48 protein-coding genes (2 of these 48 running past the window's edge) are annotated in these 57671 nt (G+C 71.8%); 26 read left to right on the top strand and 22 right to left on the bottom strand.

Annotation, left to right across the window (positions count from 1 at the left end; all coding sequences use genetic code 11):
• On the bottom strand, positions 1-274 hold the 5' end (the start) of the coding sequence (locus IE177_RS10190; RefSeq protein ID WP_190015111.1) for a sugar transferase. The gene continues 1205 nt to the left of window position 1, outside the view; the window shows 274 of its 1479 coding nt (coding positions 1-274); the start codon lies at positions 272-274; its stop codon lies beyond the left edge, outside the window.
• Between the two features lie 1247 nt (positions 275-1521).
• On the opposite strand from IE177_RS10190, the gene IE177_RS10185 reads away from it, so the two are divergent.
• From IE177_RS10185 to IE177_RS10170, 4 genes are read left to right on the top strand one after another with little or no spacing between them, the layout of a single operon-like run.
• On the top strand, positions 1522-2976 hold the full coding sequence (locus IE177_RS10185) for an aminotransferase class III-fold pyridoxal phosphate-dependent enzyme (protein ID WP_190014871.1): 1455 nt from the start codon (positions 1522-1524) through the stop codon (positions 2974-2976).
• Positions 2966-5632 carry a phytanoyl-CoA dioxygenase family protein gene (locus tag IE177_RS10180; protein ID WP_190014870.1) on the top strand — a complete coding sequence of 889 codons (2667 nt, stop codon included), beginning with the start codon at positions 2966-2968 and terminating at the stop codon, positions 5630-5632. Before IE177_RS10185 ends, IE177_RS10180 begins: the two co-directional genes overlap by 11 nt.
• A 22-nt stretch (positions 5633-5654) precedes the next feature.
• Complete coding sequence (locus IE177_RS10175; RefSeq protein WP_190014869.1) at positions 5655-7163, top strand: aminotransferase class III-fold pyridoxal phosphate-dependent enzyme; 1509 nt, start codon at positions 5655-5657, stop codon at positions 7161-7163.
• Complete coding sequence (locus tag IE177_RS10170) at positions 7160-8644, top strand: aminotransferase class III-fold pyridoxal phosphate-dependent enzyme (RefSeq protein WP_190014868.1); 1485 nt, start codon at positions 7160-7162, stop codon at positions 8642-8644. The genes IE177_RS10175 and IE177_RS10170 overlap by 4 nt, the downstream gene beginning before the upstream one ends.
• A 74-nt stretch (positions 8645-8718) precedes the next feature.
• Here IE177_RS10170 and IE177_RS10165 read toward each other — a convergent pair whose 3' ends face one another.
• The 6 genes from IE177_RS10165 to xylB form a co-directional block, all read right to left on the bottom strand.
• Complete coding sequence (locus IE177_RS10165) at positions 8719-10227, bottom strand: aminotransferase class III-fold pyridoxal phosphate-dependent enzyme (protein WP_190014867.1); 1509 nt, start codon at positions 10225-10227, stop codon at positions 8719-8721.
• Positions 10228-10623: 396 nt separating this feature from the next.
• Positions 10624-12147 carry an acetaldehyde dehydrogenase ExaC gene (gene exaC, locus IE177_RS10160; protein WP_190014866.1) on the bottom strand — a complete coding sequence of 508 codons (1524 nt, stop codon included), beginning with the start codon at positions 12145-12147 and terminating at the stop codon, positions 10624-10626.
• A gap of 56 nt (positions 12148-12203) precedes the next feature.
• The gene (locus IE177_RS10155) at positions 12204-13541 is read right to left on the bottom strand and encodes a GAF domain-containing protein (protein ID WP_229815979.1); all 1338 of its coding nucleotides are present in this window, start codon (positions 13539-13541) and stop codon (positions 12204-12206) included.
• Positions 13542-13718: 177 nt separating this feature from the next.
• The gene (locus IE177_RS10150) at positions 13719-14318 is read right to left on the bottom strand and encodes an N-acetylmuramoyl-L-alanine amidase (protein WP_190015110.1); all 600 of its coding nucleotides are present in this window, start codon (positions 14316-14318) and stop codon (positions 13719-13721) included.
• 622 nt (positions 14319-14940) lie between these two features.
• On the bottom strand, positions 14941-16149 hold the full coding sequence (locus IE177_RS10145; RefSeq protein ID WP_190014865.1) for an ROK family transcriptional regulator: 1209 nt from the start codon (positions 16147-16149) through the stop codon (positions 14941-14943).
• 27 nt (positions 16150-16176) lie between these two features.
• The gene (gene xylB / locus IE177_RS10140) at positions 16177-17637 is read right to left on the bottom strand and encodes a xylulokinase (protein ID WP_190014864.1); all 1461 of its coding nucleotides are present in this window, start codon (positions 17635-17637) and stop codon (positions 16177-16179) included.
• Positions 17638-17761: 124 nt separating this feature from the next.
• Between xylB and xylA the strand changes: the two genes are divergently transcribed.
• On the top strand, positions 17762-18928 hold the full coding sequence (gene xylA / locus IE177_RS10135; protein ID WP_190014863.1) for a xylose isomerase: 1167 nt from the start codon (positions 17762-17764) through the stop codon (positions 18926-18928).
• A gap of 62 nt (positions 18929-18990) precedes the next feature.
• On the opposite strand, the gene IE177_RS10130 is transcribed toward xylA, so the two are convergent.
• Positions 18991-19272 (bottom strand): hypothetical protein, encoded by a 282-nt coding sequence (locus IE177_RS10130; RefSeq protein ID WP_190014862.1) that lies wholly within the window; start codon positions 19270-19272, stop codon positions 18991-18993.
• 208 nt (positions 19273-19480) lie between these two features.
• Here IE177_RS10130 and IE177_RS10125 point away from each other — a divergent pair, with 208 nt between their 5' ends.
• Positions 19481-19663 (top strand): tail-anchor membrane protein, encoded by a 183-nt coding sequence (locus IE177_RS10125; protein ID WP_190014861.1) that lies wholly within the window; start codon positions 19481-19483, stop codon positions 19661-19663.
• A 146-nt stretch (positions 19664-19809) separates the two neighbouring features.
• Here IE177_RS10125 and IE177_RS10120 read toward each other — a convergent pair whose 3' ends face one another.
• Positions 19810-20673, bottom strand: coding sequence for a hypothetical protein (locus IE177_RS10120; protein ID WP_190014860.1), 864 nt, complete (start codon positions 20671-20673; stop codon positions 19810-19812).
• Between the two features lie 347 nt (positions 20674-21020).
• Between IE177_RS10120 and IE177_RS10115 the strand changes: the two genes are divergently transcribed.
• Positions 21021-21926, top strand: a complete 906-nt coding sequence (locus IE177_RS10115; protein ID WP_190014859.1) for an oxygenase MpaB family protein — start codon at positions 21021-21023, stop codon at positions 21924-21926.
• Here IE177_RS10115 and IE177_RS10110 read toward each other — a convergent pair.
• Entirely contained in the window at positions 21903-22436 is a 534-nt protein-coding gene (locus tag IE177_RS10110) for a PadR family transcriptional regulator (RefSeq protein WP_190014858.1), read from the bottom strand. The two genes, IE177_RS10115 and IE177_RS10110, sit on opposite strands and share 24 nt — an antisense overlap.
• A 110-nt stretch (positions 22437-22546) precedes the next feature.
• On the opposite strand from IE177_RS10110, the gene IE177_RS10105 reads away from it, so the two are divergent.
• Positions 22547-23302 (top strand): alpha/beta fold hydrolase, encoded by a 756-nt coding sequence (locus tag IE177_RS10105; protein WP_190014857.1) that lies wholly within the window; start codon positions 22547-22549, stop codon positions 23300-23302.
• Between the two features lie 13 nt (positions 23303-23315).
• On the opposite strand, the gene IE177_RS10100 is transcribed toward IE177_RS10105, so the two are convergent.
• Positions 23316-23915, bottom strand: a complete 600-nt coding sequence (locus IE177_RS10100; RefSeq protein ID WP_190014856.1) for a class I SAM-dependent methyltransferase — start codon at positions 23913-23915, stop codon at positions 23316-23318.
• A gap of 151 nt (positions 23916-24066) precedes the next feature.
• On the opposite strand from IE177_RS10100, the gene IE177_RS10095 reads away from it, so the two are divergent.
• The 5 genes from IE177_RS10095 (at position 24067) to IE177_RS10075 (ending at position 29158) form a co-directional block, all read left to right on the top strand.
• Positions 24067-24840 (top strand): MHYT domain-containing protein, encoded by a 774-nt coding sequence (locus IE177_RS10095; protein ID WP_190014855.1) that lies wholly within the window; start codon positions 24067-24069, stop codon positions 24838-24840.
• Between the two features lie 49 nt (positions 24841-24889).
• Entirely contained in the window at positions 24890-27583 is a 2694-nt protein-coding gene (locus IE177_RS10090; protein WP_190014854.1) for a sensor histidine kinase, read from the top strand.
• Positions 27580-28017, top strand: a complete 438-nt coding sequence (locus tag IE177_RS10085; RefSeq protein ID WP_190014853.1) for a roadblock/LC7 domain-containing protein — start codon at positions 27580-27582, stop codon at positions 28015-28017. Before IE177_RS10090 ends, IE177_RS10085 begins: the two co-directional genes overlap by 4 nt.
• Before the next feature lie 19 nt (positions 28018-28036).
• On the top strand, positions 28037-28447 hold the full coding sequence (locus tag IE177_RS10080) for a DUF742 domain-containing protein (RefSeq protein WP_190014852.1): 411 nt from the start codon (positions 28037-28039) through the stop codon (positions 28445-28447).
• Positions 28448-28555: 108 nt separating this feature from the next.
• Positions 28556-29158, top strand: coding sequence for a GTP-binding protein (locus IE177_RS10075; RefSeq protein ID WP_190014851.1), 603 nt, complete (start codon positions 28556-28558; stop codon positions 29156-29158).
• A gap of 8 nt (positions 29159-29166) precedes the next feature.
• Here IE177_RS10075 and IE177_RS10070 read toward each other — a convergent pair whose 3' ends face one another.
• Positions 29167-29616: a PPOX class F420-dependent oxidoreductase gene (locus IE177_RS10070; RefSeq protein WP_190014850.1), complete on the bottom strand. Its 450-nt coding sequence runs from the start codon at positions 29614-29616 to the stop codon at positions 29167-29169.
• A 91-nt stretch (positions 29617-29707) separates the two neighbouring features.
• Between IE177_RS10070 and IE177_RS10065 the strand changes: the two genes are divergently transcribed.
• Positions 29708-30121 carry a roadblock/LC7 domain-containing protein gene (locus tag IE177_RS10065; RefSeq protein WP_190014849.1) on the top strand — a complete coding sequence of 138 codons (414 nt, stop codon included), beginning with the start codon at positions 29708-29710 and terminating at the stop codon, positions 30119-30121.
• Between the two features lie 125 nt (positions 30122-30246).
• Complete coding sequence (locus IE177_RS10060; RefSeq protein ID WP_229815978.1) at positions 30247-31302, top strand: DUF6397 family protein; 1056 nt, start codon at positions 30247-30249, stop codon at positions 31300-31302.
• A 30-nt stretch (positions 31303-31332) separates the two neighbouring features.
• On the opposite strand, the gene IE177_RS10055 is transcribed toward IE177_RS10060, so the two are convergent.
• Together IE177_RS10055 and IE177_RS10050 are read right to left on the bottom strand one after the other, a co-directional pair.
• Positions 31333-32199 (bottom strand): acyl-CoA thioesterase, encoded by an 867-nt coding sequence (locus IE177_RS10055; RefSeq protein ID WP_190014848.1) that lies wholly within the window; start codon positions 32197-32199, stop codon positions 31333-31335.
• A gap of 19 nt (positions 32200-32218) precedes the next feature.
• On the bottom strand, positions 32219-34732 hold the full coding sequence (locus tag IE177_RS10050; RefSeq protein ID WP_190014847.1) for a DEAD/DEAH box helicase: 2514 nt from the start codon (positions 34730-34732) through the stop codon (positions 32219-32221).
• A 145-nt stretch (positions 34733-34877) separates the two neighbouring features.
• Between IE177_RS10050 and IE177_RS10045 the strand changes: the two genes are divergently transcribed.
• On the top strand, positions 34878-35672 hold the full coding sequence (locus IE177_RS10045; RefSeq protein ID WP_190014846.1) for a metal-dependent hydrolase: 795 nt from the start codon (positions 34878-34880) through the stop codon (positions 35670-35672).
• A 31-nt stretch (positions 35673-35703) separates the two neighbouring features.
• On the opposite strand, the gene IE177_RS10040 is transcribed toward IE177_RS10045, so the two are convergent.
• The 4 genes from IE177_RS10040 to IE177_RS10025 form a co-directional block, all read right to left on the bottom strand.
• Positions 35704-35970, bottom strand: coding sequence for a type B 50S ribosomal protein L31 (locus IE177_RS10040; RefSeq protein WP_190014845.1), 267 nt, complete (start codon positions 35968-35970; stop codon positions 35704-35706).
• 42 nt (positions 35971-36012) lie between these two features.
• The gene (locus tag IE177_RS10035) at positions 36013-36483 is read right to left on the bottom strand and encodes a DUF5709 domain-containing protein (RefSeq protein WP_190014844.1); all 471 of its coding nucleotides are present in this window, start codon (positions 36481-36483) and stop codon (positions 36013-36015) included.
• Positions 36484-36747: 264 nt separating this feature from the next.
• Positions 36748-38565, bottom strand: a complete 1818-nt coding sequence (locus tag IE177_RS10030) for an ABC transporter ATP-binding protein (protein ID WP_190014843.1) — start codon at positions 38563-38565, stop codon at positions 36748-36750.
• The gene (locus IE177_RS10025) at positions 38562-40385 is read right to left on the bottom strand and encodes an ABC transporter ATP-binding protein (protein ID WP_190014842.1); all 1824 of its coding nucleotides are present in this window, start codon (positions 40383-40385) and stop codon (positions 38562-38564) included. Before IE177_RS10025 ends, IE177_RS10030 begins: the two co-directional genes overlap by 4 nt.
• 189 nt (positions 40386-40574) lie before the next feature.
• Here IE177_RS10025 and IE177_RS10020 point away from each other — a divergent pair, with 189 nt between their 5' ends.
• Complete coding sequence (locus tag IE177_RS10020) at positions 40575-41324, top strand: L,D-transpeptidase family protein (protein WP_373305058.1); 750 nt, start codon at positions 40575-40577, stop codon at positions 41322-41324.
• Positions 41325-41345: 21 nt separating this feature from the next.
• Here IE177_RS10020 and IE177_RS10015 read toward each other — a convergent pair whose 3' ends face one another.
• Both IE177_RS10015 and IE177_RS10010 read right to left on the bottom strand, forming a co-directional pair.
• Positions 41346-43364 (bottom strand): N-acetylmuramoyl-L-alanine amidase, encoded by a 2019-nt coding sequence (locus IE177_RS10015; RefSeq protein ID WP_190014841.1) that lies wholly within the window; start codon positions 43362-43364, stop codon positions 41346-41348.
• Between the two features lie 158 nt (positions 43365-43522).
• On the bottom strand, positions 43523-45025 hold the full coding sequence (locus IE177_RS10010; RefSeq protein ID WP_229815977.1) for a M1 family metallopeptidase: 1503 nt from the start codon (positions 45023-45025) through the stop codon (positions 43523-43525).
• A 135-nt stretch (positions 45026-45160) separates the two neighbouring features.
• Here IE177_RS10010 and IE177_RS10005 point away from each other — a divergent pair, with 135 nt between their 5' ends.
• Entirely contained in the window at positions 45161-46771 is a 1611-nt protein-coding gene (locus IE177_RS10005; protein ID WP_229815976.1) for a peptide-N4-asparagine amidase, read from the top strand.
• Between the two features lie 60 nt (positions 46772-46831).
• Here the strand turns inward: IE177_RS10005 and IE177_RS10000 are convergent, their stop codons facing one another.
• On the bottom strand, positions 46832-47281 hold the full coding sequence (locus IE177_RS10000; RefSeq protein ID WP_190014840.1) for a MarR family winged helix-turn-helix transcriptional regulator: 450 nt from the start codon (positions 47279-47281) through the stop codon (positions 46832-46834).
• 114 nt (positions 47282-47395) lie between these two features.
• Between IE177_RS10000 and IE177_RS09995 the strand changes: the two genes are divergently transcribed.
• Together IE177_RS09995 and mltG are read left to right on the top strand one after the other, a co-directional pair.
• A complete protein-coding gene (locus IE177_RS09995; RefSeq protein ID WP_190014839.1) occupies positions 47396-49207 on the top strand; it encodes an ABC transporter ATP-binding protein in 1812 nt (603 codons plus the stop codon).
• A gap of 63 nt (positions 49208-49270) precedes the next feature.
• Entirely contained in the window at positions 49271-50233 is a 963-nt protein-coding gene (mltG, locus tag IE177_RS09990; protein WP_190014838.1) for an endolytic transglycosylase MltG, read from the top strand.
• Between the two features lie 12 nt (positions 50234-50245).
• Here mltG and IE177_RS09985 read toward each other — a convergent pair whose 3' ends face one another.
• Positions 50246-51325 carry an NAD(P)-binding domain-containing protein gene (locus IE177_RS09985; RefSeq protein WP_190014837.1) on the bottom strand — a complete coding sequence of 360 codons (1080 nt, stop codon included), beginning with the start codon at positions 51323-51325 and terminating at the stop codon, positions 50246-50248.
• 72 nt (positions 51326-51397) lie between these two features.
• On the opposite strand from IE177_RS09985, the gene IE177_RS09980 reads away from it, so the two are divergent.
• The 6 genes from IE177_RS09980 to IE177_RS09955 all read left to right on the top strand — a co-directional run.
• Positions 51398-51820 (top strand): secondary thiamine-phosphate synthase enzyme YjbQ, encoded by a 423-nt coding sequence (locus IE177_RS09980; protein WP_190014836.1) that lies wholly within the window; start codon positions 51398-51400, stop codon positions 51818-51820.
• Positions 51821-51975: 155 nt separating this feature from the next.
• A complete protein-coding gene (locus IE177_RS09975; RefSeq protein ID WP_229815975.1) occupies positions 51976-52653 on the top strand; it encodes a hypothetical protein in 678 nt (225 codons plus the stop codon).
• A gap of 109 nt (positions 52654-52762) precedes the next feature.
• Complete coding sequence (locus IE177_RS09970) at positions 52763-56158, top strand: CHAT domain-containing protein (protein ID WP_229815974.1); 3396 nt, start codon at positions 52763-52765, stop codon at positions 56156-56158.
• Entirely contained in the window at positions 56155-56847 is a 693-nt protein-coding gene (locus tag IE177_RS09965) for a hypothetical protein (protein ID WP_190014835.1), read from the top strand. The genes IE177_RS09970 and IE177_RS09965 overlap by 4 nt, the downstream gene beginning before the upstream one ends.
• Positions 56847-57524, top strand: coding sequence for an RES family NAD+ phosphorylase (locus tag IE177_RS09960; protein ID WP_190014834.1), 678 nt, complete (start codon positions 56847-56849; stop codon positions 57522-57524). The genes IE177_RS09965 and IE177_RS09960 overlap by 1 nt, the downstream gene beginning before the upstream one ends.
• 62 nt (positions 57525-57586) lie before the next feature.
• Positions 57587-57671 carry the 5' portion of a macro domain-containing protein gene (locus IE177_RS09955; protein WP_190014833.1) on the top strand. It continues 1019 nt past the right edge of the window, so only the first 85 of its 1104 coding nucleotides appear in the window; its start codon is at positions 57587-57589; the stop codon falls past the right edge of the window.

The following is a 57671-nucleotide window of genomic DNA, read 5'->3' as shown; positions in this document are numbered from 1 at the left end:
CCGGCGCCCACGCCCGGCCCACCGCGAGCGCCCCCAGCACCAGCAGCTCGGTGCCGAATGCGAGAATCCCCCATTTCTCGTGCCAGTTGGCCGCGTCCCGGGCGCCGAAGAAATCACCTATCGCCGCCACCACGAAGGCGGTGGCCACGGTATCGCTGATGATCACGGCACGGCGGTACCGCTGCTCCCAGTCGCTCGCCGGCCGGCCGATCGTCCCGTCCGCCAGACGCCCCCGCGCCGACGGAACGGGGCTGACAAGTCCCCCTTGCCGCACAGAACCCCCCAGGTCCAGTGACTCGACATGCTCGTCCCACACTGTTCCTCGCCCAGGGAGGCCCCCGCCCCCCTCGCACACGCCGCTCCTCCCCTCGGGAAGCCCCCACCCCCTCGCTCCGGGCCGGCTGTCCCCTCCCGCGGAAGACCTCCCGCATGACAACCCGGCTGTCTCGAAGCTGCTTGCAACCCACCCCGTAAACAGCAGACTCGCAGGTACTGCCGCATTCCGAGGTGCGCGGAATCCGTCGGAACCCCGGGTGCTCCCCGCACCCGAGGCCTCTCGTGATCAAAGAAATGATCAGCCCGACATCTGGCGCCGGGAACGCGAATGCCGGCTTGCCGTGACGCCGGACCTATTGATCGTCTATTCGTCGCCTCGTGGCCGAACAGCTGAAGCATGGTCAATGTAGACCATGCGGGCCGGTATGGAGAGGGGGATGTGTGGACTTTGTGCTGACGAATCCGGCCGATCCCCGACCGTCTACGGATGCCTGGACGTCGTCGTACGCTCCAGCGGCAGAGTCGCGCGGGACCATCGCGACGGAGACCGCCGGCCGGGTTGCCCGGAGAGGGTGACGGCGCCTACGGCAACCCGGCCGCGGACGCCGGAAGAGCCCGGACTTCTTCGGGCCGTAGGAGCACAGGAGGTTCTTCGTCTGCTGGTGGTACCACTACCGCGTGACGCTGACCGAGCGAGACGGCGCGCGGCTGAACCGATGGCGACTTGCTGTTCCGCGTACGGTCCGGAGGTTGACCCCAGACAGGTTCCCCTCGGGGCGTGGTGCTTCCAGGTGTCCGGGTAGGCCCCGTGGCGGACTCTCCCGTGCTCCTGCGAAGCTCGACGATCTACTAGGAGACCCTGCGTCTTTCGGGTGGGCAGCGCTGCGGCGACGGTGTGGCCGTCTTCGGTCCCGGCGACGACGCCGCCCGTGACTTCATCCAGCGACTGACCACGGGCGCCGTCGGCGTCCATGTGGGTGAGATGCCTGGCGACCGCCGGCCTCCGTCGCGCAGGCGCTGTCCTATGAGGCCGCTGCCGGTGGCGGGGGGCCCATGAGAAGGGTGCGGGCGGTGGTGTGTGCGGCGGCGAGCGGCGAGGGCGTGTTGTCCGGTTTGTTCGGTAACGCGGTCGGCCGTTCGGCGACCTGTTCAGCATGGAGAGGCCGCTGTACGCTCGCCCCCGTGGCTATAGGACATGGACTGGCATCGTCCGAGAGCGTCGAGTGTGCAGAGCGATTCCACCTGATGGACCTGACGCACGTCCGCGCACTTCTGTCCGAGCTCGACGGCACGTGTCTGGATCCGGATCGGCCCAGGTCGGCCTTCGGGCCGCCGGAACAACTCGCCAGCAACGGCGTGCTGTTCACCGCCGGATCTGCTCCACGGGACATCTGGGTCCACTCCGGTCTGGGCGCGACGGTGGACGCGACAGTGGTTGCCACGGACACTCCCCTCACCCTTATCGACCTGTGCTCCATGACCGCGAACACGATCCTGGGGATCAACGACCCATGGGTCAAGTTGAAGCAGGCGTCGTTCCTGGCCTCGTCCCAGCCGCATTACTTGACCGCCCGGATGGGGCACGATCTGACCTACCGGATAGCGCGACGGATCCTCGGCTGCTTCCGGGACATCGATGATCCTGACGACTATGTGGTCAACTTACGGCAGTGCAATGGCTCCGACGCCGTCGAGCTCGCTCTCCACGCTGCTTGGAAGGCCGCTGCCTCGACTCCCGAACGCCGCAAGCTGGCGACCTTTCGTGGCTCGTACCACGGGGAGAACCTGACCGCGAACTGGGTGAGCGAGCACCAGCCCGGTCGCCTGCTCGCCGATGCGCCCGACAACGTGATCTTCTTCCCCACCCCGGAACCGGGCGACGCCCAGCAGCTGAGCGCAAGCGCCCTGTCGACCCTCGAGACGCTCGAACGAGACGGCGACTCCTTCTTTGCCGTGATCATCGAGCCGATCCAGTGGCGCAACTCGGTGCACACGGTGCCGCTGGAGTTTCTTCGCCGATTACGGGATGTGTGTACGCGGAAGTCGATCTGCCTCATTTTCGACGAGATGCAGAACGCGTTCGGATACACCGGTTCCATCAGCTATGCGGGGACAACCGGCGTCAGCCCCGACATCAGTGCGATCAGCAAGGCTCTGACCTCGGGGCACGGCTCGCTCGCCATCATCGTGGCGAGGCGCAAGTACCGGGAGATAGAGAGTCCGTTCGGCGCCAAGTCCAACTCCGGCAATATGCTGGCGCTCGTGGCCGTGGACGCCGTTCTGGATCGGCTCTTGGGATTGGAAGGGGCGGAGCGGCAGATGCTGCCTGCCTGGCTCCCGTCCGGGTTGGCGGCCGAGCTGCGGGACGGCCTGCTCGCGTCCGCGTACCCGCGCGCCGTCGCCCTTGTCGACGAGCTGCTCGCCGAGCTCCGCCGTCGCTTCCCGACACTCATCGGTGCGCCAAGAGGTGCGGGCCTCGTGAGGGGTCTGGTGCTCTTGGACGCGGATGGTCGGCCATCCACGCGTCTCGCTGCGGCGACAGCCAAGGTCTGTCTGACGCACGGGGTCTACGTCCGTCAAGCCGACACCGCCGTTCTGCTCAAGCCCTGCATCGTGCTGACCGGTGAGGAAACCGCGGTCGCTCTGGACGCACTGACGAAGACGTTCGACGACATTCTGCGGCTTCGTGATGAGCACTGACGCCGATGGGCGGTCCGATCACCTCGACCTGGTGACCGACGCTGCGGCGTACACGGCGGAGACGCTGACCGTGAACTGCCTGGACCAAGTCCGCATCTGGATCAGCTCCGACGGCCTCCCGGCGAAGCACCGCGCCCGGCTCACTCGCTTGCGAGCGATGAACGCCGGCGGCCGGATCCTGCTCATCGTCGCCGGTTGGGTTCTCGAGCCGGACGCCGCCAGGGAGGTGTTCGAGTTCGCGAGTCGGCTCGACATCCAAGTGTGCGATGTGAGCACGATTCCGGCCGCTGACGCGGAGGAACGTGTCATTCTCGAGCACATTCACGCCGAGATCGATGCACACTTCTACAGGCCCGAGGACGCCAAAGGCAACCTTTCCGTGGTGTCGGACTATGCGCGGCTGCTCACCTTCGTGATCGAACGGGGCCTGTGCGCCGACATGGACGTCGAGTTCACGCACTCCTTCAGCTCGGCCACGGCGAGTACACCCTGCCCGTTGGGGATCCTCGCGAGGTTCAAGGACAACGACTGCCTCAGCAATGACGTGACGGCCGGCGTCCCCTGGTCGAAACCCTTTCGGACAGCCAGACGCAACATCGCCGCCCTTGTGACCAGTTACCGTGAGGCTGCTTGCCGCTTCCTGGCTGCGGTCCACGGCGAGTCCGTCGACCCCAGCACGGTCAGCGAACATCCCCGCTTCTTCCAGTTGCGCAATCTCCGACACGACCCTTCGTTGACGGGAACGGCGCGGTTCAGCCTCGCCGGGGGACCTGACAACCTCGCGATCGCGTTCCACGAGGCAGGGCTCTTCTGCGGGCACGAGCGCGAAGTCGAGCGTGGCGTCGAGGCGGGCGAGCTCACGTTCGACCACGTGCCGCACGCTCTGGTGGCAGGCGCGTCCTCCACCAGCCTCGCCTACGAGCCGTTCCGGTTCGGGGCGCCGCCGCCCGCTTGCGTGCGGGCGGGACAACGAGCGCAGCTATGGCCCGACTGCTTGCCAGAGGTCATCTGCCACTGGGACCACAGTTGGATCGCTGACCACCGCGACTGGCAAGCGCTCACCTACCGCGAGCGGTTGCTGCTGGCCACCCTGGACGGAGACGCCTGGCGCCGTGACGAGGCCGTGTCGATCGCCGAAAGCCGTGCGCTGGCCCACTGCCTTGTCGACCCGCCGGACATCACCGCTCCCGAGCCTGTGGTGCTTGAGAGGGGTCCGAAGCTGTCCATCCTGGGGCACGACCAAACGCCCGTGCGACGGGGTGTTCGTACCATTCCGACCGGCGAGCTGACGCGAGGGCGACACGGGGTGTCCGAGGAGAGCGTATTCCGGGACAACGGAATCGTCGCAGTCAGTGGTCTAGTCGACGACTGCTTGCTCCTCGGACTGCGTGAACGTTTCGAAGACGAGATCGGCAAGAAGGGCAAAGCGACTTCTCTGCAACAGCTCTCGTTCAATCTCGCAGTTGACGAGTGCGCGCGTGGCACGGTCGAGATGATCAAAGACCTCGCCCACCTCCCCGCCCTGACGGAGATCCTGGACGGGTACTTCGACGGCCCGTCACGGTTCGTGTCGGCGCGAGGATACCGGCAGGGCCCGTGCAAGCCGCTCAGATACCGTGCTTGGGACTATCACCAGGACATGAAGACCAAAGGGCCGTTCGAGGAACTGAAGGTCATGGTCCTGCTGACGGATGTGGCACCCGATGGCCAGGCCCTGCGCTACGTCTGTGGAAGCCAGAAGGTCGAGTGGGACTTCGAGACGCAGCGAGGGACGAAGTTCACGCTCGACGAAGCTGTCCAGTTCGGGAACGGCGGTCTGTTCCTCGGCTACGGAACGTTCGGAACCTGCGTCGTATTCGACACGAACGGTATCCACTCGGGGCACCGCAACCTCTCGGGGACTCGTGATGTGCTCACCCTCAACTTCGCGCGCGAGTCCGCTGAAACCTTCTTCATGTTCTCCGACCCGATCCTCGTCGGTCCGACCTCTGGCGACAGCACTGCCGCTCACCGCGGCCGATTCCCTTCCTGGCGTACGTCGGTCGAGGACGAGGATCGCCTGGCCGCGTTGCGCGCCGAGTACAGGTCGACTCCCGACCTGGCTGCCACGAAACGCCGGTGGACCGGCGATGCGCTCGACCTGGTCGACGTCATGGCCGCGGATCTCAACGCTGACCTCGACCTGCGCCTGTCCGCCCGGTTCGAGGACGACCGCGGTCGCGACATCGCCCTGGTGAAAATTCGGGATGCAGCCCTGGACGACGAGCAGTACACCGAAGTCACGACCCGCCTTCATGCGGTGGAAGGAAACGGGCCGTGTCTCTGGAAGAACAGCGATCCCCTGGCCGCTGCCGGTGAGATGGCCGAACGCGTGCGCGATGCTCTGTCCTCCTCCGCGCGGGAAGAGGCAGCGGCGAACTGCTCTGCCCTGCTCGGCGACCTCCGCGACGCACTCGGGCGTTGCGACGGAGTGCAGCGCCTCCGTACCACCGCGGCCTACCTGTACTTCACGTGCGCGTGCGCGCATCGACTGCTCGTGGCGCATGGGGATGAAGGCTTGGAGGAGGAGTGCCGGCAGCTTCTGGACCTGTTCGCACACATAGTGGCCGAGGACACCTTGTACGAGACAGGGAAGGCGACCCGACCGGATGCCTGATTCGCAAGCGGGGGAGGAGCTCATGGCCCTCGACAACGCGCCGTTCCACCTCTCGAGTGTCGAGTCGGTCCGGCAGGTCGTCGCGGGACTCGAAGGCAGTTACCTGGACCCCGGAAGGCGGCTGACCGAACTCACTCCTGATGAGCACCTGGCCGGCAACGCCAGGCTCTTCACCGCGGGCGGCTCACTCGCGCGGGACTTCTGGGCGGACACAGCGCTCGGCTCGCGGATCCAAGGCACGTCGACCCAGACCGCGACGCCCCTGGAGATGGTTGATCTGTGCTCGATGACCTGCAACACGGTCTTGGGCGTCAACGATCCGTGGGTGAAGCTCAGGCAGGCGGCCTTCCTGCTTTCCTCGCAGCCCCATTACCTCCCGGCCCGGATCGGAAGCGACCTCCACCACCGTGTCGCCCATCGCATCTTGAGCCGGCTGAGTCGCTTCGGGGCGCCCGGCGGCTTCGCGATCAACCTGCGCCAGTGCAACGGCTCGGACGCGGTGGAACTCGCGCTCCACGCCGCGTGGCTCGCGGCCCGGGGCGCACCGCGCCGGCGCAGACTCGCGACCTTCCAGGGTGGGTACCACGGTGAGAGCGTGCTGGCCAGCCTCGTCTGCGAGGACGATCCCGGGTACGGTGCCGGGCGCGCACTGGTCGACCGTGTCGACAACGTCGTGCACTTCCCTTCGCCCAGGGGTGGGGACGGCGGCCACCTGAGCGCCGAGGCGCTCGCCACGCTCGACGCCCTGGAGCGTGACGGCGAGGAGTACTTCGCCGTACTCATCGAGCCGATCCAGTGGCGCAACTCGGTGCACGCCGTACCGCTCGAGTTCCTCCGACGGCTGCGCGACGTGTGCACGCGGAAGTCGATCTGCCTGGTCTTCGACGAGGTGCAGAACGCGTTCGGATACACAGGGACGATCTTCTTCGCGGAGAGCAGCGATGTCTGCCCGGACATCGTGGCCACGGGCAAGGCGCTGACCTCGGGCCACGGTGCGCTGGCCATCGTCGTCGCCCGTCGAGAATTCGCCGAGACGGAGGCTCCATTCGGAAGCAAGACCAACTCGGGGGACATGCTGTCCTTCGTCGCCGTCGACGCCGTGATGGACCGGCTCACGGGGATGCTCCCGGAGGAGTTCGAGACTTTGCCCACCTGGCTGCCACCCGGACTGGTCGGGGACCTGCGCAACGGCCTTCTCGGAATCGCCTATCCCCGTGTGGTCGGGATGCTGGAGGACTTCCTGGCCGATCTGCAGCGCCGGTTCCCCTCTGTCGTCGGGCCCGCGAGTGGCGCCGGCCTGATGCGCGGTGTCGCCATGCTTGGCCAGGACGGTCGGCCGTCCGGTGCGATGGCCGGCAAAGTCGCGGACATCTGCCTGAAGCACGGGGTGTATGTCCGCCGAGCGGGCCACTGCGTCTACATCAAACCCAGCCTGTCGACGACCGAGGCGGATTTCGAGCTGGCCCGGGCCCGGTTGGCGGCCACCTTCGAGGAAGTTCTGCAGCGTGTAGCTCGTGAGGAGGCGAAATGAGTGGCGACGCCGAGGACGCGGTGCCCGCGCTGGCCGGCGTACAGGGCCTCAAGCCGCTGGTGACCGCGTTCCAGGGAACCGTGCTCGACCCCACGCAGCCGCAGTACCGGCAATCGGACGGACTTTCGTACGACCACGAACCCGAAATGTTCACGAGGGGGTCGGCGCCCCGTCCCCTTACAGCCGTCGCCGGTCGCGGAGCCACCCTCCGACTGTCCGACGGATCGGAGCTCATCGACCTGTGTTCGATGACCGAGAACACCGTCCTGGGTCTCAACGACCCCTGGGTGAAACTCCGTCAGGTCTCATACGTACTGTCGGAACGTCCGCACTATGTGACCGTCCGTTTCGGTAACGATCTCTACTACCGGGTCGCGAACCGACTCTCGCGGCACTTCAACAAGACCGGAGGAGGCAGGGACTACGTCCTGAACATGCGCGAGTGCACGGGGTCGGGGGCGGTCGAGTTGGGACTCCACGCTGCCTGGACGGCGGCGCGGAGGTCTCCCGGGCGCCGCAGGCTGGCCTCCTTCGTGGGCGCTTTCCATGGGTCGAATCTCGGTGGCGTTCTCGCGAGCGACCACCAGCCCGAACGAGGCTCCGGCCGAGTCCTCCTCGACCGTGCCGACAATGTCGAGCAGTTCCCGGTCCCGGAAGCCGGTCCGGACGGACGGCTGAGTCCGGCCACCCTGGAGACACTCGCAGCCCTCGAGCGTGACGGTGAGCAGTACTTCGCCGTGATCATCGAACCGATTCCGTGGCGCAACGCTGTCCATGTGGTTCCGGCCGAGTTCCTCCGGAGGCTTCGCGAGATCTGTACCGCGAAGTCGATCTGCCTCATTTTCGACGAGGTGCAGAACGGGTTCGGATTCACCGGGGCCATCTGGCACGCAGAGACAGCAGGTGTGTGCCCTGACATCGCGGTGCTGGGCAAGGGGCTGACCTCCGGACACGGAACGCTGTCCATGATTGTCGCCGACCGCGCGTTCGGTACCGTCGAGCCGCCCTTCGGATTCAAGTCGAACTCGGCGAACATGTTGTCGCTCGTGGCGGTCGACGCGGTGCTCGACCGGCTGCTCGGGGTGGAAGGGCCTGACGCGGGGTCGCTTCCGGACTGGCTCCCCACCGGACTGGAGCAGGAACTGCGCGAGGGCCTTCTCTCGCATACCTACGCGCATGCCGTCAGGATGATCGACGAGATGCTCACCGAGCTGCGTCACCGCTTCCCTGCGATGGCGGGACGGCTGACGGGGCTCGGATTGATGCGCGGGCTGGTGATGCTCGGCGGCGACGGCCTTCCGTCCTCGGCGATCGCAGGCGAGGTGGCGAGGGTGTGCACGGGCCACGGTGTCCACGTAAGGCAGGCCGGGACCGCGCTCTTCCTCAAGCCCTGCCTGGTCATCACCCAGGGGGAGATCGGTCGGGCGCTGACCGCGCTGACCAGGACGTTCGAGGCGGTGGCCGGCTCACGAGCCGTTTGAGGCCGGGACGTTCCGACGCCTGCAGTCCGCCAACAGCGACGCTCAGCAAGGCCGACTGCCCTACCCTGCTGGGCTCACCCGGACCTGCCTTCTTCACAGCGGCCCTGCGTCACCTGGGTCAGGGTGCGCGAGAGACCGTCGAGTGCGATGTCCGCCTCGGCTGGGCTGAGGACAAGGCTGGGCTTGACGAACAGGGCAGTGCCCGCTTGCCGCACGTAGACCCCGTTGGCGAGGCCCTGCTTCGCAACCGCTGATGCGACCGCCTCGGACGGACGGCCGACCTCGTCCAGCATCACCAGCCCGCGCACCAGCCCCATCCCGGTCGACGCGCCGACAACGCGAGGGAACCTTCTTCGCAGTTCGAGGAAGAGCGAGTCGACCAGCGCCACGGTGAGGCTGTATGAGGTGTCGAGCAGACCGACGCGGAGCTCCGCGACCAACTCGGCAGGCAGCCAATCGGGTATCGCGTCGACGTCGTTGGGCTCCACTCCCAGAAGCCGGTCGAGCACTGCGTCTATCGCGACCAGCGACATCATGTCCGCGGCATTGGACTTCCCCGCGAACGGTCCATCGATCTCGCTGAAACCCCTCTTGGCGACCATGATCGCGAGGGAACCGTGCCCCGAGGTCAGCCCCTTGCTCATCGCCGCGATGTCCGGGCACACCCCGCAGTTCTCCGCGAAGCTTATGGTCCCTGTGTATCCGAAGCCATTGTGGATCTCGTCGAAGATGAGGCAGATGGACTTGCGTGTACAGACGTCGCGTAACCGTCGCAGAAACTCGAGCGGTACGGCGTGCACCGAGTTGCGCCACTGGATCGGCTCGATGATCACGGCGAAGTAGTCGTCACCGTCACGCTCCAGGGCATCGAGTACGGCGAGGGACTCGGCGCTCAAAGAGCCGCTTTCCTCAGCTCTCGGGGTGGGGAAAAAGGTCACGTTGCTCGCCTCTTCGACGAGCAGCCGTCCGGAACCGTGCTGAGGTCGGTGCTCGCTGATGAGGCTGGCAGTCAGGTTCTCTCCGTGGTATGAACCCAGGAATGTACCCAGCCTGCGGCGACTCGCCGATTCATCTGCCGCTTTCCACGCTGAGTGCAGGGCCAGCTCGACCGCGTCCGACCCATTGCACTGCCGCATGTTGATGACGTAGTCGCCGGGCTCGCCCAACCTGTCGAAGGACTTCAGAATCCGGCGGGCGACTCTGTAGTACATGTCGCATCCCAGACGGATCGTGACGTGGTGCGGACTCCGGGACAGCAAGTAGGCCAGCTGCTTGAGTTTGACCCACGGATCGTTGATCCCGAGGACCGTGAGGATGGTGCAGAGATCGATCAGCTCCTGCCGATCACCCGTGTCGACCAGGACGCTGTCGAGCGTGGCCCCCAGCCCACCGGTGACCCACACATCTCGGGGCCAGGAACCGCCCTGCGTGAACACGTCCGGGTTTCTCGCCACCAGCTCTCGAGGATCTCCCTCGGAGCTCGGCAGGTGGGGGTCGAGACAGGAACCGGCGAGCGCCTCGGTGAATCTGTGAATGGGATTCAATGTCTCAAGGTGGAACAACGAGCCCTCGTTGACCGACATACGACGGTTCTAGCACATGCCGGCAGAGTCTGCTGGCGTGAGGACCGCACTCACGTCACAAAGCGACTGAGCGGATGACCTGCCAACGCTCTGTCCACTGCGATTACCTGCTCCGGCGCTCGTTCGCCCCACAACCAACTCGATGGAATCAGCCACTCCATGAAATGGGGGACAGGCACCCGTCCATGGGGTTGCTGATTTGCCTGTAATCGCTCGTGACTGGTGAGGACCCGCGTCGTTTCCGGGTTCGGGAATATCCGTCGTGCACCGGGTGGACGCCCTGATCGGCCGGCCGACGGAGTCGGGAGTTGGTGCGCAGGCCGGTCTCGGCCGAGAGCGCGCTGAGCGACGGGCGCCTGACGGGTGAAAACCGGTCAGGCGCCCTTTCGCAGGCTTCTAGAAGAAGCCCAGCTTCCTCGGCGAGTACGACACCAGGAGGTTCTTCGTCTGCTGGTAGTGCGCCAGCATCATCCGGTGCGTCTCGCGGCCGATCCCGGACTGCTTGTAGCCGCCGAACGCCGCGTGCGCGGGGTAGGCGTGGTAGCAGTTGGTCCACACGCGGCCCGCCTGGATCGCGCGGCCGGCGCGGTAGGCGGTGTTGGCGTCCCGGGTCCACACGCCCGCGCCCAGGCCGTACAGCGTGTCGTTCGCGGTCCTGATCGCGTCGTCGAAACCGTCGAAGGAGGTCACCGAGACGACCGGGCCGAAAATCTCCTCCTGGAAGATCCGCATCCTGTTGTCGCCCTCGAAGATGGTCGGCTGGACGTAGTAGCCGCCCTTCAACTCTCCGTCGTACTCGACGCGTTCACCACCGGTGAGGACCTTCGCGCCCTCTTGCCGGCCGATGTCCAGGTAGGAGAGGATCTTCTCCAGCTGGTCGTTGGAGGCCTGGGCGCCGATCATCGTGTCGGTGTCGAGCGGGTGACCCGGCTTGATCCGGCGGGTGCGTTCGACCGCCGCCTCCAGAAACTCCGTGTAGTGGCCACGCTGGATCAGCGCCCGGGACGGGCAGGTGCAGACCTCGCCCTGGTTGAGCGCGAACATCGCGAAGCCCTCGAGGGCCTTGTCGCGGAAGTCGTCGTCGTGCGCCCAGACGTCGTCGAAGAAGATGTTCGGGGACTTGCCGCCGAGTTCCAGTGTGACCGGTTTGATGTTCTCCGAGGCGTACTGCATGATCAGCCGTCCGGTCGTGGTCTCCCCGGTGAACGCGACCTTGGCCACCCGGGGACTGGACGCCAGCGGCTTGCCCGCCTCCACGCCGAAGCCGTTGACGATGTTCAGCACGCCCGGCGGCAGCAGGTCCGCGATCAGGCTCACCCAGTAGTGGATGGACGCCGGGGTCTGCTCGGCGGGCTTGAGGACGACCGCGTTGCCCGCGGCCAGCGCGGGCGCCAGCTTCCACGTGGCCATCAGGATGGGGAAGTTCCACGGGATGATCTGCGCCACCACGCCGAGCGGCTCGTGGAAGTGGTACGCCACCGTGTCGTCGTCGAGCTGGCCGAGCGAACCCTCCTGCGCCCGGATCGCCCCCGCGAAATAGCGGAAGTGGTCGATCGCGAGGGGGATGTCGGCCGCGAGCGTCTCCCGCACCGGCTTGCCGTTCTCCCAGCTCTCGGCCACCGCCAGCGCCTCCAGGGCGGCCTCCATGCGGTCGGCGATCCGCAGCAGGATGCCGGAACGCTCCGTCACCGAGGTACGGCCCCAGGCCGGGGCGGCCGCGTGCGCCGCGTCCAGCGCCCGCTCGACGTCCTCCGCGGTGCCCCGCGCGATCTCGGTGAACGGCTGCCCGTTGACCGGCGACGGATTCTCGAAGTACTGCCCGCGCAGCGGCGGCACGTACTCGCCGCCGATGAAATGGTCGTAGCGCGCCTGGTAGGAGACGATGGCGCCCTCGGTGCCCGGTGCCGCGTAACGAGTCATGCTGGTGTACCTCCCGGTACAGGGCCGCCCGCCGTTGGGCGGCTCTCGGCGCGAGGCTAGGCAGGCGGACGTTGCAAGTACGTTGCGCCGCTGCCGCTGCCGCTGCCGCTGCCGCTGCCGCCACTGCGCGCCGCCGCCCGGCCGGCCGGTGCCGTCAGCTCCGCCTCCAGCGCGGCCAGCCGGGCCCGCACCGGGGCGGTGGGGCGTACCGCGGCCAGCGCCCGCCACACCTCGACGTCGTCCTCGCCCCACGGCGCGTGCGCCCAGTCCGCCAGCAGGTCCGGATCGCGGTGCGCGATCAGGGCCGTGCGCAGTCCCTGCGCGAGCCGGTCCCGCAGCCGTACGATCGCCGGGGCCTGCGAGGAGGGCAGCAGCGGGCCGGTGTACGCCTGCGCCGCCGCCATGAGCGCGCCCGCATCCAGCCGCCGCTCCACGACGGTGGCGTCCGGCTCGACCGCGGCCGTGAGCCGGTACGGCCGTGAGGCGAGCAGCCCCGGACCCAGCAGTCGGCGCAGCCTGGCCAGTTCGGCACGCAGGGTCACCGGCGTCACCGACTCCTGAGCGTAGAGCGCGCACAGCAGCTCGTCACCGGTCAGCCCCTCCGGATGCCGGGACAGCAGCACGAGGATCTCGCTGTGCCGGCGGCTGAGTCTGAGCCGCCGCCCGGGGAGCACCACCTCGGCCTCGTCCCGGCCCAGTGCGCTGAGCAGCAGGGTGTCCCGCGCTCGACGGGAGGGCGCGAGCAGGGCCAGCTGCGCCTCGGCCGCCCGCGCCACCGCGTGCACGAACCCGAGGCTGTGCGGATGCGCCAGCCCGTGACCGCCGGTGATGTCCACGGCACCCAGCACCCGGCCCGTACGCGGATCGTGGACCGGGGCCGCCGCGCACGTCCACGGCTGCACCCGGCGTATGAAGTGTTCCGCGGCGAACACCTGCACCGGCCGGTCCACGGCGACCGCGGTGCCCGGCGCGTTGGTGCCGACCTCGGTCTCCGACCAGCACGCCCCCGGTACGAAGTTCATCCCGTCCGCCCGCCGCCGGGTCGCCGGATCTCCCTCGACCCACAGCAGCCTGCCGTGCGCGTCGCACACCGCCAGCAGATGCTCGCCGTCGGCGGCGAACCCGCCCAGCAGTTCCCGGAACAGGGGCATCACCCGGGCCAGCGGATGCTCGGCGCGGTAGGCGCCGAGGTCGCCGCCGGTCAGCTCCACGCTGGCGGCGCCGTCCGGCCCGACCCCGGCCCGTGCGCTGCGCCGCCAGGACTCCGCGACCACCGACCGCACCGGGCGCGGCACGGTGCCCACCGTGGTGAACGTCTCGTGCGCCCGGCGCAGGGCGCGGACGCGCTCGACGGGATCGGCCCCCGGCTCCAGGGCCACCCACGCATCGGTCAACTGGGCCTCCACGGACGGTGAGAGGACGGACGTGCGGTTGGGAACCATCGTCACGCGGTGTGTTCGCGGGGACAACCGGTCCGATGACGGCGGTTCGCCCGGGACCCGTCGTGGCCGCGCGGACCGCGCCTCGCGTGCGGCCGCCCTCTTCCCCGCCCGCAGCGGCTCGGCGGCCCGTCAGGCGAAGTTGACCATTCTGATGTAGCGGACCCAGTCCCAGCCGGGTCCCGGGTCGGTGTGGTCGGTGCCCGGCACCTGGGAGTGGCCGATGATGTGCTCCCTGTCCCGGGGAATGCCGTATCGGGCGCAGACCGAGGCCGTGAGTCTCGCCGACTCCTCGTAGAGCGCGTTGGTGAAGTAACCGGGCTGGTCGATCCATCCTTCGTGCTCGATGCCGATGCTGCGCGTGTTGTAGTTCCAGTTGCCCGCGTGCCAGGCGATGTCCTTCTCGTGCACGCACTGTGCGACATGCCCGTCCGCCGACCGGACCACGTAGTGCGCGGACACCTGCTTCTGCGGATTCTGGAAGATCGCCAGCGTGTCGGGGTACGTCTCCTGAGTGACGTGGATGATCACGCGGTCGATGGCGTAGCCGGCGGGGCGGCTGGACGTCGTGTAGTTCGAGGTGCTCGCCGGCAGCCACTCGGCCGACGGATAGTCGACGGCCTCGGTCTGCGCACCGGCGCGGGGATCGGGGAGCAGGGCGTAGGGGACGACGGCCAGCGCCGCGCCCTTCAGGAGCCGGCGCCTGCTGAGGCGCGGCTCGGGTCGGTCCATGTCCATCGCGGTGTGCCTTTCCGAGTCAGCGGGGCGGGACGATCGGTCGGACGCGGGCGGACGGGGCCTGGTCGGCGGGGGTGGGGTGGTGACGTCGGCCGTGCGGCGTTCGCGTCGTTCTGCCGTGCATGTGTCCCCGATCCGCGCCGGCCGGCTTCACCGGCGTCCGGAATTCGCTCATTTCCCTTGTGCTGAGGGGGCGGTGACGGCTTGTCGGTTGGGCTCGTGCGATTCACGGTACGGCGCCGTGGGTGGGTGCAGAAGGGCCCGGAACGGTTCCGTGGACGGCGCGTCGCCTGTGGACAACTCGGTCACCCGTTCGGGCGAATGTGAATGCCTGCAGCGCATTGTGACGCGACGTCAGGTGCATCGGTGGGCGCCGCCGAGATTGGAGGAGCCGGACCGGGGGGCGGTGTGCGACGCGTCGTCGGACCGAGTCCGTGACACTGCGACTCGCGTCGTCGGGCCGAGCCCGTGACACCGTCACGTCGCGTCGGACGGGTGGTGCACAGGGGGGCGCCTCGGCGGGAAGGGCCCGGCGGCCACCGAGCGGCCACAGGGGGCTCCGTTGTAGGACGTCAGCCCGGTACGCCGGTGGGGATGTGAGCTCCGGCGGAAGGCGTCAGGACCGTCCGGCCACCACCGCGGGGTCGTCCAGCACCGCCCTGACGACGGAGTGCGCCGCGCCCAGCAGCGGGCCCTGCGGACCCAGCGTGGACACCGCCACCGGGCAGGCGGGGCCGGCGGTGCGCTCGGCGAGCTCCGTCTCGAGGGACGGCAGCAGCCAGGGCGACAGCCCGGCCAGGGCGCCGCCCAGAACCACCGTCTCGGGGTCGAGCAGGTTGACCGCCCCGGTCAGGGCTATGCCGAGCGCCGTACCGGCGTCCCGCAGGGCCGCCCGTACGTCCGCGTCCCCGTCCTCGGCCCGCTCCGCGAGCAGCCCGACCAGGTCCTCGCGCGGTTCGAGTCCCGCCGCCCGCGACACGGCCTCCTCGCCGGCGTACTGTTCCAGGCAGCCGCGGCCCCCGCAGGGGCATGCGGGGCCGTCCGGCCGCACGGGTATGTGGCCCAGCTCGCCCGCGAAACCACGGGTGCCGCGCAGCAGCCCGCCGTCCACGACGACGGCGGCGCCGATGCCGATCTCGGCCGACACGTGCAGGAAGTCACGGGGGGTGCCGTCACCGAGCCACAGTTCGGCGAGCGCTCCGAAGTTGGCCTCGTTGTCCACGGTCAGCGGCCATCCGCTGGGCAGGAGGACGCCGAGGTCCGTGTCGTGCCAGTCGAGGTTCGGGGCCCGGACGACCGTCCGTCCGTCCCGGGCCACGAGGCCGGGAACGGCGACGGCGATGCCGGCGGGCCACAGGTCCTCCCGTTCCGCGTCCGCGGCCACCCGGCGGATCAGCCCGGTCAGCTCCTCGATCACAGGCTCCGGCGCACGCCCCCGGTTGGCGCTGTGCCGGACCGCCCGCGCACGGACCGCGCCGCGGAGATCGACCGCGCACACCGCGAGATGGTCGACGCCGATCTCCGCGCCGATCCCGGCCGGACCGCGGCCGCTCACCGCGAGCGCCGATCCGGGCCGGCCCACTCTGCCCGGCCGTTCCGGGCCCAGCTCCTCCAGCAGTCCCCAGCGGATCAGTTCGTCCACCAGGGTCGACACCGCCGCCCGCGTCAGGCCGATGCGCGAGGCGACCGCGGCCCGTGACAGCGATCCCTCGGCGCTGACGGCGTGCATCACCCGGGCGAGATTGCGCCGGCGCATGCCCTGCTGGGTGTCCGGCAGGGCCCGGCCGGCGCCCGGCGTGCGGGTCTCGTGCAGCGGTGCGGTCATGCCTCCGTCGATTCTGGTGTCTGCCGCTCAGTCCCGGGTGCGCGGCTCGGCCCCGGCCCCCCGCTCCAGCAGCGGGGCCGCGTCGGAGAGTACCCCGGTGATCCGCTCCAGTGTCGCCCCGTCCCGCTCCACGGCGTCCAGTACCGGGCCCGCGGCCGTGTTCCAACGGCGGGCCACGGCCGCCGGATCCTCCCCGGTCAGCAGCCCGGCCGCCTGCGCCGCCGCTCCGAGGGCGACCAGTTCCCGGGCCTCCGGAATCTGCACGGGCCGCCCCGACAACCGGCGCACGGTCTCCTGCCAGGCCCTGCCCCGTGCCCCGCCGCCGATCAGCAGCAGCGGTGTGCTGCGGTCGGCGTCCTCGTCCAGGACCAGGTCGAGGGCGCCGAGCAGCGCGTGCACCGCGCCGTCGTACGCGGCCTGCAGCAACTGGCCGGCGGTCGTGTCGTGATGCAGTCCGTGCAGCAGGCCCGAGGCGTGCGGCAGATTCGGGGTGCGCTCGCCGTCGAGGTAGGGCAGCAGCGTCACCGAGCCGCCCGGGTCCACGGCCTCCCGGTCCAGGCCCAGCAGGGCGGCGACGCGGTCCACGGCGAGCGTGCAGTTCAGCGTGCAGGCCAGCGGCAGCCAGTCCCCGTGCGCGTCCGCGAAGCCCGCGACCGTGCCGGTCGGATCGGCCGGCCGGTGCCTGGAGACGGCGTACACCGTGCCGGACGTGCCGAGGCTGAGCACCGGGGTGCCCGGCCGCAGGCCCAGCCCCAGAGCCGCCGCCGCGTTGTCGCCGGTGCCGGGCGCCACCAGGGTGCCCCTCGAGAACGGCAGGTCATGGCCGTCGCGCACGGTCCCGGCGACCTCTCCGGGACGCACCACGCGGGGCAGCAGCGCCGCGTCGAGGCCCACGTGGGCGAGCGTCTCCTCGTCGTAGGCCTCGGTGGCCGAGGACCACCACCCGGTGCCGGAGGCGTCCCCCCGGTCGGTCGTGCCCTGCCCGGTCAGGCGTTCCGTCAGGTAGTCGTGGGGGAGCCGTACCGCCCTGGCCGCGCGGACCGCCTCCGGTTCGTTCTCCGCCAGCCAGGCCCACTTGGTGACGGTGAACGACGCCCCCGGAACGCTGCCGGTGCGCTCCGCCCAGGCCTTGGGGCCGCCCAGTTCCGCCACGAGACGGCCGGCCTGCGGGGCCGAGCGCACGTCGTTCCACAGCAGCGCCGGCCGCACCGGCTCGCCGCGCTCGTCCAGGGTGACCAGGCCGTGCTGCTGGCCGCCGATCGACACGGCCGCCGCCTCGTGCGCCGCGTCACCGCACTGGCGCAGCGCCTCGCACAGCGCGTCCCACCACTGACGGGGATCGCTCTCCCGGCCCGCGCCCGAGGACACGGTGTGCGGCGCCTGGCCGCTCGCCACCACCTGTCCCGTGGCCGCGTCGACGACCAGCGCCTTCGTGGACTGCGTGGACGTGTCCACGCCGACGACGAGCGGACCCTCGGCTGCTGACATCGGGCTCTCCCTCTTCTTCGCGGCTCAGCGGGACAAAGACGGTTTGTCTCTTCCCAGAGGTGCGCCCGCATACTAATTTGTAAACTGCCATGACGAATAGTCTTACGCAGCAAGGAGCCGCGGCATGAGCTACCAGCCCACCCCCGAGGACAGGTTCACCTTCGGCCTGTGGACCGTCGGCTGGCAGGGGAGGGACCCGTTCGGCGACGCCACCCGCCCCGCCCTCGACCCGGTCGAGACGGTGCGGCGCCTGGCCGAGCTGGGCGCCCACGGGGTGACCTTCCACGACGACGACCTGATCCCCTTCGGCTCCTCGGACACCGAGCGCGAGTCGCACGTCAAGCGGTTCCGCCAGGCCCTGGACGCGACCGGCATGACGGTCCCGATGGCCACCACGAACCTCTTCACGCACCCCGTCTTCAAGGACGGCGCGTTCACCGCCAACGACCGCGACGTCCGCCGCTACGCCCTGCGAAAGACGATCCGCAACATCGACCTCGCCGTCGAGCTGGGCGCGCGGACGTACGTCGCCTGGGGCGGTCGCGAGGGTGCCGAGTCCGGCGCCGCGAAGGACGTGCGCGCCGCCCTGGACCGCATGAAGGAGGCCTTCGACCTGCTCGGCGAGTACGTCACCTCCCAGGGCTACGACATCCGCTTCGCCATCGAACCCAAGCCGAACGAGCCGCGCGGCGACATCCTGCTGCCCACCGTCGGCCACGCGCTGGCCTTCATCGAGCGCCTGGAGCGGCCCGAGCTGTACGGCGTCAACCCGGAGGTCGGCCACGAGCAGATGGCCGGACTGAACTTCCCGCACGGCATCGCGCAGGCCCTGTGGGCGGGCAAGCTCTTCCACATCGACCTCAACGGCCAGTCGGGCATCAAGTACGACCAGGACCTGCGCTTCGGCGCCGGCGACCTGCGGGCCGCCTTCTGGCTCGTCGACCTGCTGGAGAGCGCCGGCTACGACGGGCCCCGCCACTTCGACTTCAAGCCGCCGCGGACCGAGGACCTCGACGGCGTGTGGGCCTCGGCGGCCGGCTGCATGCGCAACTACCTCATCCTGAAGGAGCGGGCCGCCGCCTTCCGCGCCGACCCGGAGGTGCGCGAGGCACTGCACGCCTCCCGCCTGGACGAGCTGGCCCGGCCGACCGCCGCCGACGGCCTGCCGGCCCTGCTCGCCGACCGCGCGGCCTTCGAGGAGTTCGACGTGGAGGCGGCCGCGGCACGCGGCATGGCGTTCGAACGACTCGACCAGCTGGCGATGGACCACCTGCTGGGGGCTCGTGGCTGAGCGGGTCGCCGTGGCAGGAGGCCGGGGAGAAACGCACGCACCGCGTCTCCCCGGCCCTGCCCTCAGGAGGCGGCCTCCCCGTCCGGGCCGAACCGCGCCGAGGCGAGGGCCGTCGCCGGATCGCGGTACGCTCCGGCCGCGGGAGCCCATCGGCCGTCCTCCCGGCGGTACGGCCACCAGCGGCCGTCCCGGCCGAGACGCAGCTGCACCTGCTCGTCCGGCGCCGTCCACCTGTCGCCGCTCCTGCGGAACGCCGGCCGGTCGCCGGTCTCCCAGGCCCTCTCCAGGGCCGCACGCGCGCGTGCCAGAGCCGCGTCCTCCGGCTCCCACTCCTCGTCGAGCACGGTGAAGGCGGGCGCGCCGCCGGTCCGCCACGGCCCGGGTGGGAGTGGCCGAGGGTGCAGGACGCCGGGGAGGATCGCCCCGCGAGGACCTGAGGCACCATTAGGGGTGCGCCTCAGGGGCGCCTCAGGGTGGGCGTCCGGAACCGCGGGGGGCGGGCGGCCGTTCTCAGATCGAGGAGCGGCAGAGGCCGTGAAGGAGGCGACGTTCATGTCGAGCAGCGCGAAGATCGCCGTCGGCGGTGTGGCGGTCGGGCTCATCCTGTTGATATGGCTGCCCTGGTGGGTGGCGTTCCTGGTCGTCGTGGGCGTCCCGGTGGCCGCTTACCTGGCCCTGGACCCCTCGCAGCGGCGCAGGCTGCGCAGGGTCACCCGCAAGGAGATCGGCCGCTGAGGCGACGGCGTACGGCCGGGGTGCCCGGTGGCAGGTCAGCGCGCACCCGCCTGTCCGCGGTACCGCGCAGACGCGCGGCACCGGGTGTCCGGCCCCGCGCGGGCCGCGCGGGCCGCGCCGGCTCCTCCGGCCGCGCGGGGCCGGGCTCACAGGGGCCGGACGGCCAGCTTGTCGAGCGCTTCCAGCAGTCCCGGCAGTTCGGGACCCCGGCCGATCGGCAGGACCTCGCCAGGCTCCTCGTCGAGCAGCACGAACGCGATGTCGTCGGTGCGCGCCACGATCGACCAGCCGGGACCGTCGGCGCGCAGCGTGCGTGCGTCGCCCGGCGCGAACGACGAGCGCACCCGGCCGAGCGGCGGCGGTGAGTCGACGTAGGCACGGGCCTCGGCGAGCACCCGCCGGACCCCCTGGTGCCCACTCGCCGGCCCATCCTCCACGCCGTCCCGGACGGACTCCGCCGGCTCCGCGGTCCGCTGCTCCGGTTCCGCCCGCTCACCCGGCGAGGAGAAGTCGCCGGGGTCGATCTGCTCGCGCCACACCGCCCACTGCAGGGCGATCTCGTCGGCGCCCAGTCGCCGCTGGGCGGGCCCCCAGGTACTGGTGTCCGGCGGGCTCAGCGGAACCTGGTCCGCCGACTCGGGCGCCGGGTCGTGCGGCGCGGGGACGCCGGGCGCGGCCACGGCGACGGCCAGGGGCCAGCCCGGCAGGGCGGTCACGACCGCACGCTCGTCCGGCGACAGCTCGTACTCCATGCCGCAGTCCCAGGAAGCGATCGCCACGGCGACCAGCGAGACGTCGTCGATGACGACCGTCCAGCGGGCGCCGTCGCCGTCCTGGCCCAGCACCAGGCCGTACCCGTCGGCGCGGGGCGGCAGCCCCAGCGCCGCGCACGCCTCCGGGTAGTCGTCACCCAGCGCGCTCGGAAACTGCGCCGGCGTCAGCAGCACCGCCGTCAGCACGTACAGCGCATCGTCAGCGGCGGCGACGGCCTCATCGTCCGTCCCGGCCATCTGTGCCTCCCAGTGGTTCGTCCATCGGCGCGCACCCTAATGCGAGGTGAAGGCCCTTGTCACGACTCCGCACACCGCGCGGAGCTGCAGGTTTCCACCTGGACGGGGGCGAAACGACCAGGACCGGAGAGCGGGGTTCCCCGGTGGCCGCTTCGAACATGCTGTGTCCGCCCCGTGCCCCGGCGCCGTCCCCGGGCGCGCGCGTCGAGGCCCGGAATCCTCCGGCGTACTCGCGGACCGTATCGAACACGCGGCCCACCGTTCCTCTGGACGGGGGCATCGTCCGTCTCCGATCGGGCCTGTGCGACGTAGAGTTGAGGCTTCAACCGAAAGAGGGGGACACCGCGGTGAAGCGCTTCGAGCGGCTCGAGCGGATCCGCCGGCTCGACCCGGTGGCGGACGCACAGGAGATCCACCGGCTCAGCGTGGCGTTCGAATTCCCCTGGGACTACACCCGGGCCTTGGAACTGGCGCTCTACCGCACGTACGCCGTGCCGAGCATCGGGCGGCTGCTCGCGCGGACGGCCGAGCTGACCGAGCGCACGCAGAAGCGCTACGACGACACCGCGCTGCTCCTCGACGCCGTCGTGGAACACGGCTTCGCCGCCGAGGAAGGCCGTACCGCCATCCGCCGCATCAACCAGATGCACCGCGGCTACGACATCAGCGACGACGACATGCGGTACGTGCTCAGTACCTTCGTCGTGATGCCCAGGCGCTGGATCGACGCCTACGGCTGGCGGCGGCTGTCCCGGCACGAGATCGTCGCCGCCACCGAGTACTACCGCACCCTGGGCCGCCACATGGGCATCCCCGGCATCCCGAGGAGCTTCGAGGAGTTCGACGCGCTCCTCGACGCCTACGAGGAGGCCCACTTCGCCTGGGACGAGCAGGGTCGGCGCGTCGCGGACGCCACTCTCGGCCTGATGACGTCCTGGTACCCGGCGCCCCTGGCGCCGCTGCTGCGGTCGTCGACACTCGCCCTGCTCGACGAGCCGCTGCTGCGCGCGTTCCGCTACCCCGCGCCCGGCGCGACCACCACCGCACTGGTGCGCCGTTCCGTACGCGCGCGCGGCCGGCTCGTCCGGCTCCTGCCGCCCCGCCGCGCCCCGCACTTCGCGCGCCACAACTGGGAGATCAAGGGCTACCCGAACGGCTACCGTGTGGCCGACCTGGGCACCCGTCCGGCCCCCGGCCCGCGCGGCTGCCCGGTGCCGCACCGGAACGCCTCAGCGGACGGCCCGGTCGAGTGAGGCGAGGGTGTCGCGCAGCCAGGCGAGTTCGGCCCGGCTCGTGGCACGGGCGATGGTGAGGACACCTCGCCGGAACGGATCGTCCAGCTCCTCCGCGCGCAGCGGCCGGTCGCCGGCGTAGAAGAAACTCGCCGGCTCCTCCAGGAAGGACAGCCGCCGGCGCAGTACGGCCGCCTGCGCTGCCGGGTCCTCCAGGTGCCGCAGGAACGCGAGCAGCGTGAACCACTGGTTCTCGTCGGTGATCTCGCGCTGCGCCGGCTCGGCCAGCCGCCGCCTGAGTTCGTTCCTGCCCTCCTCGGTCAGCCGCAGGACATGGCGCGGCGCTGCCACCGCACCAGGCTCGGGCGTCCGCAGCAGCAGGCCGGCCTTCTCCAGCCGCTTGATCGCCGGGTACAGCGTGCTCTCGGCGACGGGCCGCACGTGCCCGGTGAGCGCCGCGATGTGCCGACGCAGGGAGTATCCGTGCAGCGGTGCGTCGTACAGGAAGCCGAGGATGGCGAGTTCGAGCATGGCCGCATTCTCCCTCAGGGCGTGGTACATCGCGCCCTCCATACTGCCCCCGCGCTATACATCGATACCGATGTATAGTCGGAGTATCACAGAACATCAGGGGAGGCACGGTGCAGCAGGCCGCATTCGACAGCGAGGGCAACCACATCCGCTGGACCGAGGTGCCCGGGGCGGAGCCCGCGCGGGTGTATCTCCACGGGCTCGGCTCGATGTCCGCCGTCTACCACGCGCACGTCGCGGCACGTCCCGAACTCGTCGGAACGAGGAGCCTGTTCGTGGATCTGCCGGGGCACGGCACCAGCGACCGGCCCCGGGGCTTCGGCTACACGCTGGAGGAGCACGCGGACGCGGTCGCGGTCGTCCTGGACGAGACAGGAGCCGCCGGGGCCGAGCTGATCGCGCACAGCATGGGCGGTGCGGTCGCCATCGTGCTGGCGTACCGGCGGCCCGACCTCGTCTCCCGTCTGGTCCTCACCGAGGCCAACCTCGACGCCTTCCCGCCGCTGACGGCCGGCAGCAGCGGAATCGCCGCCTACGGGGAGGACGAGTTCGCGGAAGGGGGGTACGCGCGCGTGCTGGAGTCCGTCGGCCCGCTGTGGGCGGCCACCATGCGACTGGCCGACCCGCGCGCCCTGCACCGCAGCGCCGTCGGCCTGCGACGCGGCTCCGCCCCCGTGATGCGCTCGATCCTGGAGGGGCTCGCCGTGGAGCGCGTCTTCCTCCAGGGCGAACACAGCGGCGACCTGGAAGGCAGGGAGAGCCTGGAAGCCGCGGGGGTACGTGTGGTGACGGTGCCCGGCGCCGGGCACAACGTCATGTTCGACAACCCCGACGCCTTCGTGGCCGCCGTCGCCGGCACGGCGTGACCCCGCTCGGCCGTCAGTCCACGCGAGCGGCGAGCGAGAGGAATCGGGCGTCCTCGTCGACGTACGACGTCATGCGCCACCCCGAACGGGCGAGGAGCGGGCCGAGGTTGTCCTCGGCCCGCGGGTCGTCGGGCGTGATCCGCCGTCCCTGACGTGCCGCCAGCGCGGCCCGGCCGATGGGGTGGAACAGCGCGAGCGTGCCGCCCGGCCGCACCACCCGGGCCAGTTCACGCAGGCCTTCCACCGGCTGTGGCAGGTGGGCGATCAGGCCGGCCGCGAAGACGGCGTCCAGCGATCCGGGGCGCAGCGGCAGCGCGGCCACGTCCGCGAGCAGCAGCGCTGCGTCCCGGTGCCGGCCCGCCCGCACGGCGGCCTCCAGCATCGCCGGAGTCAGATCGGCACCCAGCACCGTTCCCGTGGGGCCCACGGCGGCACGCAGGGGCGGCAGGGCTCGCCCCGTGCCGCAGCCCGCGTCCAGAACCCGGTCGCCCGCACGCAGCCCGAGATCGGCGACGGCGGCCGCGTAGGCGGGGCCGTCGCCGGGGAACCTGCTGTCCCAGCCCGCCGCCCGGGCACCGAAGAACTCCTGGACGTGTGTGTGGTCGTCGCTCATGCTCCGCATGATCCCTCACCGTCCCGGGCGATGGCTCTGCGCGCATGTTCGAGCGGGACGCGATCGTTCCGTCGCATTCGTATTCATATTCCAGCACCTTTCGAAATGCGCCCCCTTCGTGCGCCCCTGCCCCGGCTAGCGTCCCGGGGCCATGGGACACCTGGACCACGCCGCCTTCGGCTGGCTGACCCCCGTGCTGGCGTACGTGATGGCCTGCATCGGCGCCGCACTGGGACTGCGCTGCACCGTCCGCGCGCTCGCCGCCACCGGCCGCTCGCGCCGCAACTGGCTCGTCACCGCCGCCTCCGCGATCGGGACGGGCATCTGGACCATGCACTTCATGGCCATGCTCGGATTCCGCGTCAGCGGCACCGACATCCGCTACGACGTGCCACTGACCATCCTCAGCCTTCTCGTCGCGATGGGCGTCGTCTGCGCCGGCGTCTTCGCCGTCGCCCACAGCCGGGACCGCAACCGGGCGCTCCTCCTCGGCGGACTCGCCACCGGGCTCGGCGTCGCCAGCATGCACTACCTGGGCATGGCGGCGGTCCGTCTGCACGGCGACGTCCGGTACGACCCCGTCCTCGTCGGCCTCTCCGTGCTGATCGCCGTGGTGGCCGCGACGGCCGCCCTGTGGGCCGGACTCAACATCAAGTCACCACTCGCGGTGACCGTCGCCTCCCTCGTCATGGGCGCGGCCGTCACCAGCATGCACTACACCGGCATGTTCGCGGTGAGGGTGCGGGTCGACCCCTCCGGCGAGACGCTGCCCGGGGCCACGGCGATGCAGTTCATCTTCCCCCTCGCCGTGGGCCTCGGGTCCTACCTGTTCATCACGTCGGCCTTCGTCGCCCTCTCGCCCACGGCCGACGAGCGCGAGGCGTCCGCCTCCGCCCAGCGGCCCGTCGAAAGCGCCGCCCGCTAGCGGGAGCCCGTCCCAGGGCGCCCCGACACACGTCCGAAGCGAGGAGGCCATGCGCCCACCCCGTACGACCGTCGAAGCCGTCTCCCCGGCACCGCCCCCGCGCGGCCGCCGCGCGCATGCCGGGCCGCCCGCCCAGGAAGACACGAACCGCTCGCCCGGCACACCGCCCGCCCCGGCACGCGCGCGGCCCGGCCGCCGGCGCCTGCGCCCCCGGACGGTGCGCGCCAAGGTGGTCAGCCTCCTGATGGTGCCCGTCGTCTCCCTGCTCGCCCTGTGGGGCTACGCCACCGTCACCACGGCCCAGGACATCGCCCGGCTGCGCCAGTCCCAGCGGGTCGACGCCGAACTGCGCGCACCGGTGGCCGCGGCCGTCGCCGCGCTGCAGGCCGAGCGCGGCGCAGCGATGCGCCGCACCGGTACCACGGACGCAGCGGACGGCGGCGGCCTCGAAGCCCTCGCGGCCCGCACCGACCGGGCCGTGGCCAGGCTGCGGCTCGGCGACGACAGCACGGTCGCCGACAGCCAGGAACTTCCCCCCGCCGTCTCCGGGCGGCTCCAGGCCTTCGTCACCGACGCCGAGAGCCTTCACACCCTGCGGACGGCCGTGCTCGGACACACGGCCGGCTGGAAGGAGGTCTACGCGCAGTACACGAAGACCATCGGGGCGGCGTTCGCCGTGGACGGCGCCCTGGCCGGCGTCCAGCAGGCCGAAGCCGGTTCCGACGCGCGCGTGCTGCTCGAGTTCTCCCGTGCCGCCGAGGCGCTGTCCCAGGAGGACGCCGTCCTCGGTGGCACGCCGACCGCCGGTGACCTGGAGGGGAAGCGACTGCGGCTGTTCGGCTCCGCCGTCGCCGCGCGCCGTGCCCTCACCGACGCGGCCGTCGCCGACCTGCCCTCCGCGCAGCGCGCCGCCTGGCGCGAACAGGCGTCCGGCCGCTCCTACAGGGTTCTCGGCGCCGCCGAGGACGACATCCTCGGCGGCGCACCGCTCGACGCGGCCACGCTGTCCGGCTGGCGCGCCGCCCACGCGAGCGTGCGGGACGGAATGCGCGGCGTCGAGGCGGACACGGGACGTGCCGTCGCGGGGCGCGCGGACCCGGTCGCCCGCGGTCTGCTCAGCCCCGCGGGAGCCGCGGTGCTCCTCGGCCTCGCCGCCGTCGCCGCCTCCCTCGTCATCTCCGTCCGGATCGGACGCGCTCTCGTGGTCGAACTCGTGAGCCTGCGCAACGACGCCCTGGAGATCGCCCGCCGCAAACTTCCCGAGGCGATGCGGAGACTGCGCGCGGGCGAGGACATCGACGTGCAGGCCGAGGCGCCCGCGGGACCACCGGCCGAAGACGAGACCGGCCAGGTGGGAGAAGCCCTCACCACCGTGCACCGCGCGGCCCTGAGCGCCGCCGTGGAGCGGGCCGAACTGGCCAACGGCATCTCCGGTGTCTTCGTCAACCTGGCCCGCCGCAGTCAGGTACTGGTCCACCGCCAGCTCAGCCTCCTGGACAGCATGGAACGGCGCTCGGACGACCCGGACGAACTGAGCGACCTGTTCCGCCTGGACCACCTGACCACCCGGATGCGCCGCCACGCCGAGAGCCTCATCATCCTCTCCGGGGCGGCGCCCGGCCGGGCCTGGCGCGTGCCGGTGTCCCTGACCAACATCGTGCGCGCCGCCGTGTCCGAGATCGAGGACTACGCGCGCGTGGAGGTGCGCCGGCTCCCCGAGGCGCACGTCAACGGCGCGGTGGTCGCCGACCTCACCCACCTGCTCGCCGAACTCGTCGAGAACGCCGCCCAGTTCTCACCGCCCCACACAGGCGTGCGGGTCACCGGCGAACCCGTGGGCAACGGGTACGCGCTGGAGATCGAGGACCGGGGGCTCGGCATGGGCGCCGAAACCCTCGCGGAAGCCAACCGGCGCATCGAGCAGTCCGAGGCCCTCGACCTGTTCGACAGCGACCGACTCGGACTGTTCGTGGTCAGCAGGCTCGCCTCCCGGCACGGGATCAGGGTGCATCTGCGGGCCTCTCCCTACGGAGGCACCACCGCCGTCGTCCTGGTTCCCACCGCCCTCCTGCACAGCGGGCCGGCGGAACGTTCTTCCCGGTGTGGCGAGCAGACCGGTGCCGAGCAGGAACGCGCCTACGCGCGCGTGCCCGGCGACGTCCCGCGGCCGGAGCCCGTCGCCACCCGGCCGGACCGTCCCGCCCTGTCGGCCACCGCACCCGCCTCGCACGGCCCGACGGCGGAACCCGGTCATCACCGCGCCGCCCCCGCCTCCGTCCAGTACCGCGCCGCGGCCGATCCCGGCCCTCAGCGCGGCGGGACCGATGCCGGCCCCCAGCGCGGCGCGACCGATTCCGGCCCCCGCCACAGTCCGGCCCATCCCGATCCCCACGGCACCGTCACGGGCCTCGGCCCCCCTGACAACACGGCGAACGAACCACCGCCCCCCGGAGTCGCCACCTTGAGGCTGCACCGCCCACCCAGCGACTCCGAACCCTCCGGCGGCCTCCCGCGCCGAGTGCGCCAGGCGAGCCTCGCCCCCCAGCTCCGTCACCAGCGCCCCGAGGAACCGGCACCGGCTTCCGCGCGCCCCGGGGACGACCCGCGCACCCCCGAAGTCGTGCGGGACCGCATGGCCGCCTACCGCGACGGCTGGGTGCGCGGTGGTGGCAGGCGTCCCGGCCGCGGCGCCGCCTCGGAAAACGGAACGGACAGTCACAGCAGCGAAGGAGACCCGGAATGATCCAGGACCCGAACACGAGGGCCGGCCGGCGATCCGGCGAACTGGACTGGCTGCTCGACGACCTGGTGATGCGGGTGAGCGAGGTCCGGCACGCCGTCGTGCTCTCCAACGACGGTCTGGCCGTGGGCGCCTCCACCGGCCTCGTGCGGCAGGACGCCGAACACCTCGCCGCCGTCGCCTCCGGCTTCAACAGCCTGGCCAAGGGCACCGGACGGCACTTCGGGGCGGGTGGCGTGCGCCAGACCATGGTCGAGATGGACGACGCGTTCCTCTTCGTGGCCGCGGCCGGTGACGGTTCCTGCCTCGCCCTGCTCACCGCCGTCACCGCCGACATCGGGCTCGTCGCCTACGAGATGGCGCGCCTCGTCAAGCGGGTCGGGGAGCACCTCCGCACGGCGCCGCGCGCCACGGCACAGCCACCCTCCGCCGGATGAGCCGGGCAGGGCGGCACCGATGACCCAGAATCCGGCCGGCGGTCCGCGGGGCCCGGGAAGTCAGTGGTACGACGGCGAGGCCGGGCCCCTGGTCCGCCCGTACGCCATGACGGGCGGCCGCACCCAGCCGGGCCCCACCGGCGTGCGCTTCGACCTGATCGCGCTCGTCACCCTCGACCCCGGCGGACCGGAGCCCGACGACACCGCGTTCGGCCCCGAACACCGGACCCTGGTCGAGCTGTGCCGCACCGAGACGCAGTCCGTCGCCGAACTCGCCGCGGAAGCCGACCTGCCCGTCGGCGTGGTCCGGGTGCTCCTCGGGGACCTCCTGGAACTCGGCTGCGTGGCCGTCAGCCGCCCCGTGCCCCCGGCGCACCTGCCCGACGAACGGATCCTGCGCGAGGTCATCGACGGACTGCGGGCCCTGTAGATGAACGATCGGACACACACATCGTGCACCCCGCCGCTTCCCGGAGCGGACGCGGTGCGCAACGGACCGGGCGCGAGTCGCCGAACCGACCTCACGAGAGAAGTGATCATGGTCACCGAGTACTCCGGCACCGGCGGCGACACCTCCGCGCTGGCGCTGAAGATACTGGTCGCCGGCGGATTCGGGGTCGGCAAGACGACCCTGGTCGGGGCCGTCAGCGAGATCCGGCCGCTGCGCACCGAGGAACTGCTCAGCGAAGCCGGACGACTGGTGGACGACACCGACGGCGTGGACCGGAAGGTCACCACGACCGTCGCCATGGACTTCGGGCGCATCACCATCCGCTCGGGCCTGTCCCTGTACCTCTTCGGCACACCGGGACAGGACCGCTTCTGGTTCCTGTGGGACGAGTTGTCGCAGGGCGCGCTGGGAGCCGTGGTCCTCGCGGACACCCGGCGCCTGGAGGACTGCTTCCCCGCCGTCGACTACTTCGAGCACCGGCGCATCCCGTTCGTGGTGGCCGTCAACTGCTTCACGGGCGCCCGCGCCTACGGCGCCGGCGACGTCTCGCGGGCCCTCGACCTCGACGACGGCACACCGGTGGTCCTGTGCGACGCGCGTGACCGCGACTCCGGCAAGGAGGTGCTGATCCGGCTCGTCGAGTACGCCGGGCGGATGTACACCGCCCGGCTGCTGGACACGGTCGGCTGACCGGGCACTCAGGCCGCCAGGTCCTTGACGGCCACCACTTTGCCGATGCGGACGCGGACGACCAGCTCACCCGGGACGCCGTTGCGGGCGCCGTACTCCTCGGCGCGGTCCTCGCCCATGTACCGGGCGGCGATCCGGGTGGCCCACAGACGGACCTCGTCCAGGTCCTCCGACAGTCGGGCGCGACCGTTCAGCACCACGAAGTGGAACGGCGGCCGGTCGTCGTCCACGCACAGCGAGGCCCGCCCGTCACGGGCCAGATTGCGCCCCTTCACGGTGTCCGCGCCGGTGTTGAAGACCAGGTCGTCCCCGTCCAGCAGGAACCAGATCGGGGCCACATGGGGGCTGCCATCGGCGCGAACGGTGGACAGCTTGCCGGTGCGGGTGCCCTCCGAGACGAAGGCCCGCCATTCCTCGTCGAAGGCCCGCCATTCCTCGTCGGTCATCTTCTCTGCCATGAGCCCATCCTCCTTGCCCGGACGCCGGTGGTGGGGAAGGCTGGCGGGGAGTTCCTCCAGCCAGGGGGAGACGTCGCACGGGGAGACAGACATGGCGCAGAACCAGGGACTCGGGTGGCTCCTGGACGACCTGACCGAGCGGGTGGACCATGTGCGGCACGCGCTGGTCCTGTCGAACGACGGGCTGGTCACGGGGGCGAGTACGGGCCTGCGGCGCGAGGACGCCGAACACCTGGCCGCCGTGGCGTCCGGCTTGCACAGCCTGGCCAAGGGCTCGGGACGTCACTTCCGGGCCGGCGGGGTACGCCAGACGATGATCGAGTACGACGACGCCGTGCTGTTCGTTACCGCGGCCGGCACCGGCAGCTGTCTGTGCGTGCTCAGCGGTGCGGAGGCCGACATCGGCCAGATCGCCTACGAGATGACCCTGCTCGTGAACCGCGTCGGCGAGCACCTCGGAGTCGACGCGAGGCACCCCGGGCGCACGGCCGACCCAGAACTCTGATCCGCGGCTTACCCGCTCTCGCGGAGTTATCCACAGGCTCGCCACGGGATGTGGCCTTCCGGCTACGGTGTGTGCACGGCGAGCGCACCGGGCGTGAGCCACCGACTCCACGGGGGAGTACGACCATGCCGGCAAGCACCTTCGGTCCGCCCGCCACCTGCGCCCTCGGCCGTGCCGCCAGGGAACTGGGCCTCAGTCGGGACGAGTTCGACCTCGCCGTGCAGCTCGGCCGCATCCGGACCGTGCCCGGCGGGAGCGGAGGAGCGGGCAGGCGGGTGGAGCGCGCGGAGATCGACCGCCTCCGAGCGCAGGACGGCTTTCCCGAAGCCCTGCAGGAACAGGTGCGGGTCGTGGGCACCGCGCAGGGCGCGGCGCTCATGGGGATTCCGGCCGGCCGGTTCACCCGGCTCGCGCGCCTGGGCCTGCTCGCGCCCGTCGCGTTCCACCTCAACCGCTATCGCACGGTGGTCTGGCTCTACATGGCGCGGGAACTGCGGGACTTCACATCGGACGCCGAGAACGCCCGACTGCTCAAGGGGCGCACACCCGAGACCCTGCGCGGCCTGCTGGAGGCGGGGGTGGATCTGCGCGCCCGCAACTGGCGCGGGCGCCGGCTCGGCTTCCTGCTCCGGCGGGCCGGCGACCCGTGGGCGCGGGCCGGAGCCGTCGCCGCCTTCCTGGCACCGGTCGAGGTCGCCGACATCGTCAGGGACCCGAACGAACGAGCCTGCCTCAACCGTGCTCTGCCCGCGCCACCCGCTCACGGGGTTCCCGGGTCACCCGCAGCCCACCTCGCCGAGCGCCTGATGACCGCACAGGACACGGACGAGATCGAATGGCTGCGCAGCGAGCTGACCCGCGCGATCGAGGAGGCCCGTGCCCTGCCGCCCGCCCGGCGTCCTGCCGGTCGCGGCGCCGGGCCGGGGGCGCGCCGGACGGCACGTCCGGTCGCGCCGATGGCACGCACGGTCACGCGAACTCCGGAGCTCATGGCCCGGGCCTGCGAACCGGGCGGAGAACCCGCACTCCGGGCATCCGAGCGGTGCGGGGACGGCCCGGCGGTGCGACCGCCCTCGCCGTCCGCGGCGCGGGACCGGCGCCCCGGACAGGGCCCGCACCGCCGGGCCCGAGGTCTGCGCGGCTGGCTGCGGCGGAGAGAGCCGCGGCCCGTGCGGGCCTGACCAAAGCTGCGCGGCACTTCCGCCCCACCGCTACAGAGGGCGGAACAGGCCCTCCTGGACGACCGAGACGAGCAGACGCCCCCGCAGGTCGTAGATGCGTCCGCGGGCCAGGCCGCGCCCGCCCGTGGCGATCGGCGACTCCTGGTCGTACAGGAACCACTCGTCCGCGCGGAACGGCCGGTGGAACCACATGGCGTGGTCCAGCGAGGCCATGTCGAAGTTCCGCCTGCCCCACAGCGGCTCGACCGGAATGCGGACCGCGTCCAGCAAAGTCATGTCACTGGCGTAGGTCAGCGCGCAGGTGTGGACCAGCGGGTCGTCGCCGAGCGGTCCGACCGCGCGCATCCACACGGCGCTGCGCGGCTGGGCGCCCTCGATCTCCTCGGCGTTCCAGCGCAGCCGGTCGACGTAGCGGATGTCGAAGGGCTGACGGCGCGCCATCCGTTCCCACTGCTCCGGCAGGGAGCCCAGATGCTTGCGGATCTCGTCCGTCACCGTCGGCAGCGACTCCGGGTCCGGCACCTCGCGGGCGGGCGGCAGCTGGTGCTCGAACGGTCCTTCCTCGGGCTTGTGAAAGGAGGCGGTCAGATTGAAGATCGTGCGGCCCTGCTGCACGGCGGTGACCCGTCGTGTCGTGAAAGCCCGCCCGTCCCTGACCCGTTCCACCTGGTACACGATCGGCACGCCGGGACGGCCCGGGCGCAGGAAGTACGCGTGCAGCGAGTGCACCGGACGGTCGCCGTCCGTCGTGCGGCCGGCGGCGACCAGCGCCTGGCCCGCCACCTGCCCGCCGAAGACGCGCTGCAGGGACTCCTGCGGGCTTCGCCCACGGAATATGTTGACCTCGATCTGCTCCAGGTCGAGCAGGTCGACCAGGCTCTCGGCCGGGCTGGTCATCGGTGCGTCTCCCTCCGGCTCACAACTGGCCGACGCCGGTGACGCGGACGACGGCGCGTCCCTCGGCGTCCGAGGCCGCGAGGTCGATCTCGGCGCTGATGCCCCAGTCGTGGTCGCCGTTCGGGTCGTCGAAGATCTGGCGGACGCGCCACAGACCGTTCTCGGGCTCCTCGTTGATGACCAGCAGCTTGGGGCCGCGGGCGTCGGGCCCGGTGCCCAGGTCGTCGTACTCGTCCCAGTACCCGTCCATCGCCTCGCCCCAGGCGTCGGCGTCCCAGCCGGACTCGGCGTCCATCCCGCCCAGTTCCTCGACCTGGTCCAGTGCCGCCAGTTCCACCCGGCGGAACATGGCGTTGCGGACCAGCACCCGGAAGGCGCGCGCGTTGGTGGTGACCGGCTTGACCTCGTCGGCCTTCTCCCGGGCCTCCTCGGCGGTCATCTCCTCCGGGTTGGCGAGCTGCTCCCACTCGTCGAGGAGGCTGGAGTCCACCTGGCGGACCATCTCGCCGAGCCACTCGATCAGGTCCTGCAGGTCCTCGGACTTCAGATCGTCGGGGATGGTGTGGTCGAGGGTCTTGTAGGCGCTGGCGAGGTAGCGCAGCACGATGCCCTCGGTACGGGCCAGCTCGTAGAAGGAGACCAGCTCGGTGAAGGACAGCGCCCGTTCGTACATGTCCCGGATGACCGACTTCGGCGACAGCGGGTGGTCGCCGACCCACGGGTGGCTCTTGCGGTAGGTGTTGTACGCGTGGAAGAGCAGTTCCTCGAGCGGTTTCGGGTACGTGACGTCCTGGAGGCGCTCCATGCGCTCCTCGTACTCCACGCCGTCCGCCTTCATGGCGGCCACGGCCTCGCCCCGTGCCTTGTTCTGCTGGGCGACGAGGATCTGCCGCGGGTCGTCGAGGGTGGACTCGACGACGGACACCATGTCGAGGGCGTAGGAAGGCGACTCGGGGTCGAGGAGTTCGAACGCGGCGAGCGCGAACGTGGAAAGCGGCTGGTTGAGCGCGAAGTCCTGCTGCAGGTCCACGGTGAGCCGTACGATGCGGCCCTCGGCGTCCGGCTGGTCGAGCTTCTCCACGATGCCGCCGTCCAGCAGGGAACGGTAGATCGCGATCGCCCGTCGGATGTGCCGCAGTTGCTGCTTGCGCGGCTCGTGGTTGTCCTCCAGCAGATGGCGCATCGCCTCGAAGGCGTTGCCCGGCCGGGCGATCACCGACAGCAGCATCGTGTGCGTCACCCGGAACCGCGAGGTCAGCGGTTCCGGCTCCGACTCGATCAGCTTCTGGAAGGTGTTGTCCGTCCAGCCGACGAAGCCCTCCGGCGCCTTCTTGCGCACCACCTTGCGGCGCTTCTTGGGATCGTCGCCGGCCTTGGCGAGGGCCTTCTCGTTCTCGATGACGTGCTCGGGCGCCTGCGCCACCACCAGCCCCGCCGTGTCGAAGCCCGCCCGGCCGGCGCGGCCCGCGATCTGGTGGAACTCCCGGGCGCGCAGCGTGCGCACACGGCTGCCGTCGTACTTGGTCAGTGCCGTGAACAGCACCGTCCGGATGGGTACGTTGACGCCCACACCGAGGGTGTCGGTACCGCAGATGACCTTCAGCAGACCCGCCTGGGCGAGCTTCTCCACCAGGCGCCGGTACTTCGGCAGCATGCCGGCGTGGTGCACGCCGATGCCGTGCCGCACGTAACGGGAGAGGTTGCGGCCGAACTTCGTGGTGAAGCGGAAGTTGCCGATGAGCTCCGCGATCTGGTCCTTCTCCTCGCGCGTGCACATGTTGATGCTCATCAGCGCCTGCGCCCGCTCCACGGCCTGCGCCTGCGTGAAGTGCACGATGTAGACGGGTGCCTGCTTGCTGGTCAGCAGGTCGGTGAGCGTCTCGGTGAGCGGGGTGAGCTGGTACTCGTAGGAGAGCGGCACCGGGCGGGTCGCGGAGCGGACCACGGAGGTGGGACGGCCGGTGCGGCGGGTCAGGTCCTTCTCGAAGAAGGACACGTCGCCCAAAGTGGCCGACATGAGGATGAACTGCGCCTGGGGGAGTTCCAGCAGCGGGATCTGCCAGGCCCAGCCGCGGTCGCCCTCCGCGTAGAAGTGGAACTCGTCCATGACGACCTGGCCGACGTCCGCGTCCCTGCCGTCGCGCAGCGCGATGGAGGCCAGCACCTCGGCGGTGCAGCAGATGACGGGCGCGTCGGCGTTCACGGAGGCGTCACCGGTGAGCATGCCGACGTTCTCGGTGCCGAAGAGCTTGCACAGCTCGAAGAACTTCTCCGACACCAGCGCCTTGATAGGGGCCGTGTAGAAGGTGACCTCGTCCCTGGCCAGCGCGGCGAAGTGCGCACCCGCGGCGATCATGCTCTTTCCGGAGCCGGTGGGTGTCGAGACGATCACGTTCGCCCCGGAGACCACCTCGATCAGCGCCTCCTCCTGATGGGGGTAGAGCGTGAGACCGCGCTCCTGTGCCCACGACTCGAAGGCTTCGTACAGGGCGTCGGGGTCGGCGGTCGGCGGCAGCTGATCGATGAGGGTCACGCACCCATCTTGCCTGGCCTTCCCCCGCAGAGGGGAATCGGCTGCGGGTGCGAAGATCACGACCGTTACGCTGTGTCGCCGGCGCGGCGTCGGCGCACCGGGTCAACTGGACAGCGGCACACGAGGAATGGGGCGGGAAGCGGTCATGATGGGACCAGCACACTCACTGTCGGGGGCCGCGGCCTGGCTCGGCGTAGGAGCGGCCGCCGCCGCGGCCGGGCACCCGATGCCCTGGCCCGTCCTCCTGTGCGGGGCCCTGATCTGTGCCGGCGCCGCCCTCGCCCCGGACCTGGACCACAAGGCGGCCACCATCTCCCGGGCCTTCGGGCCGGTCTCCCGCTGGATCTGCGAGATCGTCGACAAGCTGTCGTACGCCGTCTACAAGTCGACCAGGAAGCAGGGGGACCCGCGTCGCTCCGGAGGCCACCGCACGCTGACGCACACCTGGCTGTGGGCGGTGCTGATCGGCGCCGGCTCGTCCGCGGCGGCGATCACGGGCGGCCGCTGGGCGGTGCTGGCGATCCTCTTCGTGCACATGGTGCTGGCGATCGAGGGCCTCCTGTGGCGGGCGGCGCGCGGCTCCAGCAGCGACGTCCTGGTCTGGCTGCTGGCGGCGACCAGCGCCTGGATCCTCGCGGGGGTGCTGGACGAACCGGGCAACGGGGCGGACTGGCTGTTCACCGCGCCCGGACAGGAGTACCTCTGGCTGGGGCTGCCGATCGTGCTGGGTGCGCTGGTCCACGACATCGGGGACGCGCTGACCGTGTCCGGCTGCCCGATCCTGTGGCCGATCCCGGTGGGCCGCAAGCGCTGGTACCCCATCGGACCGCCGAAGGCACTGCGGTTCCGCGCGGGCAGCTGGGTCGAGCTGAAGGTGCTGATGCCCGCCTTCATGCTCCTCGGGGGAGTGGGCTGCGCGGCCGCCCTCAACGTGATCTGACCCTCCGGCCCGTTCGGGGCAGCGGTCCGCGTCAGGTCGTCCCGCCCGGCTGCGCCCCGCCGCCGTACCGGCGCTCGAAGCGGGCGATGCGGCCCTCGGTGTCCACCGCGCGGGCCCTGCCCGTGTAGAAGGGATGGCTCTCGGAGGAGATCTCCACGTCGATCACCGGGTAGCTCCGGCCGTCGTCCCACTCGATGGTCTGTTCGCTTCGTGCCGTGGACCGGGTCAGGAAGGCGTAGCCGGCGGCTCGGTCACGGAAAACCACCGGGTGGTAGTCGGGATGCTCGTCCTGCCGCATGGCGGCTCCTCGTGCCGGGCCCCGGGGCCGGGGGCGGATGGGTCAGCCGGGGAGGGAGTCCTCGTCGACGATGTGCATCGCGGCCTCCTCGGCGGAGGCGGCGGCGCCGTCGATGCCGACGTCGGTGGCTACGAGGGCGGCCTCGTCGTCCTCGTGCGTTCCCTCGTCGGGCGCCACCAGGCGGCCGGAACGCAGGTTGCCGACCTCGTTGTCGAGGACCTCGCCGTCGGTGCCGTCGCAGTCACCGATGCCGTCGCCGTCGGGCGGGGAGAGGTCGGGCTGCTCCTCGGCGAGCCGCTGGTCGAGGGTCTCGCCCGTCTGCCGTTCGGCCGCCGTCACACCGTCGTGCTCGACCGCCCAAGGCCGCTCGGGAGGGGACCAGCCGCGGTCGAGGGGGTCCGCCACGCCGTCGAAGTCCAGTGTGTCCTCGACGTCGAGCACCCCCGAGTCCTCCGCGATCTCCGAGGGATCGGGCTGGTAGACGTCGTCCCCCCAACCGTCGGGGCTGTCCACGAGTACCTCCAAGTGGTGAGGACGGCGGCGTGCCGCCGGAACGGGCCACGGGCCGTCGGCACGCCCGGCACGGGTACGCGACGCGAACCATGTGGTTCCCGGACATTTCCCGCACCGGTGCCGTTCTCCAGACTTCCACTCCGGCTCGGGACCGCGCAACGGCACGAGGCCCGGCCCGCCGGGTGCCCGAGCCGGGCACTGTCCATGCGGCGTGATCCCGCCTGTCGTGCCGCCGGCCCCGGCGGCCTGTCCCGCGGCGCGTCCTCACCCGTGCCAGGACCGCCACAGCGCCGCGTACGCTCCGTCCGCCGCCACCAGCTCGTCGTGACTGCCCAGCTCGCTGATGCGGCCGTTCTCCACGACGGCGATCACGTCGGCGTCGTGGGCGGTGTGCAGGCGGTGGGCGATGGCCACCACGGTGCGGCCGTCCAGCACGCGGGACAGGGAGCGCTCCAGATGGCGGGCCGCGCGCGGGTCCAGCAGGGACGTCGCCTCGTCCAGGACCAGCGTGTGCGGATCGGCCAGCACCAGCCGGGCCAGTGCGATCTGCTGGGCCTGCGCCGGGGTCAGCGCGAGACCGCCGGAGCCGACCTCCGTGTCCAGACCGTCGTCCAGCGCCCGTGCCCATCCGTCCGCGCCGACCGCGCGCAGCGCCGCCCACAGCTCGGCGTCATGGCCGCCGACGGGGGCGTCCGCTCCGGAGCCGGGCCGGGAGCGGGGGAGCGCGAGCAGCAGGTTGTCGCGCAGGGAACCCACGAACACGTGGTGTTCCTGATTGACCAGCGCGACGTGCGAGCGGACGCGTTCGGCCGGCATCCGGGACAGCTCGGCCCCGCCCAGGGTGATCCGGCCGTCCCGGGGCGCGTAGATCCCGGCGAGCAGCCTGCCCAGGGTGGACTTGCCCGCGCCCGACGGGCCCACCAGGGCCAGCCGGGTGCCCGGCGCGACCTTCAGGGAGACCTCCCGCAACACGTCGACGCCCTCGCGGTAGCCGAAGCGCACCCGGTCGGCGCGCACGTCCCGCCCGGCCGGGGACGCCGACCCGTCCCCGGCCTCCGGCTCCACGTCCCGCACCCCCACCAGGCGCGCCAGCGACACCTGGGCCACCTGCACCTCGTCGTACCAGCGCAGGATCAGGTTGAGCGGGTCGACGAGCATCTGTGCGATGAGAGCGCCCGTGGTCAGCTGCCCCACGCCGATCCAGCCCCGCAGGACGAACACACCGCCGACCATCAGCACCGAGCCGAGCACCAGGACGTGCACTGCGTTGATCACCGGGAAGAGCACCGACCGCAACCACAGGGTGTAGCGTTCCCAGGCCGTCCACTCCTTGATCCGCCGCTCCGACAGCGCGATGCGGCGGGCACCGAGGCGGTGCGCCTCGACGGTGCGGCCCGCGTCCACGGTCTCGGCGAGCGCGGCCGCGACGGCCGCGTACCCGGCGGCCTCGGAGCGGTAGCCCGAGGGCGCGCGCTTGAAGTACCACCGGCACCCGGCCACGAGCACCGGCACGGCGAGCAGGACGGCGGCCGCCAGCGGCGGGGCCGTCACGACGAGCCCGCCGAGCAGCAGCAGCGCCCACACGACGCCGATGGCCAGCTGGGGCACGGCCTCGCGCATGGCGTTGGCCAGGCGGTCGACGTCGGTGGTGATGCGGGAGAGCAGGTCGCCGGTGCCCGCCCGCTCCAGCACGCCCGGCGGCAGTCCGACCGACCGGACGAGGAAGTCCTCGCGCAGGTCGGCCAGCATCCGCTCGCCGAGCACCGCGCCGCGCAGCCGCACCTGACCGACGAACGCGGCCTGAACGGCCAGCGCGAGCACGAACAGCCCCGCCGCGGCGCCGAGATGAAGGTCCCGGGCTCCGTCCGACACCCGCTCGACCAGGCCGCCGAGCAGATACGGGCCGGCCATGGAGGCCAGCACCGCCACCGCGTTGACGGTGATCAGCAGCAGGAAGGCGCGGCGGTGCCGGCGGAAGAGCTCGGCCACGTAGGCACGCACGGTCGTGGCCGCGGCGACGGGCAGGGTGGTGGCGGCCGTCGGGGCCGCCGGGTCGTAGGCCGGTGGCGTGACGCCGATCATGCGCTCTCCTCGATCTCTCGCGGTTCCGTCGAAGCGCCCACGAGGGCGTCCTGGCCGGGCAGGCCCACGTCCGCGCCGGCCGCCTCCGTCTCCTCGGGCTCCCGTGTCACCACGGCCCGGTACCGCGGTTCGCAGGCGAGCAGTTCGCGGTGCACCCCGGTCGCCAGGACCTCGCCCTCGTGGACCAGGGCGACCCGGTCGGCGCGGTCCAGCAGGAGCGGAGAGGAGGTGAACACCACCGTCGTCCGCCCCGATCGCAGCCTGCGCAGCCCGTCCGCGATCCGTGTCTCGGTGTGCGAGTCGACCGCGGAGGCCGGTTCGTCCAGCACCAGCACCTCGGGGTCGGCGATCAGGGATCTCGCCAGCGCGAGCCGCTGGCGCTGGCCGCCGGACAGGGAGCGGCCGCGCTCGGTGACGCGGGCGTCCATCGGGTCGGCGGCGTCCACCGACCCCTGGACGAGCGCGTCCAGGACGTGCTGGCACTGCGCCGCCGCCAGCGCGTCCGCCGGCCGTACGGCACCGGAGGCCGGCACGTCGAGCAGTTCGCGCAGGGTCCCGGAGAGCAGCACCGGGTCCTTGTCCTGTACGAGGACCGCGGTCCGGGCGCTGTCCAGCGGGAGTTCGTCCAGCGGCACTCCGCCGAGCAGCACCGAGCCGCCGGGTTCGGCGGGATGGCCGCCCAGCCGCTCCGCGAGCCTGCCCGCCGCGTCCGGGTCTCCGCAGACCACGGCGGTGAGCAGGCCGGCCGGGGCGAGCAGACCGGTACCGGGGTCGTACAGGTCGCCGCCCGGCGCTTCGGCCGGCCGGCTGCCGCCGGTGGCCGTCGGCCGCTCCAGCGAGAGCACGCGCGCGGCCCGTTTGGCCGAGGGGCGCGAGAAGGAGTACGCCATGGCGATCTCCTGGAAGTGCTGCAGCGGATAGTGGAGGATCATGACCGCGCTGTAGACGGTCACGAGTTCGCCGACCGTGATCCGTCCCTGGCGGGCCAGGCCGATGCCGTGCCAGACGACCGTGATCAGCAGCAGCCCGGGCAGCAGCACCTGAAGGACGGCGATCAGCGACCACATCCGGGCGCTGCGCACCGCGGCGTGCCGTACCTCCTGCGAGGCCCGGCGGTAGCGGTCGAGGAACAGTTCCTCGCCACCGATGCCGCGCAGTACGCGCAGCCCGGCGACCGTGTCCGACGCGAGTTCGGTGGCCCGGCCCGCCTTCTCGCGCTGCACGTCGGCGCGGCGGGTCGCCCGGGGCAGCAGCGGCAGCGCCGCGAGCGCGACCACGGGCAGTCCGACGGCGACGAGCACACCCAGCGCGGGCTGGTAGACGACGAGGCCGGCACAGACCGCGACGGCCGTCAGCGCCGCCGCGCCGAACCGGGAGAGCGCCTCCACGAACCAGCCGATCTTCTCCACGTCACCGGTGGAGACGGCCACCACCTCGCCGGCCGCGACCCGCCGCGTCAGCGCCGAACCCAGGTGGACGGCCTTGCGCGCGAGCAGTTGCTGGACGCGGGCGGCGGCGGTGATCCAGTTGGTGACGGCCGACCGGTGCAGGAAGGTGTCGCCGACGGCGACACCCGTCCCGCACAGCAGCATCAGACCACCCGTCAGGGCGAGCCGGGTGCCGGAGCGGTCGACGACCGCCTGGACGGCCAGTCCCACGCAGAAGGGCAGGGCCGCGACGGAGACGAAGTGCAGCAGGCCCCAGACGAGCGCCTTGAGCTGTCCGCCCGCCTGGTTGCGCCACAGCCACCACAGCAGGCGTGGACCCGAACGCGCGTCGGGGACGCCCGGATCGGAATACGGAAGGTCTTGAATCTGCATGACGCCCCAGTGGCTCGTGTCAGGGGAAGGAGAAAGCGGCACTCAGGGATGAGCGGTGACAAGCCGTGAAAGGTTCGCGTCGGACAGTCGTGGATTTCAAACCATTTTCTCCGGCGGGCCACGGGGTGCGCCGGCTTCCGGACAGGGGGCCCGTCACAGCCCACGGGCGTGCGATGTCACCATGGACCGGTGCATATCAACAGCGTGCGGCGTGCAACGGTCGCGGTGGCGGCCCTCGGAACCCTCTTCGCGACCCTCACCGCCTGCGGCGGACATGCTCGCAGCGACGGCGCGCCCGGATCCGGCGGCCGCGGCGGGCAGGGCCGGACGGCGTCCCCGACGCCCACGGCCGACCCGACCCGGATCCCGGGCGTCGGCGACCGCCTCCAGCGCCGGATACCCGCCGGCTCCCGCCAGGTGGTGGCCGTCTACGGCAAGGGCAGGAACTCGGCCGACTCCACGGTGGTGCTGTACACCCGGCGAGGTGACGCGTGGCATCCGGTGCGCAGCTGGGCCGCCCACAACGGGCGCAAGGGCTGGACCACCGACCACCACGAGGGCGACAAACGCAGCCCCGTGGGCGTGTTCACCCTCTCCGACGCGGGCGGGGTGCTCCCCGATCCGGGGGCCAAGCTGCCGTACGACCACAACGAGGCCGCCTACACCCCACCGGCCGAGTGGGACGCGGATCACCAGCACGACTTCGACTACATCATCGCCATCGACTACAACCGCGTCCCCGGCACCCCGCCGGGCAACGCCACCCGCCCCCAGGGCCAGGCCAAGGGCGGCAGCATCTGGCTGCACATGGACCACAAGAGCGGCACCTCGGCCTGCGTCAGCGTCCCGAAGAACGCCATGCGGTACCTGCTGCGCACTCTCGACCCGGCGGACCACCCGGTCGTGGTGATGGGAGACCGGGCGGACCTGTCCGCCTAGCCGGCGTGCTGCGCCGCGGTGTCAGCGGCCGGCCGGACGGTCCTTGGGCGTCTTCGGCGGTCCCGCCGCGGCGGGGGTGTCGCCCACCACGTCCACGTCACTCGCCCGGACGTAGGCGAGCCGGTGGCCGAACTGGATCTCGTAGTAACCCTGATGACCCTTCACCACCGGGTGGGGGGAGGCGACGAAGGATCCCCGGGGGACGTAGGAACTCTCGACGCGGGCCTGCGTGACGTACCGCTGGCCGGCCGCGAGGCGGTAGGGAAGCGGCGACTCGGGCTGCTCCTCCACGTCCTCGGGGTAGGCGTCCTCCTCCGGGAGGGCGCGTCCGTACACCGGGACCTCGTCCAGGCCGTCCTTCGGCGTCACCATCCGGCCGGCCGCGCCGACGGCCGTCGGGTGCTTGGCCGGGTTCCTGAACCACGCCTTGTTGCCCTGGTACCAGATCGCCGTCCACTCGCCACTGCGCCCGGCGACGGCGAAGGTCTGGCCGGCGGAGACACGGGAGCCCAGGTCGTTGACGTCCTCCGTGGAGTCGTCGCCGTCCGGCCTGCGGCCCGGGTCCTGGATCAGCGGGGCGCCGTCGTTCGGCGCCGTGTGCAGACGGACGGCGCTGGAGCCGTGCGGCGGACACGGCACACCGCTCTTGGGGCACCCGGTGAATCGCGGTTCGTGGGTGGCGTAGTCCGGCAGGATCGTCACCATGGCGCTGTCCGGTCCGGCGGTGGCACGCAGGGGCGCGCCCAGGAGGTCGAAGTAGTGCCGCCAGTCCCAGAAGGGGCCGGGGTCGTCGTGCATGTCGGGAATGCTGTCGGCGGTCGGCGCCGGCACGTTGTCATGACCGAAGATGTGCTGCCGGTCGAGGGGGATGTCGTACTTGTCGGCCAGGTAGCGCACCAGGCGGGCCGATGACCGGTACATCTGCTCCGTGAACCAGGTGCCGGGCTGGGTCAGGAACCCCTCGTGCTCGATGCCGATGGAGCGGGCGTTCAGGAACTGGCTGCCCGAGTGCCAGGCTTCGTCCTTGGTCCTGATGTGCTGGGTGATGTGACCGTCGCTGGAGCGGATCGAGTAGTGCCACGACGCCTCCGTAGGATCCTGCACCGTCTTGAACATGTTCGGCAGGATCGCCTCGGTGTCGTGGATGACGATGTAGTCGATCTTCTGGTCCCTCGGCCGGTCGGCCAGGTCGTGGTTGCCGTACCCGCCCTCGTCGTCGATCTCCTCGTACGGCGCGCTGAGCCAGTCGCAGGACAGCTCCGCGGGACACTCGACCTCCTTGGGCCGTTTGGGTCCCTGCGACCGGGCGACGTGGGGGCGTACGCCGGGGCTGGCGGAGAGACGGACGTCCTGTCCCTCTGCGGTGGTGCGGTGCGCTCCCCTGCGGATGACGGCGAAGACGTCGTTCGCGTACGTCACGGCTGACGTGAGGTCACGGGTGCCGGGGTAGCGCTTCACCGTCTCCCACCAGTCCGCCGGGTCGTCGCTGAGGGGCTTGCCGAGCTGTCGTTGCGTGGCCGCCAGGATCGCCGCGCCACCGCGTACGTTGGCGACCGGGTCCGTCCGCAGGCGTCCGGCCGGGACCTCGATCAGACGGGCGGCGCGTTCGAGGTCCGCCGGCTGCACGGCATGTCCGCCCGGGCCGGCCGCATCCGTGGCGGGCGTGTCACCCGCGCCCGCCGGGGGCGGTGAGCCCGCGCCCGCCCGTGCCCTCGGGCCCGCCGCCGCGGCCGGGGGCCGGAGCCGGGCGGTGTCCACCAGGTGCATCGGGCCGTACCCGCCGGCGACGCTGGGCGCGCCGGGATGGGCGTCCCAGCGCGACTGCACGTAGGACACGCCCATCACCACACTGCGCGGCACGTGGTACTCGCGTGCGGCGTCCTCGAAGGCTTCCTGCAGCCGCCGGTCCTGGGCCCCGTCGTCGCCGGACACCTGGATGAGCAGCAAGGGCGTCAGCACCGCCGCCGAGGCGATGACGCAGGCGGTCCGGCGGTACCCGCGAAGGGCGTTGGGAACACGTGGGGCGGCCGGTCTTCTCATTGCACGGTTCTCCAGACATGTTCGTCACCACCAGGACAGGGAAGTTGTCCTGCACGCCACCCCTGGTACGTTTCCGTGCCTGCCGCGCCACGTCGCGCCAAGCGTCACCGGGGTGGCCGAGCGGCCGGGCAGAGGCCACTCGGTCGGCGGCGTACGGCTCAGTCCTCGACCGGATCGGCCTGCCAGTCGGGGTGACCCGGCATGGGCGGGGTGTGCGGCCCGTACAGCCAGGGGGTCAGGAAGGGTGCCAGGTCCTCGCCCGCGATCCGGGAGGCGAGTGCGACGAACTCCGGGGTGCCGGCCGCCCGGCCCCGGTAGCGCGTCACCCAGGACCGCTCGATCCGGCCGAAGGTCTCCTCGCCGACCTTCTCCCGCAGGGCGAACAGCACCAGTGCGGAGCCGTCGTAGCGCATCACCTTGAACAGCGTCGGCGCGGTCGGCTCGGCGGGCGCCCCGTCGTCGTGACGCCACTGGTCGTGCTGCTCGTACGCGGCCCGCATCGTCTCCTCCAGGTCCGGGCCGCCGTGCTCGGCGGAGTACAGGCGCTCGTAGAAGCGGGCGTGACCCTCGCTCAGCCACAGGTCGGACCAGCGCCGGATGGCGACGCTGTCGCCCGTCCAGTGGTGGGCCAGCTCATGGACGAGATTGCGTTCGGCGTCGACGCGGTCGCCCAGCAGATCGTCCCTCGGCACTACGGACAGTGACTGCGTCTCCAGTGCCACCGGCAGGTCGGTGTCCCCGACCAGCACGCCGTAACGGCGGAACGGGTAGGGGCCGAGCCGCCGTTCCAGCCAGGCGAGGTGCTGCGCGGTGAGCGATCGGTACGCCTCGGTGCCGCCGACCAGGCCGTCCGGGACCACGTCCCTGAGCGGCAGCCCGTGCGGGCCGGTGCCTTCGACGAACGTGAACTCGCCGATCGCCATCTGGACGAGTTGCCCCGCGATCGGCTCCTCGGAGTCGTAGGTCCACCTGACGCGACGGCCGGGTCGCCGTTCGGTGCCCACGAGCCGGCCGTTGGCCACGGCGCTCACCCCGTCGGGGGTGGTGATGCGGAAGGTGACCGGTGCGCGCAGACTCGGGTGGTCGTTCGCCGGAAAGATCATTTTCGCGCCGTCGGGCTGCGCGCAGACCATGGTGCCGTCCGGGGTCGGCATCCAGCCGTAGTCCTGGATGGCGTCGTCGCGGTGGCGCCGCTGCGTCGGGTCGGCGGTGTAGGTGACGTGCACGGTGAACGCGCGGCCGCGCGGGATCGGCCTCGGGGGAGTGACGACGAGTTCGTCGCCGTCGCGTACGGCGGTGGCCGGCGCGCCGTCGACCGTGACCGTGCGCAGCGTGTTGCCGGCGAAGTCGAGGTCGAAGCGGGACAGGGACTGGGTGGCGGTGGCGCGGACGGTGGCAGCGGCGGCGAAGGGCGTCCGCGGTGCCTGCCAGTCGAAGTCGAGGGTGTAGCGGCGGACCGTGTAGCCGCCGTTGCCGGAGAGCGGCATCAGGGGGTCGCCGATGCCGGGCGCGCCGGGGGAGGGGGCCGGGCCCTGCGAGACCGCGGAACCGTGAGCGGGTGAGCGGCGGGCCGTGTGCGGCAGCCCGCCGGTGAGGACCACGGCGCCCGTGACCGCGGACGCGATGGCCAGCGCGAGGGCCCCGATGGCCGTGATCTTCATGATCGCACTATGCCAGTATTATGTGCTTATAGAGATAAATGATGTGGCAGTGTCTCCCGCTCGTGCGCCCGTACGGGGCAATGCGGCCGGTCTGATCATTGCGGCAGGGGGACCGGTCGCCGTAGAACACCGACCATGAGTAGACGGATCGTCATGTCCATGCTCGCCGGAGCGACCCTCCTCGTGAGCACGTTCTTCGGCACCGGAACGGCTGTCGCCCAGGCGGCCGACGTCCCCGCCGAGTTCGGCACCGACTGGCACGACCCGGTGACCGCGCAACCGCCAGTCGAACGACCGCACACCAGGTCGTGCCGGGTCACCCTCGCCGACGTGCAGTTCCGCGACTTCACCCCCTACCAGGGCGCGTACACCCCACCGAAGGGCTGCGGCGACCACTGGAGCAAGGTCGTCCTGCGCCTCGACGGCGAGGTGAAGGGCCGTCAGTACGACCGGCTCGGGTACCTCCACCTCGGCGGGGTCGAGATCCTGCGCACCTCCACCCCCGAGCCCTCGCCCGACGGCATCGAGTGGCACGTGGAGAAGGACGTCACGCGCTACAGCGACACCTTCCGCAGCGCACAGGACGTCGAGATGCTCATCGGCAACGTCGTGGACGACACCTACACCGGGGTCATCGACGTACACGTCACGCTGACCTTCTACGCGGGCCGCCCCGGGACTCCCGCGCCCGACCGTGTCCTCACCCTCGCCGACACACCCGAGGGCACGACCCTCACCACCCCGCGCAACAGCGAGCGCGTCCTCGCCGAGGTGTACGCGACCGGATCGGGCGGTGGCTGCGAGGAGTTCTGGTACCTGACCGCGCCCGACCCGGCGTCCTACTCCTGCAAGGCGGACCACGGCCCCTACCGGGAGGTGCAGATCAAGGTCGACGGCCGGCTCGCCGGAATCGCGGCACCGTATCCGAACGTGTGGACCGGCGGCTGGTCCAACCCCTTCCTCTGGTACGTGCTCCCCGCCCCGCACGCCTTCGACGTCCGACCCCTCACCTATGACCTCACCCCCTTCGCCGGCCTGCTCAACGACGGCCGCCCGCACCGCGTCGAGGTCTCGGTCGTGGGTGTGCCCGCGGGACGGCCGGGGTGGAGCACGCCCGTGAACGTGCTGGTCTGGCGGGACGCCCACCGCGCCCACGTCACCGGGGCGCTCACGGGTGCCACGGCGACGGACATCACCAACTCCTCCACCTACACGCCCGGTCCGCTCAACCGCGTCGGCACCGAGGCCCGGCACCGGCTGACCGTCTCCGGTCACCTCGACACCTCGCACGGCCGTGTGACCACCACCGTCACCCGGACGCTCGCCAACACCTCCGCGCACCGCTGGACCGGCGGGGAGGCCATGGACGGCCTCGACGCGACCTGGAGCGACGACGAGACGGTCACCGTCGACGGACACGGCCCCGCGCGCACGACGCACACGCGCCGGACGTACACCATGAACGGCGCCACGACCATCGGCCCGGACAACCGGCTGCGCACCGCGCTGACCCTCCGCGACCGGGCCTCGGTCACGGAGCTGCGGGACGGACGGCGGACCACGTGGGCGCGGCTCGACGACACCTACGACGGCGACGCCGGATACGCGATCGACGTCCCGCGCGACCAGCGGCACGCGGTGGGCACGTCGACCGAACGCTACCGGCTGTACGGCTCCGTCGGCTGCTACGACCGTTCGCTGACCACCGTGCAGGGCGTCCTGACGGAGGACCGGAGCCGCTGCTGACGCACCGTCCGGCGTGTGCGGCCCCGCTCCCGCCCTGCCGGGACCGGGGCCGCACCGCTGTCAGCAGGGCTTGGCGGTGTCCCCGTCGATCAGTGTGTCCAGCAGCACGCCGAGCACCTGGCGCTCCTTCTCGGTCAGCGGCGCGAGTATCTCCTCGGCGGCCGAGCGGCGTGCGCCGCGCAGCTCGCGCAGGGTGGCGCGCCCGTCGTCCGTCAGCTCGATCCGGGTCACGCGCCGGTTCGCCGGATCGGGCGTCCGCCGGACCTTCCCGTTCGCTTCCAGCCCGTCGACCAGCGTCGTCACCGCACGCGGCACCACTTCGAGGCGTTCGGCGAGGTCGGCCATGCGAGGGGGCGAGCCGTAGTGCGCGAGCGTGCGCAGCAGCCGGGACTGGGCCGGGGTGACGCCCAGTTCGCGCCGCTCCAGATGGCGCTTCTGGATGCGGTGCACCCGGCGGGTCAGCCGCAGCAGCTGCTCGGCGAGCAGGCTGTCGGAATCCGGGGTGGTCATGCGGGAACAATATCAGGATGCCGTTCATTGTGAGTATAGGTAACAATGAGCTACGATCCGTCGCGTCATCGCCGGCCTCCGTCGGCCGGCGCCCGTTCACCCCCGTAGGAGCCCATGCACCCCGACCGAGAACCCTCCTGGACCCCGCCCGCCGGTGCCGCGGAACAGCCCCGGCAGGTGCGCCGCATCCTGAGACTCTTCCGCCCCTACCGCGGGCGGCTCGCGATCGTCGGCCTGCTGGTCGGCGCCTCCTCGCTCGTCTCGGTGGCCACACCGTTCCTGCTCAGGGAGACGCTCGACGTCGCGCTCCCCCAGGGGCGTACCGGCCTGCTGAGCCTGCTCGCCCTGGGCATGATCCTCAGTGCCGTCCTGGCCGGCGTCTTCGGCGTGCTGCAGACGCTGATCTCGACCACCGTCGGCCAGCGCGTCATGCACGACCTGCGCACCGCCGTCTACGGCCGCCTCCAGCGCATGTCGCTCGCCTTCTTCACCCGCACCCGCACCGGCGAGGTGCAGTCCCGCATCGCCAACGACATCGGCGGGATGCAGGCCACCGTCACCTCCACCGCCACCTCCCTGGTGTCCAACGCCACCAGTGTGATCGCCACGATCGTCGCGATGGTCGCCCTCGACTGGCGGCTCACCGTCGTCTCGCTGCTCCTGCTGCCGGTGTTCGTGTGGATCAGCCGCCGCGTCGGCAACGAACGCAAGAAGATCACCACGCAGCGGCAGAAGCAGATGGCGGCGATGGCCGCCACCGTCACCGAGTCGCTCTCCGTCAGCGGCATCCTGCTCGGCCGCACCATGGGCCGCTCCGACTCGCTCACCGCGTCCTTCGCCGAGGAGTCCGAGCGCCTGGTCGACCTGGAGGTCAGGGCGAACATGGCCGGGCGCTGGCGCATGGCCGTGATCACGATCGTGATGGCCGCGATGCCCGCCGTCATCTACTGGACCGCGGGCCTGGCCCTTCAGCTCGGCGGACCCGAGGTCTCCCTCGGCACCATCGTCGCCTTCGTCTCGCTCCAGCAGGGCCTGTTCCGCCCGGCCGTCAGCCTGCTCGCGACGGGCGTCCAGATCCAGACCTCGCTCGCGCTCTTCCAGCGCATCTTCGAGTACCTGGACCTGCCCGTCGACATCACCGAACGCGCGGACCCCGTCCGGCTCGACCGGGTGAAGGGCGAACTCCGCTTCGAGAACGTCGAGTTCCGCTACGATGCGGGCGACGCCTCGGTCCGCCCGGTCCTCGACGGCATCGACGTCGCCGTCCCCGCGGGGGGCAGCCTCGCCGTCGTCGGCCCGACCGGCGCCGGCAAGTCCACGCTCGGCTGTCTGGTGCCCCGCCTGTACGACGTGACCGGCGGCCGGGTCACCCTGGACGGTGTCGACGTCCGCGACCTCGACTTCGACACCCTCGCCCGCGCGGTCGGCGTCGTCTCGCAGGAGACGTACCTCTTCCACGCCTCCGTGGCCGACAACCTCCGTTTCGCCAAGCCGGACGCCACCGACGAGGAACTGCGCGCGGCAGCGCGGGCCGCGCAGATCCACGACCACATCGCCGCACTGCCCGACGGCTACGACACGGTCGTCGGCGAGCGCGGCCACCGCTTCTCCGGGGGCGAGAAGCAGCGCCTCGCCATAGCCCGCACCATTCTGCGCGACCCGCCGGTCCTGATCCTCGACGAGGCGACCAGCGCGCTCGACACCCGCACGGAAGCGGCCGTCCAGAAGGCCATCGACGCGCTGTCGGCCGACCGTACGACAGTGACCATCGCCCACCGCCTGTCCACCGTCCGCGGTGCCGACCAGATCGTGGTGCTGGACTCCGGGAGGGTCGCCGAACGCGGCACGCACGAGGAGCTGCTGGAGCGGGACGGGCGGTACGCGGCCCTGGTGCGCAGGGACGCTCAACTGGAACCGGCGAGCTGACGCAGCGACAGACAAACTGAACATATGCCGGGTTTGAGCGGATATGCGTATTAACGTGCCCGCATGCAGACGAACACTCCGCCACGGAGCACGATCCGACTGACACGCCGGGGGAGACTCGCCCTCGTCGTGGCCGGCGCCGTCGTCGCCGGCACCGCCGTGGCGGTGCCGCTGCTGACGCTGGGCAAAGGTGGCCACCCCCGTCACCACCAGGAGCCCAAGCCCGCCGCGCTGGTCGTCCCGGAGGGATGGCGGGCGAGCCAGGTGTACGACGCGATCGACAAGGCCCTGAAACTGCCCCCGGGCAGCACCCGCAAGTCCATCGGCAAGGCCGGTCTGAAACTGCCGGGCGAGGCCGAGGGCAACCCCGAGGGCTATCTCTTCCCGGCGACGTATCCGCTGCCGAAGGGGACGACGCCCCAGTCCCTGCTGCGGACGATGGTCGACGCCGCCGACAAGAAGTTCAACGCGGCGCCGGTCGCGGCCGGAGCGCAGCACGACGCGATGAATCTCCACCAGGCCGTCACCATCGCCAGCATCATCCAGGCCGAGACCTCGGCGAAGGCCGACATGGGCAAGGTCGCCCGGGTCATCCTCAACCGGCTGCAGCGCGGGATGCCGCTGCAGATGGACTCGACCCTCAACTACGCGCTGAACCGCACCTCCCTGACCAGCGAGGACGTCACCCGCATCGACAGCCCGTACAACTCCTACCAGCGCATGGGCCTGCCGCCGACGCCGATCGGCAACCCGGGCGCGGAGGCCATGCGCGCCGCGCTCAACCCGCCGGCGGGCGACTGGCTGTACTTCGTCACGGTCAAGCCGGGCGACACCCGTTTCACCGCCGACTACGCGACGCACATGCGCAACGTGGCCGAGTTCACCGCACTCCACCAGGGCGCGGCGCAGCGGACCCCGAGCCCGCAGCAGTCCCCGGCCGTCCCACAGCAGCCTCCTGCCACCCCGCAGCAACAGCCGGCCTCCCCCTGGCAGCCCCCGGCCTCCCCGCAGCCGTCGGTCCGCTGAGCTTGCGGGACGTCACGCGGCGGCCGGCTGTTCCCCGGCCAGCAGCCGCCCGATGTCCCGGACGGCCGCCCGCCCGGCCCGGTTCGCGCCGATGGTGCTGGCCGAGGGGCCGTAGCCGACGAGGTGCACCCGCGGATCGGCCACCGCACGAGTGCCCTGGACACGGATGCCGCCGCCCGGCTCGCGCAGCCGCAGCGGAGCGAGGTGGCCCAGTGCGGCCCGGAAACCGGTCGCCCACAGGATCACGTCGGCGTCGACGCACCGGCCGTCGTCCCACTCCACGCCGTCCGGCGTGATCCGGTCGAACATCGGCCGCCGGTCCAGGACCCCGTCCGCCAGGCCCTGCCGCACGGCGCCGTCGAGGGGAAGCCCGGTGACCGAGACCACACTGCGCGGCGGCAGACCCCGGCGTACCCGCTCCTCCACCAGCGCGACCGCGGCACGGCCCGCCTCCTGGTCGAACGGTCCCTCGCGGAACACCGGAGGCCGCCGGGTCACCCAGGTGGTCGCGGCAGCGTACGGGGCGAGCTCCAGCAGGTGCTGGGTGCCCGAGGCGCCACCGCCCACGACCACCACCCGCAGCCCGGCGAACTCCTCGGGCCCGGCGTACCGGACGGTGTGCAACTGCCGTCCGCGGAACGTCTCCTGGCCCGCCAGGCGCGGCCAGAAGGGCCGGTCCCAGGTGCCGGTCGCGTTGATCAGCGCCCGCGCCGACCAGACTCCGTCCGGGGTCTCCACGAGCAGCCGCCCGTCCTCACCGGCCCGCACCGCCCGCACCTCCACGGGGCGCCGCACCCGCAGGCCGAAGGCGCGCTCGTACCGATCGAAGTACGCGCCGATCACCTCGGCCGACGGCCGCGCCGGGTCGGCGTCCGTCAGTTCCATACCGGGCAGCGCGTGCATGCCGTGCACCCTGCCGTACGTCAGTGAGCGCCACCGGAACTGCCAGGCCCCGCCGGGCGCCGGGGACCGGTCCAGCACGACGAAGTCACGGTCCGGCTCGAAACCGGTGCGCCGCAGGTGATAGGCGCCGGCCAGGCCCGCCTGACCGGCGCCGATGACGACGACCTCGACCTCGCGCGTTGCGTTCACGCCCCTTCCAACAGGGAGCCACGCGGGGATCTTCCCGCAGCGCGGCCGTGGCCCATGGGCCAGGATGGGGGCATGTCAGATGCCTTCACCACCCGAATGCTGAACGTCTCCACCGGCTCCCGGGAGCGCGTCGTCGACCTCACCGAGGACTGCGAGGACTTCCTGCGCGAGGCGGCGGCCGGCCGCGACGGCCTGCTCAACATCTTCGTCCCGCACGCCACCGCCGGCATCGCGGTCATCGAGACGGGCGCCGGCAGCGACGACGACCTCCTCGCCGCCCTGCACACCCTGCTCCCGGCCGACGACCGCTGGCAGCATCGCCACGGCAGCCCCGGCCACGGCCGCGACCACGTCCTGCCGGCCATCGTCCCGCCGCACGCGACCCTCCCCGTGATCGGCGGACGCCTGGAACTGGGCACGTGGCAGTCCGTGTGCCTGGTGGACACCAACAAGGACAATGCCGACCGCCGCGTACGGCTGAGCTTCCTCGGCTGAACGGAACCTTCCGGGTCTCTCCGTTCGCATCTCCGAACCTCGCGGGCGCGGTCCGGGCGAAGGCCGGGCCATCCTCGGTCGTGGGGTTCCCCGCGGGGGCACGGCACCGTTTCGCTGGAGGTGTGCGGCGACACGGCGACACGGGGGTGAGGGCGATGGACGTCACTGGCGCGGGTGCGCCGATCGTGGCGGTCGTCGGGGTGGTGGGGACCCTGCTGTCGGCCCTGCTCACCCAGCGCGCGGCCGAGCGCAGCCGGCGGCGTGAGCAGGAGCGGGCCGAGCGCGCCCGGGCCAGGGCGCGGGAAACCGAGGAGCGGCGGACCTGTTACGTCGCTCTCAACACCGCCTCGCGGCAGTACCTCGCGGCCCTCACGGACCTGTCGCACGCCCTGATCCGCGCGGAGGATCCGCGCGCGGAGCGGCGACGCCTCACCGAGGCCCGGGACCTGCACCGGGACGTGTACGCGGAGGCGCAGATGCGGCTGCCCGACCCCGTGCTCGCCCTGGCCGGCGAGGTCGCCCACGCCCTCGGCACCGTCTACGGACGGCTCCGGCGCCTGGACGACGGAGCCCCCCGCCCTGGCGACTCGCTCGACGCAGCCCAGGGGGAGATCGACGTGCTGTGGGAACGGCTCCGGGAACTGCGGCGCGGCATGCGGGCGGACCTCGGAGCCTCGGAGGCGTCCGTAGTGGCCCATACGGCTCCGCCCCGTCTGGGGCCGTCCCGTCCGGATCCGCCCCGCACCGATTCGCCGCGCGCCGACCCGCCCCGCGCCGACCCGCACCGATCCCGCGCCGATCCGGGCGCATCCCGGGCGAGTTCCGGGTGCTGACCGGGCACCGGCCGGACAAGCCGGGCGTTCGGGCATCGTCGTGCCGGACATCTCGTCATCATGGAGCACGGCGGACGGCAGCTGTCCTCGGGACGCGTGAGGAGTACAGGTGGGGGACGAAGAGGAAACCGGTGGCGTCCAGGCGGTGCGGGCGTGGGCCGGCATGGCGATCGGGCGGGCGAAGGCACTGCTGCCGGCCCCGGGCACCGTCGTCAGACCCACCCGCGCCCACGACGACTCCGTCACCGAACTCGAGGAGCTGTCACGCCTGTTGGACCACGATCCGCAGTTGCGCAGCTCGGTGACCCTGTGGCTCGGCGCCGCCCTCACCCTGCGGCATGTCGCCGGGGGCGGGACGCCCGGGGACCAGAAGCGGGCGCACGGTCTGCTGCGGGACGTACGGGACCCGGCGACGAGGACCGGATCCGCGGCCGGACCCGAGGACCGGCGGTGGGCCGCACTGTTCCTGCTGACGCACGCGATGCCGCTGCAGGAGATGCTGGGCGGGCTCCCGCCGGAGCCGGACGCGACCGCCATGTTCGACATGATCATGCAGAGGGGGGCGGAAGGGATGGCCGCCCTCGCTGCCGAGATGCAGGAGCTGGTGACCGATGCGGCCGAGCTCCCGCTGCCGCCGGAGACGCTGAGTCAGCTGAGGCAGGTGCGCGACCTTCATGCCCATCCCTCGCTCGACGGGGTGGCCGACCTGTTCACGAGCCTCATCCCCGACGGCCAGCCGGGCGCCGATCAGCTGCGGCAGATGGTGGCGGGCTGGCTGGCGCCGATGACCGGTCGCGCGGGCCCGGACAGCGGCTCGGGCCCGGTGCCCGGTGCCGGCCCGGACGAGAGCGGCGCACGCCCGGCCCCGGACGAGAGCGGCACACGTGCCGCCCCGGACCCTTCCGGCAAGGCCGGCGCCCCGGACCCCGTCGACGCGGACCCCGTCGGCGCCGACGCCCCGTTCGTGCCCCGCACTCCTGACGAATTCCGCCGGCTCGCCGCCGCGATGCAGGCCGCCAACACCACGTCCTTCGACTTCCTGGACAACGTCGGCGGCGGCGACCCCGCTGCCCTCAACCAGCAGCTCGGACGGCTGCGCGCCGCGCTGGACGGGCTGCCGGACGGCATGCCGGGCAGGGACGGCCTGGAAGGGCTGATGGCCCTGCTCCTGAACACGAGCGAGGGCGCGGGCGGCACCCTTCAGGACACGGCGCTGGGGCTCGCGCACGCAGACACGATCACCGACTACTTACGGCGCAGGTCGCAGAGCTCGATCCCGATGGCCGACAGCTTCGCGACCGCGGCGGACATGATGGGCCTGGTGATCGGCATCCGTGCGGCGGGGCAGGCCAGGGACGTGAAGCGGCTCCGCGACGACCTGGTGCCCCGGACCGAGGCCCTGGCCGACTCGGTCCCCGGGGACCACGACCTGCGTGCCGTGCTCCTCGTCGCACGCGCCATGGCCCGCCTCACGCTCGGCTGGCTCACCATGGAGCGGGAGCTGATCCTGAGCGGCCTCGCGGACTTCGACGACGCGAGGGCCGCCGCGGGGAGCAGCGGTCTCCCGTTCGGGGAGGAGCAGATGGCGGACCTGGTCCCGGACCTCGCGGCCCTGCGTTCCTGCGTCACCGACGACACGACGCACCTTCCGGACCGGGAGGTGCCGCCGCCGGACGCCACCGCCGAGCAGCTGTACTCGGCCGGGAACCGCCTCGGGCTGCGTTACAGCGTCACCCGCGACCCGGCGGACCTGGCGGCCTTGATCACGACGCTGGAACGGCTCCGCGAGCACGTCCGGCAGGGCCGGGCCCCGCGTGTCGCCGCCGAGTCCCTGTGGTCGCTCGCCGAGGCCTACCGTGCCCGCTGGCACCGGGAACGGAGCGAGTCCGACGTGGAGGCCGCCACCGCCGCGGCGAATGAGGCCCTGTCCGCGCTCGCCGCCGACGTCCTGCTGCAGCACGGCGCCGAACACCGCCTGACGACGGCCCGCAACGGCGCCCACCTCGGCGCACGGGCCGCCCTGTGGGCCGCCGCGCACGAGAGGGTGGACGACGCGGTCGCCGCCCTGGAACTGGGCCGGGCCCTGGTGCTGCAGGCGGCGGCCACCTCCCGGGCCGTACCGGACCTGCTGGAGGAACGCGGCCGTCCCGACCTCGCCGCCGCCTGGCGGGAGTCCGGCGCCGCCGACAGCACCGAGCTGCCCGCCGAGCTTCCCAGCACACTGCGCCGGCAGGCCCTGGAGGTGCTCGGCTACCGGGAGCGGGGAGGCCTGCTCGGCACCCCCACCCTGCGCGAACTGGCGGACGGCGTGGCCGAGGCCGGCGCGGACGCGCTGATCTACCTGGTCCCCGGCACCGACGGCGAGGCCCCGGGCATGGTGTTGGCCGTGGGTCCCGAGATCGGCATCGGCGTGGGCGCGCTGCCCATGCTCTCCGAGGAGGACAGCGGCCCCCTGGAGCGGTACCTGGACGCGGTCGCCCCCTCCACGGACGAGGACAGCGGTGACGTGCCGGCGGAAGGGGCCTGGGAGGAGGCCCTGTCCGGGCTCTGCGACTGGGCCTACGAGGTGTTCGCGCACGTCCTCGCCGGGCTGGAGGCACATCTCCCGGGCGACGCGGCCGACCGCCGCACGCCCCGGGTCGTCCTGGTCCCCTGCGGCCGCCTGGGCATCGTCCCCTGGCACGCGGCCCGGTTCCCGGCGGACGCCCCGTACGACTACCTCTGCCAGGCCCTGGTGATCAGCTATGCGGCCTCCGGCAGCCAGTTCCTGCGCACGGTGGGACGCGCGCCCCGCGATCCGGTCTCGGCCCCGGCGCTGGTGGCCGACCCGAGCCTGTCGCTGACGTATGCCGAGCTGGAGGTCCTGGAGCTGCGCAACGCCTTCTATCCGGGGGCGCGGCTGTACGGGGACTTCGGCAGCCTGCCGCCCGGATCGGTGCCGGCCGGCACACCCGGCCAGCTGCTTTCCCTGCTCGCCCAGGACCACTCGATGGTCCATCTGACCACGCACGGCAAGGCGGGGATACGGCCGACGGAGTCGGCCCTGCACCTCGCCGGCCCCGACGGCGGTGAGGAAGCCGGCCGGCTGACCGTGACCCAGCTCCTCGACCGGCCGCAGCCCGCCGGACAGGAGGACGGCCCGCTGATCGTCCTGAGCGCCTGCGAGACGGATCTGAGCACCCGCGACCACGACGAGGCCCTCACCCTGACCACGGCCTTCGTCTCGGGCGGCGCACGAGATGTCGTGGGGTCGCGGTGGACCGCCCAGGACGGCGCGTCCACGCTGCTGATGGCGGTCTTCCACCATCATCTGCGGGCCGGGCTCAGTCCCGTCGACGCACTGCGGGCCGCGCAGCTGTGGATGCTCGACCCGGACCGGAAGGATCCGGGCAGCCTGAGCGACGCGCTGCGACCGGACATCCGCCGCCCCGACCTCCAACGGCCCTCCGTCTGGGCCGCTTTCATCCATCAGGGCCATCCCGGCCCGGGAAGGAAGACCGTATGACCCCGGGTGAGGACAACGGGCCGAGGGTGCTCGGCCTCATCGAGGAACACCTCGACAGCATCCGCGCCCAGCTGACCGGCGAGCAGTACCAGTCGCTGCTCACCCGGCTGCGCGCGCTCGCCGGGACCCCGCCGGACGACTCCAGGGCCGTACGGCGGGCGTTCCAGGCGGTGCGGCTCTGCCTGGTGGCGCTGCCGTTCGACCATCCGGTCCGGGAGGCGCTGGACTCCGTCCGGCTCGCCGGTACGGCGACGGCCGGCCGGCCGGTGGTCCTGAGCACCCGGGACCTGCTGGCCCGGCTCGCCGCCGATCCGCCCCCGTCCCCGGACACCGCGGCCGTCATCGCCGCCGTCGAGCTCCGGCTGCTCCACGCGCCGACCCTCTCGACCACCGAGGTCCACTCCCGGTACCGCGGTGCGGCACCACCGCCCGAGCTGATCCGGTTCGCCGACCCGGACCTCGGCGACCGGTACCCGGAGTTCCAGTTCAGGCCCGGAGGCGGGGCACCGTACGAAGTCGTCCTGGAGGTCAACCGGGTGCTGCTCGCCGACGCGGACCCGTGGGGGGCCGCCGACTGGTGGCTGAGCGGCAACACATGGCTGGGCGGCGGACCGCCCGCCGCCCTCCTCGGCGTCCGGCCGGACAGCGAACTGGTGGGCGCGGCGATCGCGTTGGTGGAGGGCGACTGATGCGCGAGGAAACCGTGTCACCCTCCGTGTACCGCTTCCGGCCGCACTGGGAGGTGCTGCCGGCCGGCACCCAGCTGTGGCGGATGCACTCGTCCCGGTTCGCGGCCGGGGAGTTCAGGCCGTTCGCTCCGGACGACCGCGCGCCCGGCCGCTTCCACGGCACGGCGGAGGACCCGTACTCGTGTCTGTACGCGGCGACCGACCCGGAGACCGCTCTCGCCGAGACCCTGCTGCGGTCGGTCCCCTACGACCCGCGGACCAGCATGCGACTGGTCCTCTGGGCCCAGGTGCGGGGCAAGTCGCTGAGCGTGGTGCGGACCCGGTGCGAGCTGAGGCTGGTCTCGCTGTGCACCGGAGCGGCCCTGGCCGCCGTCTGCCAGGACCACGACCTGCTGGAGAGCGAGGGGGAGGAGCACTACCGGGGCACGCGGCGCTGGGCGCGGGAGATCCGGGCGCAGGCACCGCAGGCCATGGGGATGATCTGGGGATCGAAACGCAACCCGTCCCGGCGGGTCCTGGTGCTCTTCGGGGACCGCCTGGCCGGGCACGCGGACGGACCGCTGGAGGCACTGCCCTACCGCGGCATCCCGGACCTCGGCTCCCCGGACGGGATCAAGGAGGCCAACCAACTGCTGGAGCCCCTGCGTTCGGCGATCAGGGAACCACTGCACCGCTGAGCGCGGCGCCCCGCCCGCCGCCCGCTTGTCCCCCTGTGACAGGTGGTGTCATCGTTGACGGCATGGCACCACCGTCCCTCGACCACGCGTCGGTTCTCGCGGAGTTACAGGCGGTCCGGCGGGTGGGACTGCTGAGGCTGCGCGGCC

It is taken from the genome of Streptomyces lucensis JCM 4490, assembly GCF_014650035.1.
GTDB classification, from domain to species: domain Bacteria; phylum Actinomycetota; class Actinomycetes; order Streptomycetales; family Streptomycetaceae; genus Streptomyces; species Streptomyces lucensis.
The sequence above is the reverse complement of the archived record's forward strand: the minus strand, read 5'-3'. Positions and strand labels throughout refer to the sequence as shown.

Bases quoted from the DNA above. Each gene is read 5' to 3' on its own strand.
- IE177_RS10185 (WP_190014871.1), top strand. From the start codon at position 1,522: ATGGACCTGACGCACGTCCGCGCACTTCTGTCCGAGCTCGACGGCACG.
- IE177_RS10180 (WP_190014870.1), top strand. From the start codon at position 2,966: ATGAGCACTGACGCCGATGGGCGGTCCGATCACCTCGACCTGGTGACC.
- IE177_RS10175 (WP_190014869.1), top strand. From the start codon at position 5,655: ATGGCCCTCGACAACGCGCCGTTCCACCTCTCGAGTGTCGAGTCGGTC.
- IE177_RS10170 (WP_190014868.1), top strand. From the start codon at position 7,160: ATGAGTGGCGACGCCGAGGACGCGGTGCCCGCGCTGGCCGGCGTACAG.
- IE177_RS10165 (WP_190014867.1), bottom strand. From the start codon at position 10,227: ATGTCGGTCAACGAGGGCTCGTTGTTCCACCTTGAGACATTGAATCCC.
- exaC (WP_190014866.1), bottom strand. From the start codon at position 12,147: ATGACTCGTTACGCGGCACCGGGCACCGAGGGCGCCATCGTCTCCTAC.
- IE177_RS10150 (WP_190015110.1), bottom strand. From the start codon at position 14,318: ATGGACCGACCCGAGCCGCGCCTCAGCAGGCGCCGGCTCCTGAAGGGC.
- IE177_RS10145 (WP_190014865.1), bottom strand. From the start codon at position 16,149: ATGACCGCACCGCTGCACGAGACCCGCACGCCGGGCGCCGGCCGGGCC.
- xylB (WP_190014864.1), bottom strand. From the start codon at position 17,637: ATGTCAGCAGCCGAGGGTCCGCTCGTCGTCGGCGTGGACACGTCCACG.
- xylA (WP_190014863.1), top strand. From the start codon at position 17,762: ATGAGCTACCAGCCCACCCCCGAGGACAGGTTCACCTTCGGCCTGTGG.
- IE177_RS10125 (WP_190014861.1), top strand. From the start codon at position 19,481: ATGTCGAGCAGCGCGAAGATCGCCGTCGGCGGTGTGGCGGTCGGGCTC.
- IE177_RS10120 (WP_190014860.1), bottom strand. From the start codon at position 20,673: ATGGCCGGGACGGACGATGAGGCCGTCGCCGCCGCTGACGATGCGCTG.
- IE177_RS10110 (WP_190014858.1), bottom strand. From the start codon at position 22,436: ATGCTCGAACTCGCCATCCTCGGCTTCCTGTACGACGCACCGCTGCAC.
- IE177_RS10100 (WP_190014856.1), bottom strand. From the start codon at position 23,915: ATGAGCGACGACCACACACACGTCCAGGAGTTCTTCGGTGCCCGGGCG.
- IE177_RS10095 (WP_190014855.1), top strand. From the start codon at position 24,067: ATGGGACACCTGGACCACGCCGCCTTCGGCTGGCTGACCCCCGTGCTG.
- IE177_RS10090 (WP_190014854.1), top strand. From the start codon at position 24,890: ATGCGCCCACCCCGTACGACCGTCGAAGCCGTCTCCCCGGCACCGCCC.
- IE177_RS10085 (WP_190014853.1), top strand. From the start codon at position 27,580: ATGATCCAGGACCCGAACACGAGGGCCGGCCGGCGATCCGGCGAACTG.
- IE177_RS10080 (WP_190014852.1), top strand. From the start codon at position 28,037: ATGACCCAGAATCCGGCCGGCGGTCCGCGGGGCCCGGGAAGTCAGTGG.
- IE177_RS10075 (WP_190014851.1), top strand. From the start codon at position 28,556: ATGGTCACCGAGTACTCCGGCACCGGCGGCGACACCTCCGCGCTGGCG.
- IE177_RS10070 (WP_190014850.1), bottom strand. From the start codon at position 29,616: ATGGCAGAGAAGATGACCGACGAGGAATGGCGGGCCTTCGACGAGGAA.
- IE177_RS10065 (WP_190014849.1), top strand. From the start codon at position 29,708: ATGGCGCAGAACCAGGGACTCGGGTGGCTCCTGGACGACCTGACCGAG.
- IE177_RS10060 (WP_229815978.1), top strand. From the start codon at position 30,247: ATGCCGGCAAGCACCTTCGGTCCGCCCGCCACCTGCGCCCTCGGCCGT.
- IE177_RS10055 (WP_190014848.1), bottom strand. From the start codon at position 32,199: ATGACCAGCCCGGCCGAGAGCCTGGTCGACCTGCTCGACCTGGAGCAG.
- IE177_RS10045 (WP_190014846.1), top strand. From the start codon at position 34,878: ATGATGGGACCAGCACACTCACTGTCGGGGGCCGCGGCCTGGCTCGGC.
- IE177_RS10040 (WP_190014845.1), bottom strand. From the start codon at position 35,970: ATGCGGCAGGACGAGCATCCCGACTACCACCCGGTGGTTTTCCGTGAC.
- IE177_RS10030 (WP_190014843.1), bottom strand. From the start codon at position 38,565: ATGATCGGCGTCACGCCACCGGCCTACGACCCGGCGGCCCCGACGGCC.
- IE177_RS10025 (WP_190014842.1), bottom strand. From the start codon at position 40,385: ATGCAGATTCAAGACCTTCCGTATTCCGATCCGGGCGTCCCCGACGCG.
- IE177_RS10015 (WP_190014841.1), bottom strand. From the start codon at position 43,364: ATGAGAAGACCGGCCGCCCCACGTGTTCCCAACGCCCTTCGCGGGTAC.
- IE177_RS10010 (WP_229815977.1), bottom strand. From the start codon at position 45,025: ATGAAGATCACGGCCATCGGGGCCCTCGCGCTGGCCATCGCGTCCGCG.
- IE177_RS10005 (WP_229815976.1), top strand. From the start codon at position 45,161: ATGAGTAGACGGATCGTCATGTCCATGCTCGCCGGAGCGACCCTCCTC.
- IE177_RS10000 (WP_190014840.1), bottom strand. From the start codon at position 47,281: ATGACCACCCCGGATTCCGACAGCCTGCTCGCCGAGCAGCTGCTGCGG.
- IE177_RS09995 (WP_190014839.1), top strand. From the start codon at position 47,396: ATGCACCCCGACCGAGAACCCTCCTGGACCCCGCCCGCCGGTGCCGCG.
- mltG (WP_190014838.1), top strand. From the start codon at position 49,271: ATGCAGACGAACACTCCGCCACGGAGCACGATCCGACTGACACGCCGG.
- IE177_RS09980 (WP_190014836.1), top strand. From the start codon at position 51,398: ATGTCAGATGCCTTCACCACCCGAATGCTGAACGTCTCCACCGGCTCC.
- IE177_RS09975 (WP_229815975.1), top strand. From the start codon at position 51,976: ATGGACGTCACTGGCGCGGGTGCGCCGATCGTGGCGGTCGTCGGGGTG.
- IE177_RS09965 (WP_190014835.1), top strand. From the start codon at position 56,155: ATGACCCCGGGTGAGGACAACGGGCCGAGGGTGCTCGGCCTCATCGAG.
- IE177_RS09960 (WP_190014834.1), top strand. From the start codon at position 56,847: ATGCGCGAGGAAACCGTGTCACCCTCCGTGTACCGCTTCCGGCCGCAC.